Genomic DNA, 57,671 nt, shown 5'->3' on the forward strand with positions numbered 1-57,671 from the left:
TCGTTTTCAGGGACATGAAACCGAGCGATACTCTTAGCATTATCATGAGTATCGCGTAAGTTCCCTGCTTGGTTACCTCTACCCCGTTAGTGGTCTTACCGCGAGTACGCGGGCACCTTTTTACTGTAACGCTATTTATTCTAACGCTATTTACTCCAAGGTTTTACCCTCATCCGCGAGTGGTATGACTGATAGAGCGTCTACAATAAACGTCTCACTAACACGTAAGCCATAATACGTTACGGTCTGACGACCACAAATTTCCCCTGACCTGTCGATAAAAACCAATCTCCTCTTGAGACAAAGTACTGTTGACCTCGTTTATTGACCGCCGTTGCACCTTCTGGCAATTTTCTGATCACTTGACCTAAGCGATAGCGTCTTTTCGGTGGCTTCTCGACCACGACATAATGGTCATCATTCTCTTTATAGTATTGACCGTTAATTAAGGCATAAGACACGCCAGCAATGGCAAGAAATATCGCTGAATCCGGCAGGCGGTGGCGGTCGTAGTGATGGACAACGTGCACCTCTTTTTTATGATGGCGATGGTGTTTATGTTTTTTCCAAGGGTCAGCCAAGCTACTGCAAGAAAGGATAAGTAAAGTCATGCCGATTATATAGCGGGTGTTGTTCTTCATAAATCTCGCACCTAATAATAGTCAGCCGCTATTTTTGTCTATGTTGAGTAAACGAAAGTGAAGACGATGTCAGCAGATGGTAGGGTTTGTATTGGGTGTCAATCCATCTGGTCGTAACCATCAATTGTGGTGATGTCACCGCGTGTCCATCTCCTCATGGTCCTTTCTTACCAGAGTGTGATATTGAATCCGGTAACTTACTCACTTAAACACGTGGAACCTATTACACTTAGTGGCTTAATCAGTTGAGTTAGCCGCTAATGGTTTAATTCATAGTTGGCAAATCAGCGACGTCTCCTTTTTGAAGGTTAAGTAAGGGCTCTAATGAAAAAGAAAATCTTAGTAACAGGCGCAACGAGCGGTATTGGCTACGCATTGGCGTTGGAGCTGTGTGAAAAAGGGCATGATGTTGTCGCGACAGGGCGAAATGCGCAAAAACTGTATGAATTGAGTTCGGTAACGGGTTGCCATACCATTGCCGCCGACCTCAGTATCGTCGATGACGTGTTGAGTATGTTTGAGTCTGCTTGTTCTCATTTAGGCGGCTTAGATGTATTAATCAATAACGCGGGCATGATCTCCCGTAAATGCTCGATTGAAGATTTCACTTTAGAAGAATACGAAGCGCAGTACGCCATTAATCTTCGTGCGCCTTCTTTGTTGTGTCGTGAATCCCTTAAAGTAATGAAGCCACAGCAACAAGGACAAATTATCAATGTCATCAGTACTGTGGCTAAGCGCGCGAATGCGACCATGAGTATTTATACGGCAATGAAGCAAGGCCTTGCAGGCTTCAGTGCTATCTTAATGAAAGAGGCACAGCCTCATGGCATTAAAGTCACATCGCTATTTCCCGGTGGAACGGATACTAACTTTCGTGAAGCTGAGCGTCCGGAATACATGAACCCAACCAGTGTGGCTAAAACCATTGCGCACCTGCTAGAACTCCCTGCGGATATTGTCATGCATGAAATGACATTCCGCCCACCAGTTGAACTTGAGTAGTGATGGTAACCTCTCCGTGTCAACATTTAGCGCTTAAACGAAAACGGTGGAGTGTTCGGTCTCTGAGGGCTTAGATACTCCAGCGTCGGCATCCCAAGGTAGTGCAGGAAGAAGAATATCTTGCATATCGCACAGATATTGAGCAACGAGCTCGGAACAATCAGCATGGTTATCTTGCGTAAAGGTAACCATGATATTTTCCATGATATGAATAGGGATCAATTGTACGCAGTGTGTTGGGTAATACATCAAATAGAGCCGGATATAACGGCGCAGATTTGTCATCACCGAGCCAAAAAACACATCCACTACTGCGGCGACTCGCTGATTTCTAAGCAGTGACAACAAAGCAACTAAATGGTCTTCAATAATAATCACGTTCAAATTATGACGTTCATTTTTATTTAGCTCGTTACGTAATTGCATGCAATGAAAAATAACCTCGGCGTGTTGCGTTGTTAGCCTATCAATAGAGGACCTCTCTTTTTCTTGAAAGGCAACACTATTACCAAAGTCTCTAAAGTGGGAAATTAAAAACTGTATTAAAGAACGTAATTCAAGCGCCGTAAGCGGGGTGACATACGCACCAATATTTGGCTGGTAATCTATAAATCCTAGCGATGCAAGCTCTTGTGTGGCTTCGCGAATAGGCGATAGTCCAAGACCATATCGGTTGGACAACTCTTGGATGACAAGCCTTTCATTAGGCGCAATCGATTGATTGAGGATATCTCGTGTTAAATATGCCATTGCTTTGTGTTTACTGGTTTTCACGGAACGTGACCTGTATTGTGGGTTTCGGATTATTGTCCATAATTTATAAAACGATAAACACCGTAAAATTACGGTATTTTTTAATTGTATTTATTTGAATCAGTAATTTTACGCTATGAAGTGACAGTAAATAGTTCAAACTCACTGACTCGTTAACAACTCTTAGTTTTTATAAGTTGTAGTTTTTACAAGTTTTAGTTTTTATAATTTTAGTTATTGAAAACTTTAGTTATTGAAAACTTTGCTTATTACAAGGTTTGGTTATTAAAAAGTTTAGTTACAGTCAATTCTTGATTATTAACAAGTGTTGATTATTAACAAGTATTGACTGTGAACAAGCGTTGATAACGAATAAGTACTAATAATTATCCAAACTCCACTAATCAACAAGTTAGAGAAAACCGCTCATGAATAAGCTTATTGTTTCTGCTGCTATTATCATCGTATCACCCTTTGCTATTGCCCAAACGACGGGGGGCGATATTGTTGATCCCAACTCCAAGCTGATTTTTACTTATAACAATGTTACCGAAGATGTGGCTCGACAAGAGCTTGCCCATTGCCAAACGTTAGCGAACCATACGCAAGAAGAGGTGACGAGCAATCAAGGCTCTGCTGTTCGCGGTTTACTTAAAGGGGCGGCTGCTGGTGCGGCTGTTGGGGCCATTTCGGGCGGTAGTGGTTCCGATACCGCAAAAGTAGGGGCTGCGGGTGGTTTGGTTGTGGGTCGTATGCATGGTAATGCGAATCAAGCCGCGCAGCAAAGTAACAATCTGAATAACTATAAAACGGTCATGCGTAATTGCATGGTAGAAAGGCAGTATGTAGCACTAAATTAAGCACAGAAGTCGAAGACGTACGACGTGTATGGGTTGCCAAAGGGACATGGCAACGTCCAAGATCAGCGTAGCTTGATAGCAAACCTTGAACGTTAGCGATTGAGCGACGGTGTGTCGCTACGTTAATTACTCAGTTACATGGCGTTTAGATAAGATTTATAAGAGTGTAAACGTACCGTCGCAGCTCCAATCACATCTATAAAGCCAAAGAAAGCGTGTGGTTTGGTTGCAGCAATCCACGCCGAACCCGTCGCACCAATAGGAATCACTTTGCCTTCAGGTTCAATGATCTCTAGAACCACTGTTCGACCATGGGTACTGGTGTTTGCGCCTACGTGTTGACGCACACTTTGTGGCCCCTGAATCGGTGAGATGGATGACTCGCCTGTTCCTGCGGTAAAGCTGTGTACGCGAGCACGGAACACTTCCCCCGGGTAAGCATCAACATAGAATTCAGCGAATTGTCCTTTTTTGACGTATCGAAAAGTCTGGTCAGGAATGCGCATCTCTAGAAATTTACGCGATGTATCGTAGATATGCATATTACCTACACGGCTACCATCGGCGACGTTAACTACCGCGACTTGTCCATCAAATGGCGCGCGTACAGTCTTACGTTCTTGTTCAAATTCAACACGATCATAATCAGCATGCAACGACGCGAGGGAAGATTCTGAAATTCTGAGTTGTGACCTATAGTTTTCGACATCACGCTCTTTAAATATCTCTGGTGAGGTTTTCGCTCTACGCAGATCTCGTTTCATTTGAGCAATAGATTCTTCTTGTTTCACTATCGAAGCTTTAATTTTTTCTAATTCAGCATAGGAAGTCGTATCGATTAAGGTGTAGATGACATCGCCTTTCTTGACGACCTGATTGTGGTCGACGTGAATTTCATTGATTTGCTCCCGCAGTAGAGGGGATAAAACAGAATGTGGCGCCTTGATGGTAGACGAGTAGGTTAAATCCACTGGCGCCCAAAGGCGAGAAAGCACACCTAAGATCACCAGAATGAATACGCCTCCAGAAATAATCCAGAACGCATTTCTTAGAGTCCATTGAATGGCCCCTGTTGAGACCAAAATCCACATGATCAAAATATAAGGGATCATTACTTCTTTCATGATTGCACCTCATGTTTTGTATCGGAAAGATCAAGGTTTGATGCTCGGCTGTTTTTAATCACGCGGCTGATGGATGCGCCAATGTGCTCCCAGTTAGCGAAGGCAATAATGATCGCCAGCACCCACCAGGCTTTATGTACAAACAGGCCGCAAAGCGACAGCGCGAAAACGAGCTGAATATGAGAGCTTTTGCGCTCATGTGCTTTATGCACGGCAACTTCATGGACGCGCCAAAGTAGGTAAACAACGAAAACGGCGAGGGCAATGGTGACGGAAAACAGGTAACCACTAAAGTACTCTGAATTGAAAATCATCATCATGGCGTCGTTTGGAGTGTTGGTAAAGGTGGTCATATCAACGTTCTTGGAATTGATCGTCCCCATTGGTGCTAACAAGTAAGCACCTAAAAACATGGTTAACATAAAGACTGAAAATTTCATCAGCACCTTAATAATCACCATGATGATACGCATTATATTTTTTATCGCGTTCATACTATTTCTCATTGTTGTTGGTAGGGTTTTGTTGTGAAGAACCACTGCGAGGGTTCTTTTTCACTATGGTTCTCGCTAAAAAGCCGCTAATACAATTAGCGGCTTAGGATTAAGGTCAACGAAATAACATAGGGCTATTTCATTACTTGTTGGCTAGCTTGCTCAAGTTGCTTTAGCTTGCCTTGAAGCATGTAAGTATTCTGGTTGAAGTTACCAGGGTTAAGTACTTGGCTTTGTTGCATTGGGTATTCAGGCAAGGTTGCAATGAACTCTTGAACTTTTCCGCCTACTGGTACAAACAACCACATGTTGTCCGCCATCCAGCGAAGGTACATGCCTGATTCGTGCGGTGCTTTTTCAAATGGGTCGGCACGTAAGTGAACGATTTGAGGCCAGTTTGTTTGGAAACGAACCGCATCTGTGATGTTACCTTCTAGTAACGCAAATGAGATTTTAAAGTCGTTCCAACGAACTGCGTTTAATTCAGCATTCGCAGAGAAGTACAGTAGCGAGTCACGAGGGCCTTTTTCTTCTTTTCCTTCAAAGTAAGGTAAGAAGTTATAGCCGTCTAAGTGCACGCGCCAGTTCTTATTGTTGTAGCTTGCCCCTTTGTCTGAAGCGAGTTTTTCAACGACGTTGTCATCACCAGCTGCGGCTAGAAGGGTTGGGATCCAGTCTTGGTGCGCCATGATGTCGTTAATTTTTGAACCCGGTTCAATCACACCAGGCCAACGAACAAGTTGCGGTACACGCATGCCGCCTTCAAATGTCGTGCCTTTTTCACCGTGGAACGGCGTCGCACCGCCATCTGGCCAAGAGACGGTTTCTGCGCCGTTATCGGTTGAATAGATAACAATGGTGTTATCCGCGATGCCTAGATCGTCAAGTTTATCCAGTAGGATACCAACGTGATCGTCGTGCTCTAACATGCCATCGGCGTAGATACTGATACCAGATTTACCTTGGTATTTTTCTTGTAGACGTGTCCAAACGTGCATACGTGTGGTGTTGTGCCAGATGAAGAATGGTTTGTCTGCCTTGACCGCTTTTTCCATGAACGCTAACGACTCTTCTAAGAATTCCTCGTCGGCATTTTCCATACGCTTACGCGTCATCGGACCTGTATCTTCAATCTTGCCATCGGCAGACGATTTAATGACGCCACGGGGGCCGTAGTTTTTGCGGAACTCAGCATCTTTCGGGTAATAGTATGTTTCTGGCTCTTCTTCCGCATTAAGGTGATAAAGGTTACCAAAGAATTCGTCGAAGCCGTGGTTGGTCGGTAAGTGTTTGTCTTGGTCGCCCATGTGGTTCTTACCAAATTGCGCGGTCATATAGCCTTGCTCTTTCAGTAAGTCTGCAATGGTCGGTGCCCAATCAGGGATGCCGTGATCAGAGCCGGGCATACCGATGGTGAGGAGACCGGTACGGAATGGTTCCTGACCCGTTAGAAATGCAGCTCGACCAGCAGTACAGGATTGCTGTCCATAATGGTCGGTGAACAATGCACCTTCGTTGGCAATGCGATCGATGTTTGGCGTTTGATATCCCATCATGCCATTGTTGTAGGCACTGATGTTGTAGATACCAATATCATCACCCCAAATGGCAAGAATATTCGGTTGTTCAGCAGCGACTGCGGCACCAGAAGCAGCCAGTAAGCTGACTCCAACAGCAGCTTTGTTTAAACGGGTCGTCATAGGGACTCCAATTGTTATTTTGTGATTGGACGTTGGGACGTTATTTCTGTGAAACGTCCTACTGACAACTAAACTAATCCTATTACGCCTATGCGTCGCTTTATACTGACTATAACCAAAGGTTATGAGCTGCTTGAGTACTATCGAACCTAGACTACTATCTAATTATCTCTTATGACGATGTCACTAAGATGCCATCTCTGAGTGTTGGCACGCTACCTGGTGGTTTTAATCACTGGCTGATCGTCGTAATAACTGATAACCGTTTGATTTCTTGCGTGAGCCGTTTTTTCTGAACGTTCAATACACGCAAAGTACCTAACTTTATGAGATGACACATGAACCAAGCACAGCAAAAAATTAGCGAACTCATTACCCGTATTGAGCAAGATGTGGTGGGACAACAGCATGTTGTAAAAGCACTGGTGCTTGGATTACTCACCAACGGACACATTTTATTAGAAGGTTTACCGGGGACTGCGAAAACGCGTTCAGTTAAAGCACTGGCGAGTGCGCTTAATAGTCGATTTGGACGAATTCAGTTCACCCCAGATTTACTTCCATCCGATGTTACGGGTACGGAGGTATATCAAGAGCTAGAAGGCAAACCACAGCTTACGTTTCAGCAAGGTCCGATATTCAATGACATTGTATTGGCGGATGAAATCAATAGAGCCCCCGCTAAAGTGCAAGCTGCGTTACTAGAAGCAATGGCTGAATCCACGGTAACGGTTGGTGACCAAACACACGCATTGCCAGAATTGTTTATGGTTCTCGCCACTCAAAACCCAGTCGAACAAGAGGGAACGTATCCTTTGCCTGAAGCGCAAATGGATCGCTTCATCATGAAAGTGAACGTGGATTATCCAGAAGATGATGCCGAACTTGCCATTATTCGTTTAGTTCGAAGTGAGGAGAAGAAGGTTGATCGCCAAGCCGACCATGCGTCACCTTTACCGCCGATTGACCCTCAATTAATTCTTCAAGCACGCAGTGAATTGCCTACGATTGCGGTATCAGATTTGGTTGAAAAGTACATTGTGGCGCTTGTGATGGCAACACGTAAACCAGAACGTTATCCAGACAGTAAACTGAGCGAATGGATTGCCGTGGGGGCAAGCCCGCGAGCATCCATCGCGTTAGATAAGTGTGCCCGTGCCAATGCGTGGTTAGAAGGGCGAGATTATGTCTTGCCAGATGATGTACGGGCAATGGCTTTCATGGTTTTGGGGCATCGCTTTAGTTTGTCTTATGACGCTTTAGCTGATGGTGTGAGTCACCAAGCTGTAGTGGACACGTTACTTGATAGCGTTGAAATCGGATAGAGGGTGTCATTAATATGATAAGCCCAACCACGCCTCCTAGTTCGGTAAGTCGCGACGCGCGAATTTATTGCGATTATGCGCAATTGGTTCGTTTGCAGTCTCAATCTCAATCTTTTCATTTACTCCCCAACCTTAAAGCGGGCAGTGCTTTGTCCGGGCGACATCAATCTCTGTTTAGAGGTCGCGGACTCAATTTTGAAGAACTGCGCCATTACCAACTTGGTGATGATATTAGAAACTTAGATTGGAAGGTGACGATGCGAACAGGCAAGCCGCATGTTCGCACCTATACCGAAGAGAAAGATCGAGATGTGGTGATTGTTGTTGATCAACGTAGTGCGATGTTTTTCTCCTCTGTGCAAGTGATGAAATCGGTCGTTGCGGCGGAAATTGCCGCATTGTGTGCTTGGCGGGTATTAAAAGACAGCGATAGAGTTGGCTTTTTGCTCGCTGATAGCCAGCGTTTGACATGGAGCAAGTCGAAACGAACCCAAAATGATCTGTTGGCACAATTAAAGCGCATTGCCCACGCCAACCAAGCGCTTGATGCCGCGAGTGTCGATGCCGCAGGGACGCAATTTGACGATATTGTTCAGTTACTACTGCGCTTAAAGCTTAAATCGACAACGCTGATATTGATCAGCGATTGGAGTGATGCGAGTACTCAAAACATTAGCCATTTACAACGCCTACAACAGCACAATGACGTATTAGCCATTATGGTGTCTGATCAGTTTGAGCAGCAATTGCCGACTCATGCGTCCACGCAAGGTTGGGTGATGGGTAATGGATCCCAACAAATTAGTATCCAGAATGAGGCGATGCTACAAGTCGTCAATCGTCAGCTACAAGACCGTATTGAGTCCAAGCGAGAGCAACTTTCCAAGCTGATGCATCGTTATCATATTCCGTTAGTCGAGTTGGATACATCTGGACAGCACATCGCCCAATTCAAGAAAACGGTGGGAGGCTGCAAAGATGGATCATAAACCGCCAAGTACTTACATACTTCGAGAGATGGTAGATGTCGATATACCTGAACCGATTAGCTGGTTTCCTCAAACATTAGGCTGGAAGATTGTCGCAGTGGTGTTTGTCGCTATATTGCTGGTGGTTATCGCTAAATTAGTGATGCATTGGTGGAAAAATCGTTATCGTGGCGAAGCATTGCAAGCGATACAGCAAGTTAACGTGCTTGAACCCGAAGCTGAGTATCAAATATTTTTGGTGATGAAAGCAGTATTACGTTACCGAGACAAAGAGGCTGCAGCGTTGTATGGCGTGGATTTTCTTACTACGTTAGACCGTATGAATCCAAGTAACCCGGTTTGGGTGCCTAACGATCGTTGTCATGTTGATGAGCATTTAGGCATGCAGTGGATGGAGAGTATCGTTAATCCAAAATCAGCGTTAACCCATGAACAAAAACAAACCTTGGTGAGTGAGTTAAAGCAGTGGATTCTTCATCACGATTCTGGAGACGCGCATGTTACTTGCTAGCATAGGCATTACCGGTCTTGATATCAGTCAATTCCAATGGAGCAGTGTAGAGTTAGTCCATCCATTATGGCTATTATTACTGCCGTTACCCTTGGTTATTTATCATCTTATTCCTGCCTATAGAACCAAGAAAAAAGCAACCAAAGTGCCGTTTTTTCAATTGCTTGTCGATGCTTTAGGGGAGCCGCCACGGCAAGGTGCCCACCAACTTAAAGCGCGCTGGTGGCAACGCGCTGTGCTTTTGGTCGCGTGGATATTAGTGGTTCTAGCGTTAACAAAGCCGACCTTACTTGGGCCGCCGCAATATCGAGAAAGCATTGGGCGTGATGTCATGGTGGTACTCGATTTATCTGGGTCGATGGCTGAAGAAGATTTTATTTCACGCCAAGGCAAGAAAGTGTCGCGTTTAGATGCGGCCAAAGACGTTTTGAACGAGTTTGCCGATGGACGAAAGGGCGACCGTTTAGGGATGATTTTGTTTGGTGATGCAGCTTTTGTACAAGCCCCTTTTACCGCCGATCATCAAGCGTGGCGAGAGCTTCTAGGGCAAACCAGTGTAGCAATGGCGGGGCCAAGTACTCGTCTAGGCGATGCCATAGGTCTAGCAATTAAGGTGTTTGAAAATCAGCAAGAAGACAGCAGTAATGAGTCTGAGCGAGAAAAAGTGGCGATTGTTTTGACAGATGGCAATGATACGGGAAGCTTTGTTGAACCGATTGATGCCGCCAAAGTGGCCGCTGTAAAAGGCGTGCGTATCCATATGATTGCAATGGGCGATCCGAGAACCGTTGGAGAACAAGCGTTGGACATGGAGACCATTCGCCGTGTTGCGAGTGAAACAGGAGGCGAGTCTTTTGAGGCGCTCGATCGTGATTCGTTAACGGCAGCATACCAGGTAATCTCTGAACTCGAGCCAAGGCTATATGAGAGTACCAGTTTCAGACCAAAGCAAAGTATCCATCACTATCTTGTGTCCATTGTGATTGGTTTAGTGTTGGTGGCATTTACTGTAGCAAGTGTGACCCGGCGATTTTTCCCCGTTCAGCCAAGAAGCGCTGAAGATAAGAAAGCGGGAGACACGTTATGATAGACACGCAATGGTTAGAACAGGTTATTACACAGTTTCATTTTATACGACCATTATGGCTATTGGCATTTATCCCGATGGCAGTGGTGTTCTATGTGCGGTGGAAACAAGAAGCGAATTCTGAAGATAGCCGATTTTTACCGTCACATCTCCGGCAAGCATTGACTATCGAATCACAAGGATGGAATAACCAACTGCCGCTAAAAATGCTGATACTCGGTACCACTCTACTTATTGTCGTCGCTTCTGGACCGACGTGGCAACGTCAGGCCTCGCCCTTTGGTGAAGATAAAGCGTCCTTAATGATTGTGCTTGATGTTAGCGAAAGTATGCTGCAAACCGATGTTGCGCCAAATCGTTTAGAGCGCGCGAAGCATAAAATACACGATTTGCTAGAGACACGACATGGCGGTCGAACGGGGCTTGTGGTTTATTCCGGCTCGGCGCATTTAGCGATGCCCACGACGCAGGATAACCGCGTTTTTGCGCCGTTTCTTGCGGCGATAGACCCACAAATAATGCCAGTGGCGGGGAAAGCGGCGGAGAACAGCTTACCGATCATTAAACAGCAACTCGACGGCCAGCCTGGTAGCACGGTGCTACTCATTACCGATGGTGCGACCCCAGCAACGGTCAAGGCTTTTGAATCTGAATTTGCGTCATCTTCTACCCAACTATTGGTGCTTGCGATGGGGAACCGTGACATTGTCACTAATAGTCCGTTAGATATAGTGGCATTGAAGCAATTGGCTAATGCCGCCAATGGCCGCCTTTTTCAGACTAGTATTGATAGCAGTGATATTCAGGCGTTGTCTCGTGATATTGATACGCATATGGAAATCAATGGAGAGTCGACCATGCCATGGAAAGACATGGGGTATGGCTTATTGGTTCCCATTGCGTTACTGATGCTGCTTTGGTTTAGAAAAGGTTGGTTAGTTCAATGGTGTCTACTTATCGTGTTGGTTGTGCCCACGCTCACGCCTACGACGGCGTTTGCCAACCAAGATTCATTACTGCAGGAGAGCGCTGAATCTAGCATTGAGACATCTAGCCTTGAGACAAACGGCAACGAAGTAATGCAAACGCGAACGCTAATGGATAAAGGGTATCAATGGTGGATGGATCTTTGGTTTACTCAAGATCAACAAGGCCAGCGTTTATTCGACCAGCAGCGCTATCTAGAAGCCGCTCAGCATTATACCAAACCCCAATATAAAGGTGTCGCTTACTATTACGCGATGGAATATCGATTGGCGCACACGGAGTTTGTTAAAATGGACAGTGAACGAGGCGATTATTATGCCGCCATTGCCCTTGCTCGTCAGCGAGAGTATCTAGCGGCCAGAAACATGCTCCGTACGGTCGTAGAGTCCAAAACTATTGATGACAATTTACGAAGCAATGCCACACAGAATTTGACCGTCATGGAAAGCATTATCGACGAAATCAATCGAGTGAGCGAGAGTCAAACCAACACAACAGAAAGCATGGAAGAGTCTATTGAATTAGGGGATAACCCACAAACGGCAGATGGTGCGGAAGAAATGGCCTCGGGTATATTGATGAAAAAAGAGACATTAAATGCCAATGAAATCCTGGGTAGCGAGGCGCTGGCGGATAAGTGGTTAAAACGGGTAGAGGCAGATCCAAAACAATTTTTACGTGCCAAATTTCAACTTCAATATCGCGATCAAATGGCGTTGGGAGGCAGCAAGTGAACCTTAAATATAAATTCGTTTTAGTGTTGCTTGCGATAGTAGCGATGTTGTCTCATTCAGCCTTTGCCAATGAGAAGGACAGCTCGAAGATTCGAACCGTTAAAATGTCGGCCTGGTTAGGACAGGAAAATGCCGACAAGCCTCTAGAATTTACAGTCAATGAGCAAATAATTTTGTCGATTGAAGTCGCTACCCCCCGTTGGTTTACCGGGGGCACACGTATCAGTCGTATAGATGTGCCTAATCTTATTGCCAAGCAACGTAACCCAATGGCCATTAATTCAACAGAGCGTAAGAATGGCATCACGTGGTCAAAGCAGCGGTGGGAGGTGACGTTATATCCACAAACCTCTGGGACATTTGTTATTCCTCCTATCGCCATCCAAACGCAAGTATCGACGCAAAATGTACGCTCGGCCTCTCGGACGCTATATACGCAGCCAATGACATTTGAGGTTAGAATGCCGACAGGAAAATTGTCAGAGCAGCAGTCATGGCTTTCGGCGAGTGATATGACGCTAACACAGCAATGGGAGACGTCGAATGATGAGCTCAAGGCCGGAGACTCAATTACCCGCACGGTAACACTTAACGCTGACGATACCCTTTCTATTCTTATTCCTAGCTTAATACCCACAGATGCAACGCATGCTTATCAAGTTTATCGTCAACCGCCTCGCCTAAGTGATAGCCATGAACGGGGGGCGTATAAAGCGCAGCGAACTGAACAGCATACTTATGTGTTGCAAAAAGGAGGCAACTTTACACTCCCAGATATCGATGTTGTCTGGTGGAACAGCAGCAAAAAAACACTGGAAACAGTGACCTTAGAAGGTAAAACGATTTCGGTTCGTCATACATTATCGTCATTTGTTGCTCAATATCAGCGCTGGCTTGCTGGCATGGCGGTTTTACTGTTCATGCTTATTGCTGGTAGCGTTTTGCTTTACAGACGTGTTCAACAGCAAGGTTTCTCAGAGGGTTTTAATTTACTATTCGCATTGAAAAACAAAAACTTTTCGCGATTACGTTTACTGACCTATCGAAAGCTGAAAATGTCTCAAGGGAAAGTTGCTTTATCTACGGTTTCAAATAATGAGCATTGGCAAGAGCAAGCAAGGCAGTGGCAAACGGGTAAGGAAAGCACCAGTTTGTTGATGCAGGTGTGGCGTAAAGTCAGTCAAAAGCACAGTGAGGATGCGCTGAAACCGCGTACAAAGTGCAGTACGCGGTTTACGGTACTAAAAAATCGGATCCTTCCTCCTGCATTGAATTTGCCAAAAGAGTAAATTTGCCAACTGTTTCAATAGTGTCTGTGATGTTGAATTGCAGACAATGTCGACGTTAACAGCAACCTCAAATTTCAGTGGGGTTGCGATGGATACTTATGAAAAACACAGAATTGAATCTTATCCCTATTTTCGTGGCGATTTATGAAGAAAAAAATCTATCAAAAGCGGCCAACCGTATGGATATCAGCCAGCCTGCGGTGAGTAAGGCGTTGGCCAAGTTGCGTGATATTTATGATGATCCACTGTTTCACCGAAATGCATCGGGTGTGGAGCCGACCCCATTTTCTAGCGATATTTATCCCGCGTTATCAGCGGCATTAAAAAACTACACGTCCACACTTTCGGCTTCTCGCGACTTTAATCCAAAGAAATCGAAGCGGATATTTTCAATCGCGTGCGTATCGCCGACAAATTTCAATCTTATTCCTATTGTGGTCAAACTCATTTCCGCATCAGCACCGGATATTTTTCTAGAAGTACACCCTTTGTTTACCGAAGATTATGAATCCGATCTTCGTTTACAACGCTATGATTTAATTATCGATATGACCCCTAAAGGGCGAACATCTTTAAAGCATGAAGTGTTGTATGACGAAGACTTGTTCGTAGTGTGTAGCCAGACTCATCCCAGAATCAATGACTCGATAGAAATGGTGGATTTTTTACAGGAAGAACATGTTGTGGTATCGCGTTGGCACACAAGACGAAGCCTACTAGAGGTTGAAGATTTTAGTGATCTTCAGCAAAGAAGGGTGGTGTATCGGGCGGCTGGCGCGGTAGAGATGTTGCCTGTGATCTCGGGGACGGATTACATCGGGATTTTACCGGGGACGACCATTGCTGACTTTGCAGATAAATATAAGGTAAAAGCCATCCCTTTACCTTTTGATTTACCGTACCTTGGCTTATCTATGATTTGGCATCCAAGCCGAACCAATGAAAGTGGTCATCGCTGGTTGCGGAATAAGTTTAAGCAAGCGGCAAAGCATTGGGTTCAACAAAGAGCGATGAGTTAATGGCTGGAGAGTGAGCTCATAGCCGGAGAGTGAAAGGACGATCCGTTGTCCTATTTTTGCGGTATCTTACCTTCGGTATTGTCTTACGATCATATGAGCAGCGTACTGTCAGTGGCTTTATGTTTATTGAACGGCATGATTACTTGTCTTTAGCAAGTCTTAGCCCAATATCTGACATGATAATGGATTGGCTGGCAAAATCACGGCGATAGTTTTCAGAGTCATGTTCTGCGTATGAGAAGCTGCCACCACGTAACGACTTATGGGCGAGTTTGATGCTGCTATCATGAGCATTGTTAGGGTTGTCTGTAGGGCCATAACGATAGTAAGTGTCATCGAACGCATCAATAACGAACTCACCGACATTGCCTGTCATATCAAATAAACCCAGTTCATTTGGCGCTTTTAAGCCTACTGGATGCGCTTGGTTGTTTGAATTACTCGCATACCATGCGACATCGTCGATGTTGTTTGAGCCGCTATAAGTATAGCCCTTACTCTTGTTGCCCCCTCTGGCTGCAAACTCCCATTCGGCTTCGGTAGGTAATCGATAGGATTCACCAGTTAACTCATTGAGGCGTTCAATGAAGTAATTCGCTTGTTGCCAACTTAAATTGTTGACTGGAATGTCCGCGCCGGAGAAGTAGCTCATGGATGAACCCATCACGGACTCAAATAGAGATTGAGTGACTTCAAATTTAGAAATATAGAAACTGTCAACGGTCACTTCTCGAGAGGGTTGCTCAGCTTTTGAAGCGGTATCTCCATCTGAACCCATCACGAAACTCCCGCCTTCAACCAAGACAAGGTCATCATTGATGAGTTTGGCAATAGGGTGGTTAGGTTGTGTCGTGCATCCTGTCATGACAAGGGCTAATGAGAGGGTACAACACCCAATATAGGTTTTACTTTTTAATGATGGCATGACAAGGATCTCTGGTCTTGTGTGGAAGGCTAGATTACCGATTTTGGTCATTCCAATTGGTTATAAAGGGTATAACGAGCAAAGACAGTGAATGAGAATTATGATGGGACAGTCCAACTCATTTCAGGTGTTCTCAGTATGCATATCACTCAAGGCCCTCAATTTAACGGTAAAGCGTCGAAAAGGTTACATGCCATGGCCAAGCCGATTGGTGCGGCATGCAATATCGACTGTACTTACTGTTATTACTTAAGCAAACAGGACTTGCTGGAATACAAAAAAGGATGCTCTCCTAGAATGGATGACGAGACATTAGAAACTTACATTCGTCAGTACATTGAAGGACAAAATACACCTGAGATTATTTTTTCTTGGCAGGGTGGGGAGCCGACCATGCTCGGGTTGGAGTATTTTCAAAAAATCGTAGCGCTACAGGCGAAGTATCGCCCTGCTGGCATTGTGATCTCAAATGACTTACAAACGAATGGTACGCTCCTTAATGATGAGTGGTGTGAGTTTTTGTCTGAGCACCAGTTTTTAGTCGGGTTGAGTATTGATGGTCCCGAACTCCTTCATAATACTTACCGTACCAACAAAGCGGGTCGAGGTACGTTTCGCCAAGTAATGAATGCGGTTGAGTTACTGCATAAACATAACGTCAAGTTTGCCACATTAACTTGCGTGAATAATCTGACGAGTCAAAACCCTCTAGAGGTCTATCGATTCTTGCGCGATGTTGTTAAGTCCCCTCAAATGCAATTTATCCCTATTGTTGAGCAGAAAACATTCCGAACTACTGCGCCACAAACATGGGCGGCGTCGGACCAGCTAAAGCAAGGCGATAAACGTTTGATCCCGGGCCATAAAGATTCCGTCGTAGAACCTTGGTGCGTATCTGATCAAGCATGGGGCAACTTTCTTATCGCGGTATTTGATGAATGGATTCAAAAAGACATCGGTAAAGTGTTCGTTCAGTATTTTGAAGCGAGCGTTGAAACGTGGACAGGGCGTCCTAATCCACTCTGTACGCTCAATGAATTGTGTGGCAAAGGGTTGGCAATGGAACCCAATGGTGATGTGTATAGTTGTGATCACTATGTCTACCCAGAATACAAAATCGGCAATATTCACCATCAAAAATTGGATGAGATGGCGTACAGCCCAGCTCAGCAAAATTTTGGCTTTGCTAAGTCACGCACATTAACTAGCCAGTGTCAGAGTTGTGATTATAAATTTGCCTGTCATGGCGAATGTCCTAAGAACCGCTTTATTAGAACTAAAGCAGGCGAGCCGGGGCTTAACTATTTATGCGCCGGTTGGCATAAATTTTTTGCGCATGCCGATAAGGCATTAGCTTATATCTTAAGAGCGACGGGTCACCCTGTTGCCCACGGCAAGTTTAGTGATGAAGCACTGCGCCAACACCAAGTCGAGATGTCCGCGAAAAAGACCACCGTGACAGCGTCATTTAGCAGCAAATTTTAGGAACCAACTCAAATGAAAAAATCGTTAGCCTGTGCTTTTCTGACGCTTGCATCCGCATCCGTTATCGCCGCCAACATTGCGCCATCTGGGACAAACCATAATGAACGACCGGTTACCACGCCCGATGAACAAACCGTAACAACCACACTTGAGCAGCAACTGAGCCAACTCTCTTATACCGCTCAGAATATCAACGAACCGGAACAAGTACGTGCCAAGGCACTCAGAGAGTTAGCGAATTACCCTAGTCAAAATGCGCTGGTGGCCGTGGCGCGAGGACTCAAAGATCCCTCTTACGTGGTGCGAGAAGCGGCCATAATTGGTGCTGAGCCTTATCAGCTAGAACATCGCTGGCGTATTGTTGCCCCATTACTGACAGACAAAAATGAGGTGGTGCGAGTGACGGCTACCGCCAGCTTAGTGCGCGATTACGCCAATGTTACGCCAGAGCAGCAGCAACAATTGCAAATACCTATTGCAGAACTTAAGGACTATTTAGCCAACAAAGACGATTTTGATTCCCAGTTGCTGCTAGCCGATGTATTACGCTGGAGCCAAGAGTGGGCACTGGCCGACAAACACTATCAGACGTTGCTCATCGAAAATGATGATAACCCGCAAGTGTGGTTAAATATTGCTGATAATTATCGCGCGCAAAATCAAGATAAATTGGCGATTGAAACGCTCGATACCGCAATAAGCATTAATGAAGATGTGGCGTCTCTCCACTATGCTAAATCGTTAACTTTGGTTCGTATGGATGAAAAGAAGAACGCGGCCAATGAGATTGAAACGGCTGCAACGTTAGCAAAAGACAATAGCTACTACTGGTATTTAAATGGTGTGCTGCAAGAAGAGTATGACATTGATAAATCAACAAAGTCGTTTGAAAAAGCGTATTTAATTTCTGGTGCCCCGGAGCAATTATACGCTGTTTGTGACATTTATGTGCGCTATGGAAATGAGCATGCAAATTCATGTTTAGATGAGCTTGGTAAAATAGCCCCACCTTATGTGCTGGAAGACTTAAGAGCAAAGCAACAGAAAGACTTGGATTCTTAATGGATAAGTAATACCGCATAATAAAAAAACCTCCTTTCGGAGGTTTTTTCGTTTGGTGAATTCGTTTTATTTGTAAAACGCTTCAACCGTGCCTTTTAGCGTGATAAGCATTGGTTGGCCCCAACGATCAAGCGCTTTAGGTGAAGGAATTTTAACCCAACCTTCACTGATGCAGTATTCTTCTACGTCGAAACGCTCTTTGCCATTTAGGCGGATACCAATACTATACTCAAAAATTTCTGCTACGTGGTGCGGGCTACGAGGGTTGCCTGCAAGGCGATCGGGTAAAGCTGGTTGTGACTTAGAGTCGTTCATGTTCATGACCTGACATAAATAAAAAGTGCGTCATTGTAGACAAAAATTCGATAAATATCACCATCGAGATGGAAAGAAATGGCGTAAACGTCGTCTCTTTGAGGCGATAGGGGAAAAGCGGTTTAGGCTTTGTTTCAAGACTAAGCAAAAATAGCGTGTTATTTACTCACCTTCGGAACAAAGGTCGGGTGTAATGCGATTCCAATAGAGTTGGAAGATAGTCTGTTCCACTGATGATGGTGAGCGAAGCCCCGTATTGGCGGTATTCCAGCGGTGCGAATACGGGGAAGGTGAGAGGTGGGGTGATTATGAATCAACCAACTCTACCGCTTCTCGTGTCAATCGTGCCAGCTCATCCCATTGCCCTTGTTCAATTAGGGTTTTGTCTACCATCCATGTACCGCCACAGGCTAACACTCGTGGAAGCGCTAAGTAATCAGTGATATTTTTGGTGTTAATACCGCCAGTCGGCATAATGTCTATTTCACCATAGGGGGCCAATAAAGATTTAAGCATATTGATGCCACCAGATGCTTCTGCTGGGAAGTATTTTAAGGTGGTTATCCCCATCTCTAGCGCCGCTTGGCGGTAACCTTGGTCCGTCATTGTGTCTGAAATATGCGCGTAGCCGCCTAGGTAGCCGAAGTAGGCAAGGAAGGAATGACTGCCGTTTAGCATCCGCTTTTTCTTTCCTTCAAATACACACCTAATGTTCTTATTGATATTGGTTTACTTCATTACGTTTCTGCATAGGAATGTATTTTAAATCGAATGTTGTTTTGCTGATTTTTACGAAAATACATCACAATTTATTGTAAAAGTGTAGTTTATCAATACGCAATTTGTGTCGTATGTCGTAACGTTATGCATAATGTCAATAAAAACTCCCACATTTACAGCAGATAGGCAATACATTGCCTATACTTCGGTTTCTGTCAATTTATCAAATGCTAAGGAACAGTGTGGGTAATTTGCAAAGGACAAAGAGTTCTGTTGAAACGTGTTTTCACTCTACGGAATATCAACTTGTAGAGAAGATTGGCGAGGGAGGCTTTGGCCAAGTTTATAAGGCGCAACAACATAGTACAGGGAAGTATGTTGCGATAAAATTTTTGATTCTCAGCGATGACTTTAGCGTTAGCAAAAAAGATCGTTATATTTCACGTTTCCACCGAGAGTCAGAGTTAATTTCTCGACTGAATCACCCTAATATCGTCACGCTTATCGACAAAGGTCAGCAAGGTGATTACTTAATTTACGCCGTTTATGAGTATATTGAGGGCGAAACACTACAACAGCATTTGCAAACTCATGGCGCGCTCAATGCGTGTTTGGCTGCGGAAATTATGTCGTGTGTGTTGGATGCATTAGCGCACGCTCACCAGAAAGGTGTGATTCACCGTGATATTAAACCTGCCAACATTATGCTGTATCAAGTTGGGGCAAAAACACATGTAAAGGTCTTAGATTTTGGTATCGGCACTCTAAAAAACGAAGCAAGACAGCTTGATTATAAAAGTATTACGCTCACTCAAGAAACACTAGGTACTCCGACATACAGTGCACCGGAGCAGCTAAGGGGAGAGCCGCCCTTACCGCAAACGGATATCTATGTCTGGGGGTTGGTATTTTTAGAATGCTTGACCGGAGTACCGACATTCACAGGAACGAGCTTAGCTTCAATTTTTCATCAGCAGCTTAGCCAAGCTAATGTCCCTTTGGGAGTTCTCGCCGGTCATAGTTCGGCGAACTTTTTTAGGCGGGTTTTAAATAAAAGACCGCTACAGAGACCTAGTGACACGGCTAAGTTGTATCATGAATTTAACCAGCTAACCTTTAGTAACTTAGTAGGCGTTTTGGAACGCTCACCGTTATGTGTTAACGACAGTAATGAAAGCTCCCTTCCTTTTTCGTGCCATGATGAAACCGTCATAACGGATGGTAAAATATCATTTTCGCATTTAAGTGAACGTAAACAAATTGCAGTGCTGGCACTCATTATTAGTTCAGATAGCGTGGCAGATTCATATGCGCCACGGATTGCTCAAGATGTTGTAGATATGCTCCATCGAGATCAAATGCAGCAGTGCATTGATATTGCGGTGCGCTATGGTGCATGTCATATAGGATCTTTAGGGGACACCTTGCTATTTTATTTCGGCTACCCTCAAGTTACAGATAACGATAGCCGTTTATGTAGTCGTGCTGCACTTGAAATAGCAAGCAATGTAGCTAATAAAAATGCACTATTAAAATGGCAGCATTCAATTGTTAGTCAAGTGAAAATGGGTATTGATATCGGTTTAATAGCCGCACTCCCTAATTGCGTGCCAGAAGGAAGAATAGCCAATAGAGCGATGGAATTAAGCCGGCAAGCTCAAAACGGGCAAATAGTTTGTACGGAAAATGTGCATGCAATACTCGATAGCTATGTTGAATTTGATGGACTTGTTTTAAATGAACAAAGTAGAAGAGTTAGCGATCAGGATACGAATACTTGCTATCTGCTATGTGGAGAACGGCAATCGGAGGCGTTTGGGTTTTTAAGAGGAAGCCGTAAACACCGGTCGTTTGTTGGAAGAGACTGTGAACTTATGCAACTTTCACAAATAGTGGCATATCAATCGGAAGAGAGTCATTCGGCTAGTCCACTAATTCATATTCACGGAGAGGCGGGAATAGGGAAGTCTCGCTTGGTGATCGAATTTAGAGACAGTTTGCAAAACAGAAGACACCTTGTTGGGCAGTGTCTCCCTGAGCACAAGAACAATGCTCTATATCCGATACTGTCTATGCTTAAGCATAAATTGTCGCTCTTAGGGCTCACTGAATTGCAGAGTACTTTGCGCCTCAAGCAGGCCGTTGATCAGACGCCGTTGAACGGAGTTCAAGGTAAGCAAGGGCTAATTGTTTTGTCTGCGTGGCTTGGGTTACCCATTTCAGATTCTGATTCTCTAACGGAATTATCACCGGAGTTACAGAAAACACGGCTATTTGAGGTGATTAGTTGCTTATTTTGTAGCAGTGAAACGCGAAACCAAAAGATGGTGGAGCAATATCTTTTTGTTTTTGAAGACCTACATTGGAGTGATCCAACAAGTAGGGAGTTCATCCAACATTTCGTGCAATCCGAAGGGTTTGTACAACAGCGTCATTTATGGTTGACCACGTCTAGAAACTCATTACCTAAATCCTTAGTGAATATACCCAAAACACTAGTGCAACTTGACAAACTAAGTGTGCATCAGTCAAGGGTGTTTATTAATGATCTTTTTGATAAACAACCGTTGTCAGAAACGCTATTGACATTATTGGTTGAACGAGGTGACGGCGTCCCTTTATTTATCGAAGAATTGATTGCAAGTCTACAGAAGCAGAGATTGGTTCACAAAGTTAATGGTGTCATTGATTTTGTGAATAGTGATATGAAGAGTCAGGTGCCTGTTACGTTGCGAGCTTTGCTGCAGCAGCGACTAGATTCCTTATCATTTTCGAAAGATACCGCGCAACTTGCGGCCTGTATTGGACGTGACTTTGATTATCGATTACTGGTTAAGGCTTCTGATAAAGACGAAGCTCAGGTGCAATTGGATCTGAAAGAACTGGTTGACGCCGATTTGGTGATTTTGCAGCGTAAAATGAATGGAAATAGTTATATTTTCAAGCATGCCTTAGTTATGGATGCCGCCTATGAAAGTACTCATAAAGACCGGAGAAAAGCAGCCCATTTATCGGTAGCCGAAGCGTTAGAGGTAAGCATGGGAGCAGATATTCGTTTAATGGCAAACCATTATGAATTAGCAGGAAGGACAGAGAAAAGTCTTGCGTTATGGAAGTTGTTTGGTGATCAAAATAAGAAGGTGGGTTTACATGATACCGCCATTATTGGCTATGAGAAGTCGTTATCTCTTATCGAGGGAATAGAACAAACCGCGAGCCTTGCTGAGATAGAAATCGACACCAGAAGTGCGATTTCTATCTCATACTCTGCCACCCTTGGCTATGCTCATGAAAGTATTACTCCTCAAATCGTAAGAGCAATGGCTCTGTGCCGGGAGTATTCAATCACGGTAATAAATGAAAAAGCAGAGCAACTTTTCCTTATACAGTGGAGCTCTGCAATGATGCTGGTAGTTAAAGCACGGCATAGGGAAGCCTTAAAGGAGATTGAAGCGCTATATGAGATTGCTCAAAGTTCAAGGTTAGAGCACCTTTTCATTGCGGCTGCACAACTAAAAGGTGCTGTTGAGTTTGCACAAGGACGATTTTTAACATCGGTTAAAACACAAGATGAAGTAATTGATCTGTTTTGTTATGAAAAACACCATGAAAAATTGTCAATATATTCGTTCGATCCTGGTGTGTCTTTATATATTATTCAAGCAATCAACTATTGGTTCCTTGGCGATGAAAAACAGTGTGAACGATGCTTAAATACAGCTATCAAACTTTGTGAACAGTCTGACTTACCAACAGATAAAACACATGTATACAATTATTGTGCGTTTTTGTTTGTCTTTAAAAAAGATATCGATAACGCAAAGAAATATGCAAAAATATGTTTTGATTTGGCGGTAGAGTATAACCATGAGGTTTGGATTGCCCATTCTGAAGTAATGTTAGGGTGGGTTGAATGTAAAGTTGGCAATAATTGTGATGGTGTAGAGCTCATTAGGTCAGGTTATGAAAAGTACGTTAATACTGGTGGTGTTGGACACACCTCATTTTTATTAACGTTGCTATCCGAAGGTGTGTATTTGTCTGGAAATTTAACGGAAGCTATTGAAATACTGAAGCGTTCAATCACGCTTGCAGAAGAACACGATGACAAGTTTTATTTAGCAGGAAGTTATCTGCTGATGAGTGAGTACCAGAACGGAAATAAACAAAAGTCCGAATATTTTAATAGGTCTCATCATTGTGCACTCAATCAGGAAGCTACTGGGTTTATTGACAATATGCTGTTGAATAAGTCGTTAGTAGTTAGGTAATCAATATCATTGGATTAGGGAATTATGTTTAAAGGAATTATAGCGGTTCTAAGTTTAACGTTATCGATACCAGTTGTAGGTGAAGAACAACGCATCGACGAGGCAAAGTTGAATGCTATAGAGCAGCTTCCTATCGCCTGTGATAACTACATAAAACGGGGTTATACCAATGTTCAAGCGTGTTTTCCTGCTGTCGTTGGAAATAGGATTACAGATTTAGACGTAAAAGGGCTAACAGTCCAACAGTTTAACTCTTTAAGTTGGCCAGTGTCGGCACGTCATGTTGGGCTTCCTGACTTAAAAACGAAATTTGATACAACATATGACACGTATCCAGTGTGGCAGTCATGGATGACGCTGAATGACTTTTATGTACTTGATGATAAAGAGGACATGACATGGTTTTCTTCAAGATCGAGCATTCCTCAGTCGTGTAAAAAGCTAGTTGCAGGCGATGAAAAGGGTAACAGTAGATTGTCTGAATTTTTAGTGAAACACAAGTCGGTGCCCGTTGGACCCAAAGTTCAAGTGCTCACTATGGATAAGACAGCCTCAGGCCATCGTGTGTATGATGAACAAAAGAATAAACTCAAATTTCAGGTGTACTTTAATAATGTCGCATATAACAGCTTGTTAGAATATGAGGATGAAATAAAATTAGGTGGAGTCAAGTTTAAATCTGGTACGTTTAATGGCGTGAACGACAGTGAGCGAGGCGCTATATTCGTAAAAGCTGCATGGAAAATTCTACAAGAGGACAATACAGACTTACATCGAACGGTTTCTTTTGTCGTAAATGATGAAACCGAGACATGTGAGTTAGAGTTAGTGGGCTTGGTTGGGCTACATATAGTTAGTCGAGATATTCCCAGTAACCTTGCAAATGCGTATAAAGGAAATTTGTGGACATGGTCTACCTACGAGTACAAACACAATTCGCCTACAACTACTGAGTTTGATGATGGATCGTATTTAGACAGCAGGTGGTTATTTTTCAGTAAAGAGATGTCTAAGGAGGAAATCGAAAATCAGTGTTTTTATGGTGAAAAGGCTAAGCTGTCTAACTATAAAGTAGCCGATAAAACATCTTGTGTAGTTAATAATCCAAATATAAAGCCAAGCGTTATACTGTCGAATGACTATGGAGAGTTTTCAGATGATTTCCCAGTGGATCCAGAAAGTCCGATATTGAATACAGTCTGGAAAAATTATACCCCTGTGGGAGTTCAATGGTCAGAGGGGGGAGTATTAATGTCAACAGCTAAAAATAAAAGGACAGATTCAGATGATCAACCATTTTTAGCAAATAATGTATTAGAACCATATACGCCTTTGTCTGGGTGTTCCCAGTGTCATACGCAAGGCAATAAAACACAGGAGGGAGAGTTAAGAAATGAAATGATGTTTTTGAACGACAATACAAGAAGAAAGGAAGGCTGGGTTGACTTTAACCTACTTACAATAAGGAAAATAAAATGAACGTAAAAACAGACTTAACTGAAGCATTTGTAATTAGAGATCAATTTTGTTGCTTGAAATTGCTGACATCGATAATAACCAGCAGTCAGCTTCAAGACCAAACATCGAGCATATACCAGTATCTTGATGAAAGTAAAAACTTACAAGTTATATTACAGAATATATTTTATATACCCAGTGCCATTCTTGAATTCGATAACACACCAGTGTTAAGTGCATTACTACTAAAATGTGCAGGTAATGATCTAAGTAAAAGCGATCTGAGTGTCTCTCACGCTATTATGAGTGATGAGTATGCCAGAAATTTAGTGAAAGAGAGTGCTAGCCGCACTACATCGACTCAGCAGATCTCTTTGACGATAGGAAAAGCGGCGTATAGATGTGCTTTTTCCATTTTAGATGAGCTATGTGACTTGGATGATATTAAGTATGATGATGGTGAGAAGCTACCAAGTACGGGGCAGTCTAAGAGTGTGACTTTGTTAATGCTTAAGGTGGCGAGTAACGAAGAGCTAAGAGAAGTCATCAATAAAACGGAAAACCCAGAGCAATTAGCAGAACGTCTACGTGAAGTTGATGTCGGTAAGGGTTTTGAACGCTTAGACAATGAAATTTCTATGAAGTTGTCACAACTAATTATCAATAAGAACGAAGATAAATCAGCCTTGGTGAATTTCGTGGGGCAAACAATGCATCACGTTACATGGTAATTGCAGATAAGATGGTCGCTGTCGAATGAACGGCATAACCGTATAGCGTGGGTCTTTAGTGGCATGTTTTAGTTTGTAATACTGGTGTAATAGACTTCTATTGCCCCAACGCTATTATCACCGATATAGAGTCTTATTAAACGGGCTTGGCAATGACTATTTTGTGAGGGGAGCTATGGCATTTTTAATATCACAGTCGACAAATTATCAGGTTTACCTGAAAGCATTCCATCAGTTTGGGCGTTTGACCTCGGCAGTCGATACCGTCATTGACAGTCCGGAAATTTCACGCATTCATGGCATTATTGAGTGGATAGACGCAGGTTGGTATATTCGAGATATCAGTAAAAATGGAATTTGGCTAAATAATCAACCTATTACTGCCAATTCATTGCAGCCTTTATCACTCCACGATACGATCAGTTTTGCAAATCGTCGAGACATTACCTTCGTGGTCGAAAACCTAGATAAACCTTGTGATGCTTTAGTGCCGATGTCTTCCTCTGAGCCCGATGACAGTAAAACTTATAAGCCCATTTTATTACAGCAATATCACTTTTTACCGTCTGAAACCTCACCTGAATTGATCATTTACTATGACGTCAGTGAGAAGCAGTGGTACTGCGAAAACTTATCGGAATCCTCGGTTCATAAAATTGAAGATGGAGAGATGTTGGAGTTTTCTCACTCAATGTGGCAGTTGATGAAAGGGGTTGATCAAACGGTTAATGAAACCGTCGCGATTAACGAAAATGTCGACGCTGACTTATGTTATGTCTTCAACATTAGCCAAGATGAAGAGTTGACGGAACTCACATTAAAGAATCGCAATGGTGATATTGATTGCGATACACGCACTCATCACTACTTAACAGCGTTGCTGGCGAGATACAAAGGGCAAGATCGACTTAATTCATTGCCTGCCGATCTACAAGGCTGGCGTAGTATAGAGCAGTTAACCAAAGATATTGGTTTGTCTGAATCTCATGTCAATATTCAAATTCACAGGGCGAGGAAGCAGATTTCAGACAAGCTGTTATCTGCTGGGATTTGTGAGCCACTGCTTATTGAGCGAAAACGTGGTCGAGTGAGATTGGCAGCGACCAATTTTAAAGTGTTCAAAGGGCAAGCGCTAGAATTAGATTCAACATCCATATAGTGATGACTTCATTGCTGTCTTCCTTATCGTTTGAGTGTTCCGATATTTATGAAAGTGAACAGGCTGGCCCTTCATCGTTTAGGTGAAATGGCTAGCTATGCTTCTCGACAGATCCTGCTGTAATAAGCCGTAATAACATCTTGCGTTTTTTCGCTCTACTCTTTGTCCGTGGCGATTATCCTTGGGTGGACAGAATGTTTGCACTGGATAAAGCACAGAGGCCATTTGATTGCTGACGTTGTACTGGTTATGCAATCAGGTACTGGTTAAAGAGTAGGAGACTAGGATGAAAACAATACGGATATTAATTGGTTTAGTGGCATCGCTGGCACTTGGACCTGTCGTGGCGAGCAGTATCGAGTCGAACATATGGACACTGGGGAATGTCATCTTTGATGATGGTGGAAAGGCAAAGGGGTCGTTTGTTTTTTCTTCAGAATCAGGCCAATGTGAAGCAGTGAACGTCACAGTGAGTGGCCCTTTGTTCAATGGTGCCGACTTTACTTTTGCAAGCTATAAAGACCGAATTTCATGCAATGCAAACTATCTTGATGCTTGTGAGGGCGAGTGCCCTAGTGGCTCAAGATATTTTAGGCTCACCTTCGAAAATGCGCTTAGTGACAATGTCATTGAGACAAACGTCGCGACTGGTTCGGTAGAGAGCGGTACGTATTATGGAAAGGGAGCGTTTGCCAATGCAAAAGGCGGCAAGAATGGTCTCGTTCAGATCATGCCCAATAATATTGATTATGGGATGTACTTTGACGCTGATATTCGCGATGCGGAGTTTTGCCAGCTTTCTGTCGATAATGGAAGATTGAGTTTTGGAGACGGGGTGACTAATCCGGCGATGACCTGTCCAGATTTATTTTCGTGGTACTTATTTACTAAAGTGATTGATGATGAGTTTTGGGTGAAATGGGCAGATGAGACCCAAAATTGGCCCGAAAATCCGTTACCGTTATGTAGTTCAGAAAATTCAGCGGATTGCTGTAACCCTAATCAGGTGGTTAATCAAGACAGTGCTTACCTTAAAAACTGCCCTTATTTTCCAGGGGAGGAGCAACAGGCACTTATTGAAAAAGCCAAGCATGCCACCAATGCAAAAAGTGCTAATAGCAGCAATGTACAGTCATTCGTCGAAAACTTTGAGAGTTTGATCAAAGTGGGTAACCCGGTAATCAAGGAGAGACAAGACCAAATTGCGACCTATTTAGCCAATGAATGTACTTCTGCAGAGATCGATACCATTCTACCGAACGACCCTGAGAGCATTGGTCGTGTACTTCGCCAAACTAATGCAGAAGTGACCATCAGAAATCAGGAGTTTCACGAGTACCTATATCGCAACAATTTATACAATAGTGATGGTGTGTTAGCGGTGTATAGCCGAAACGATGCTAATCAAGTTAACAATGCACCTTATCATCTTGGTAATCAGTCAGCGGTGAATTCTGCTTCAAGCAAACTAGCAACGGTTGACCTTCCTCCTCAATCAATAATGATTAAAAGTAACTGGTTAAGTGAAAAATTGATCGGCGCGATGCGCGCAAAATATCCAGAGCAAATGGTTGACTTTGCGGCATCAGATCAATATATCAGACAGATACACAAGACACCGGTCACGTTGAAAAATGGTAAAAATTGCCATATTACGGATAATCACCTGTTAATGGCTTTTCATGTCTCTTCGAAAGATATTCCCCGCTGGGTCTGGACGACGTTTGAGCATAAAAATAACCCCGGGCGCTGCGACTTTACGGGTTGTAATGATAGCTTTGGGTATAGGGCAACAAGGCCTGTTACTGGAGAATCCACTAACTATATTTCGCCATGGCAGAAAAGCGACAATCTAGCTCAAAGTTCCGTGGTATTCGCTCGCGATCTCCAGTACCCAGAAGGGAAGCCAACAGAGCAACTCACGGTGTTATTGTCGCATTTTGGTATAGCAACACAAAGCAAACCGCAAGCTGTCAGTGTGCTTCCGAGTAAATCGAACTTTGCTTGGAAAAACTATCGCTTGAAGGGCTCTCAGGTGAACTTCACGGATAACCAAGGTCGACCCACTCATTTAGGGAACTCGATCACAGAGGCTGGGTTTATGTCTAACTCAAGTTGTATTGGTTGTCATGCAAGGGCGGGTGTTGCACTCATTGAAGCAACGAAAACGGGCGAGCGAGATAAAGCAAATTTCTTCCACCTAGGTGTATTTGAACCAACATTCAGTGAATTTGGCTATCAACAGTCGCATGATGGGATCCCCAATCAAAAATGGTATTACCAAGACAACGGTAACCAATCTTTAGAAGTGCTACAAACAGACTTTGTTTGGGGCTTTCTTAATGCTCAACCACTCTGCATGGACGATTGTGGGTAATAATTCAGCAGAATTGATTGGTAAATGACTTGATGGCAAGGGAGGCGTCCCTTGTCATTGTAAATTGCAATATGGTTGTTGACCACATAGCTGCAATCTTTCTCTTCATCCCTTGCTTGCTGTAATAAACCGTAATAATAAATCGCTCAAATTGGTATTAGAGTAACTCGTTATACGAATCTAATTAATATCGTCGAGCGTGGTTCACGGTATCTCTAAAGAGGTTAATTATGCACTATTCACTGAGATTTTCTGGAAATGATTATTTAACGAGCTCGCTGGACAAGCTCGCTAGTGGGTCGCTCGACACGGATATAACGTTACAGTGTTGGTTTAAGACAACGGACTCTGGCACTTTAATTAGCCATCAAGCGTCTGGTTTGTTACTGAGCATACAAAGTAATGGCTCGCTACGATTTATTATCGGTGGTGAATCGTCGATTAAAGGAGTGTTATCGGCAGAATCAGGTTTCAATGATGGCCGTTGGTATCATATTAGCGCGGTCAAGCACATTGAAGGATTAACGATTCTAATTAACGGTCAAACGATCGCAGTGATCCCGATCGATGACATAGAGACAAGATATTCTGATGTGTCAGATTCGGTGAGTCCTTTTTATGTTGGCGCATGGCATCACGAGAACACTGTAGCGGATCATTTTAGCGGTGATATTGGTGCCATTAATATTTATCTGGCGGCGTTAAGCGCTGAGAAAGTGATGGAGTGCATTTGTCACCCTCAAATGTTCGATGACTCCAATCGAGTGTTGAGCTTGAATTTTGACCGCCAAGCGGAGTGTTTAAACCCTGTTGCGCTGTATTTTGTTGGGCGGGCTATTGGCCGTGCATTACCAATAGGGTTGATTTCGGTCGTGATACGCAATGACTCTCAGTCGGAATTGCTTAAAGTGGCCAAAGAAGACGCCGCTTCATATTTTCCCGAGGTCCTCAAAGCAGGGGAGTATCATCGAGTTTATATTCCTCACGTTTCGGAGATAGCTCTACAGGCTGTGTATCACGATGAATTGAGTAATGTCAATCGCATAACAATTGATTTAGAAGCCAGTCAGTTTGATCCTCGGGTTTCACTTAATAGTTTCGCTAATGAAGACAGTCGTCTTGTCACTCAGAAAAGTATCAAATTAAATGTACACAACCTGTATGTTGCTGAGGTTTACATTGGTGACAACCCAGTGGTAGTACAAGGGCTTAATTTCACTAGCTTCATGCGAGAAATGGCGTTGTGCGTACCGAGAGATCAAGTGACGACACTAAGCGAGGATTCACGTTATCAATATAATGAAAAGGCACAAGTATTTAATCGAAAATTTCAATTTAAGCCACTTGCGATTGTAGAGTGTATAACCGAGCAAGATGTTGCTAATACGTTCAAGTGCGCGACACGTAATAATTTGCCAATACGAGTACGTTCCGGTGGGCATGACCATGAAGGAGAGTGTTCGGCTAATGACACTATAGTCATTGATTTAAGTCAGTTAACACTGGCGTCAGTAACCGCGACACAGATTACTAATGAGTATGAAACCGACCAAATAAAGTTTGAAGGCAATGAGCAAGGTATTAAGCGAGTGAGAGTCACGCCAGGTGTGCGCTTTGAAACATTGACGACGGTGCTTGCACAAAACCAAGTGATGATTCCTCATGGAACATGCGCGACTGTTGCAATTGGTGGGTTCATCATGGGAGGAGGCTGGGGACCGTGGACTCGAAAGCATGGTATGTGTTGTGAGTCATTGGTTCGCGCTAGGATTCTTTTGGGAGATGGAACAATACATGAGTTAACCATTAACCCAAATGAGAAAGACCTCTTATGGGCCTTGAAAGGAGGGGGAGGGTTGAGTTACGGCATCATTACTGAACTCGTCATTGACACCTTTGATTTACCCAAGCTTATCCAAAAGTTTGAACTGTCATGGAACCCCTATCAACTTGGCTCTCTGTCTTTGCCTATTCATGCTATGCCAACCCTTGATGTGTTAAGGCAATGGGAAGCGGTTATCAAGGATAAAAGTAACGTTGAATTGATCGGGACCAACCTTAAAGTTTCCGCGAAACATAGTGAGATTGAGGAGTTTGACTATCAAACGGTTACTCACAAATGTGTCATGTACGGGTACTTTGATGGCAACGAAACGAAGCTTAGAGAGTTTGTTAATGATAAGTTTGGCGCTGAACCGTTACTGACGATTACGGGGGTTGGTGGCAGCGATGTTCCCAATATGGATTATGGTCTGAATTTAGCCAGTAGTTGGGATCGTGAATCGCTCTATAATATCCGTCAGCTGTTGAGCCACAAGAATGCTGCGCCAATTCCGCCGGATCTGGATGACCCCGCGCCCCATAAAATCACTTCTCGTCTTGTCGACGCTAATGGGTTGGCCTGTGATTCATCGGTTGAAAATGGCTATGAAGCCTTGTTGAAAAGCTTGACCTCGTCGTTGCTTGGGCCTGCCAATGTCAAACTGGGGCTATTTAGTTACGTCACATTAGGCGCAATTACGGGTGAATTCTATCAAAATAAAGATGTGGTAAACACATTACACAGTGCCTTCCCATACAAAGATCGTTTGTACACGATCCAATATCAAACGTGGTGGAATGAAAAAGTATTGGACGTCGCTAAAGAGCAGGATAATAAAGTGTATCTCCACCTAAATAGAGCGCTAGATTGGATGGATGACGCTCGTGATTGCCGAATCAATGGCACAGGGGGAGCCTTTATTAGTTTTAAAGATAGCTCGATTCCAACGAAAACCTACTTTTCTACGAGCTATATCGACTTGATGAAAGTTAAACAACATTATTCGATTGATCCGCTCAATCACTTTAGAACACGTAAAACTATTTTATAGTTACAGGGAGTGTAATAGTGGTGTAATGGTGTTGTGAGTTTTGTTATTTATACTAGTAAGTAATATGCTGAACAAAATGTATTTTTGTTTGTATTTATAATCATCTTGATTTGTAAGTTATTATATTCGTAGCTTTACTTATGATGAATTAATTGTAGCGTTAGAGTGTGCCATTATTAATGGTAAGGGGTAGGTATGTGTACAAATTTTTATATTAGAACCAAAAAGAACGAGATGGTCATTGGTCGAACACTAGAGTTTGCTCTGGATGTAGACTCAGACATATTCTTTCGAAAACCAGGTTATCGTTATAGCCAAGATATTCGTAAGATCCTGAATCAGATTCAAACCGAACTTCAACTTTCAGATAAGCAGTTAGAAAATTTCCAAATCAATGCTGAAACGCCGGACGCTGAACAGCTTTATAGTTGGGAAGGAAAGTATGGTTTTGTGGCCATGGGTAGTTTGGGACAAAGTTTCGCAACAAATGGCTTAAATACACAAGGGCTAACAACAGGCACAATGACGTTGGCACAAAGTGAATATCAGCCTTTTGTGGCAGACAAAAACTCGAAGACACTACTTTATCCATGTTTAACAAATTGGATTTTATCAAATTGTTCTACGTGTCAGGATGTTATCGACGCTCTTGATGTAAGGCGTGAAGACATTTGTTTATCCAAAGAAAGTACTCTGTCGACAGTGATGGCTGATAATGGAGAGGATAAGTTGAGAGTTTCTAACCCGTTTACAGGCGCATTACCACCAGGGTTTCATTTTCATATGCCGATTCAAGACAAACTTGGCCACAGTATTGTTCTGGAGTACACACATGGGCGCTTAACGATTACAGATTTAATGCCCATTGGTGTGTTGACCAATGATCCTGTGATTGGCTGGCAACAAGAAAACGTTATCAATAATTATATGAATATTACGCCAATTAATATACAAAGCTTAAACCCGAATGCGTTTTGGCTGAATAACAACTTTGCATGTGAAACGGTGGCACAAGGCTCTGGGTTTACTGGACTACCGGGCAGTTCAGCGCCTGTAGACCGCTTTGTTCGTGCATCCATGATGACAAATTTTGCTTTTCAAACTGATGACACGGTAGAAGCAACCAACTTGGCGTTTCACATACTAAATACCGTCGATATTCCTGATGGAACAAGTCGTGAGCATATCAATAGTGAATCGGGTAATGGTGCGGATCGCACCCTTTGGGCGACAGTCTCTGATCTTACTCATCAAATCTATTCTATTCGTATGTATGGCTCTCCTCAGGTGTTTAAAATTGACTTGAAGAAACTGGATTTAGAAGCGCTTAACGACGTTCGATATCGCTTACCTGTACGTGAACATCAATCTATTGATGTAACAAACAATATTATGAGTCAGGTTACAATATCAAAAGAGCCTCAACCAGAAAGCGTATAATAACAATGTTTAGGCTACCTTGATGTGCGAGTATCGTTCTAAACTTAGCAGTGTAATATTCATCAAATCGTTCTATGCTGTGTGACTAATATAAGTTATTAATAGCTAGTTTGAATTTTGTTCTAGTGAGTTTGAATTTTGTTCTAGTGAGTTTGAACGGTGTTCTCATAAATTAGTCGTTGACAGTAAAATTACTTTAAGAGAATTTTAAAGTAACGAATGAAACATAAAATCCCTGCGTTAAGCTGACGACTGTCTGCTTTGTAATATTCACAGTACTGTAGGGATATAATGAAAATTAAAGTAGTAAGTGCGATTGCCCTGTTGTTAATTGCAACGGGGCATTGTCGTGCGTGGGAAGGCAATCCATTTCTAATTGATATCGATAATGGGGTTTCTTCGCAAGAGAATGAAAATACCTTTGCACCAATGGGTGCACTGACCTCGAATTATTTTGATATAAACCTAGATGCTTCACCCGGAAGTCGGGTGGTTGGTAAGATCAATTTTGAAGGTAATCGTCGACCGAATAATGTATCAAGTGATTTGCATTATCGCATTGCCGAAAGCTCTGGTGAAGGCCCGTCGCTATTTACGATTGAAAATGTTCGCGATAGTAAAGGTCGTTTGTTTGGTCAATTAGTCTATCAATCGGCCACGCCATTGGAGGTAGGTGCGTATCCGTTGCAAGTCGTTTTAATGGAAGCCAACCAAGCGAAAAGACGTTACGACATAACGGTAAATGTCGGCGCCGAAACACAATGGCAAGGTTTTTATCAGCGAGCGTTTGAGTTTATGCAGTCGTCCAAGCGACTTCAGGCTGTGTTTGATTTCGAGGATAGTGAAGTTGCAGATTATATAGCTGAATTGAACGATAATAATGGCGCCTTTACAGGATTTGAGTTTTACCACGCCAGTAGCGAAGGCGAACGGTTAGATATTGGCGCTCGTCAACTTGCCAAAGAGTTAACGTTAGCCGCTCATCAAATTCGAGCATTAGCCGCCGCGTTAGGTGATAGTGATACTTATGGACCTAATGGAATACCAGAAGAGCGAGCAAATCTACAACATGCTTTGTATTTAGCGGTTATTCGTTATGTTGAACACTTCCCTGTGCGCGATTTTGCCAATACGTTAACATTGATGCACAACATGGTGACGCATCAATGGCGATTTACCGATCCAATGAGTTCAACCGGATTGATGATGGTTGTTGATATGGAAAAAGACATTGCTTCGGGCGATAGCTTGGCCATAAAAGCAAAAGAGCGTTTTCATGAATTATTGCAGATCGCATTTGATTTACCGTATAAGCAAAGGCGGCCAAAGTTCAATCGATACTACTTACCTAATGATCTCGCACACAGTCCCGGTTCCTGGGCCGATGCCAATCGCCATCACCGAATGCGGACATGGGTGATGATGGCTGCACTATGGCATGACTATAATCGTCCTCTTACCTACCAACGATGGTGGTATCGTGATTATCCGCCATTTGCTAAGCAAAATACTACTTTGCTTCCGGGGTGGGAACCAAAAGGTAGCTTATCGGACCTAAATACTTGGTTGGAAACGAATGCTCGTTATGCTTATAAGTATGGGCAGGCAGGGATGCTTCCTGATGGTACCATTTCGCATCACACAGGCTCTCGCCAAGACATGGCGTTTTTTGCTTATGGTTTTGAATGGATGACCGACACGCCTTTTTCTGCAATGAAAACGCTTGCCGATACACCATGGAAAGTCAGCTCACAGCCATACAATGATTCTAGCTATTTCCTAACTGACGTCTACCCAGCTCTACTCTATAAGGGTGGGTTGGACTTTCAAGTAAGTGGTCGCAGCCATGCTTCTCCCATTACGGAAGTATTTGGTAGTACAAAAATGCAAAAAGGTATTGCGTCAATACTAGAAGCTAAGAGCCATGATACTGAAATAAAAAATGAAACCGATTTAGTGACTCTGGGTGATCAGTTGTTAAACCAAACACATGAAAAATCGGCAAGTGTGGCATTTTGGAATAGTGACTTTTTGGTACATCGTCGTGGTGAGCAGGGTAGCCCCGCGTATTACATGTCTTTTAAAATGAATTCATCTAGGACACTCGGTGCAGAAAGTTTTGATCCAGACACCGGCTATCACAATGGCAGTGGGATATTGCAAATTAAAGTCAATGGTCAAGAGTATTCAAATGTGATGGACAGTTGGGATTGGCACGCGCTACCAGGGCTAACAGAGGAGCTTCGAGTTGACGAATTACCGATGAAAAGTGACTTAAAGCTGTTTAATCCAAATCACTATTCTGGCGTGGCGTCGGATGGTGATATCGGTGTTGCTGGTTTTAAATACGCAAGTGAGGCACCTTATAATTCAGCATCAGCGAATAAATCGGTCTTTTTTATTGGCGATGCTGCCTATGCGACTGGAAGCCAAGTTTCCCGAGTAAAAAACGAAGAATCCGATGAGCCCATTATTACGACCATTGATCAAGTGGAATGGAAGAGCGATGTGACTTATCAAATAGAGGGTGAAGAGCTTGAGACAGTCGAGGTTGGGAGTTATGTCGATCAAGTCCTGCCTGTGCGAGGCACTGCATGGTTCCATCAAGGGGACGTCGGTTATGTCGTGATGGTAAGCTCAGCGGTACAAACCAATGTGATGTTACGAGGAGGGGATGCCGTCAATTCAACGCTTCGTGGTGATGTTCCTGTTATCCACCTTGCGATTCATCATGGCGTTGAGCCGCAAGCTAATGAAGAGCGTTCACATTATCGCTATGTGGCCATTCCTAATGTAACGGCAGATCAAATGCCTAGTATTGTCACAAGGTTAACGCGCTCATCTACTTTGATAGCAGATGAATCAATACACGGTATGTATCAACATGATGGGGCGAATGAGAGTATCGCTATGAGTTTCTTTACGGCGGGTGAAAAGACAATCTCTGTACCTCAAGGGAATCCTTTGACTGTTTCGGTCGATAAGCCGGCATTGGTGATCATGAATAGAGCACAAAGCACGTGGAAAGTGACGGTTCAGGATCCTTTACATCATGTTGATAAAGAAGCGATGGAAGAACGAGGAAAGCGATTTAAGTTTTGCGTGAGAAAAGGAAAAAATGAAATCGTTGTGAGTGTAAACCGAGCGCTCCAAAGTGGGCAGTATGACTACCCAAGACAAGGCCGCGTGAATACTAATACACCGAGCCAAATAGCAACGGTTAGCAGTGATGATGTCAATAGTACGATAGTGTTTGAGCTTCCCGACACAACGGACTCTAAAGACTATGCTGGTAAAGAGGAACTCTATGTTGGGATGCCAGCGACCATAACCGTACGAGAACGGTAAGCGCACCGATACTCAAAAAAAATCAGCGGATAAATGAAGGCAAAGCACCGACAGAAGGTCGGTGCTTTTTTTGAGCATTAGAGAATGCCGAGTTGCTTTAGTTTTCGGTAGATTGTATTACGGCTGATACCCAAGACCCGCGACGTTTTACTGATATTGCCTTGGTTCGCGTTGTAGGTGTGCAGTAAGGTGTCGTCGACGGTAGTTTTTAAATCGGCATGAGTGGTACCAACCGATAAATGAAGGCTTGTCGCATCGGATGGCTTTTCTGAAGTCAAACGTGCGGCTAATTGTGTCGGGAGGTGATCAAGTGTAAGAACGGCTTCATCACCAGATAGCAAAGTGGAGACCTTTAGAACATTGTCTAATTCACGAATGTTACCCGGCCAAGAGTAATGACAAAGTAAGGCCATGAGCTGTGGACAAAGGGTTTGTTTTACGGTCACATATTTCTGGTGAATATGAGAAATTAGCGCCAGTTTATCGTGCCTGTCCCTTAGGTTCGGGATCCTAAAGGTAAGACCCGTAATTCGGTAATAGAGATCCTCTCGAAATTGGCCATCGGCGATCAATTGTTCAAGATCTTTATGTGTGGCAGCAATGATTTGGCAATCAACGTTAAAGTGTTGGTTGGAACCAACAGGCACCACCGTTTTATCTTGTAATACTTGCAATAAACGACATTGTGCCTCAAGAGGCATGTCGGCAATTTCGTCTAGGAATAATATGCCTTTGTCAGCTTGGCGAATTTTACCTTGATAACCTTTGTTGTTGGCTCCAGTGAATGCGCCAGGTGCGTAGCCAAACAGTTCAGACTCAATCAGATCTTTAGGTAACGCCCCACAATTGACGGAAACAAGCGGTGACGATTTGCGTTTACTTTGCTTGTGAAGCGCTTTAACAAACTCTCCTTTACCAACGCCAGTTTCCCCCAAAATAAGGAGGCTAATGTCGTTATTAATAATTCGATTGGCTTGTTGCCACGCATCTTCAATAGATTGCTCGCCAAAATGTAAATCACTGGAGGCCGTGTACGATTGAGAGCGGGGAAGGCTTGGTGTTAGGTGCTGTTTTTGAAACACTAAAGGTGATGGGGAAAGTGAACCATCCAATAACGCATCTATTGATTTACCTAATATAGGAGTCTGGTCTAATAGTTGTGTGGCGACTTGGTTATGGGCCAATATTTCACCAGATTCATTCGCAATAACAATCCCTTGCCAACCACTGCGTAATAGAGATTTGTCGCAAGCAAGGTCGATTCTGATCGAGCCATCTGGAATGGTGTCAAGAAGGTGGTTTTCGACTTGTTGCACCATACTTTGTACTAATACTTGAATGGTAGTGTCGTGCTGTTGCTGTTCACTGGTAATATCTAAAATGCCGATCAGTTGTCCAAGGTGGTCGAATAAAGGGCTGGCAGAACAACTGATGAAGCGATGTTGGTGAATAAAGTGCTGCTCGCCGATAATTGTCACGGGTTTTGCTTCAATTAATGCGGTGCCAATGGCGTTAGTCCCTTTGACTTGTTCTTGCCAGCAGGCCCCTGAACTTAACGCAATAGACGTTAGCTTTTCCTTAAACCGTTCCTGTCCCCAGCTTGCCAGTATCACCCCTTCTTGGTCTGTTAAAATAAGACGGCTGTCCGTTCGAGCAAACATCTGGCTAAACAAAGGTAATGCGTAGCGCTCCACGATGTTAATCAGTGCAGAGGACTGGTGACGTCGCTGTTTCAGTACGGAAGGTGCTAAGTGAATATCATCAGGGCGCTTTCTTTGTTTGAGTCCGGCTTCACTACTGCGGTGCCATGAGCTTGAGAGCCAATCTGAAGTATGAACATGTTGTAGCCGCATGAATGTTCCATCCTGTGACAGTTAGGGTGTTTCAATTTGCAACAGTTGAACAAGGGGGCATTCCCGCGATATCGCACCTGTCGATTATTGTGTTTTATGTTAATGGATTGTAATCATAGCGTTGCGCTATGTTGACGGCAAGTTTTCATAGTTGGCGCGTGAATTGCGTTGTTGGTTTTGTGAAGCTGATTTTTTGATGGCTGTTTTAAACCATATTCTAAGCGCTGACTCATTCGCTGCATTTGCACCGTTTAAGTCGCACGTCGAATATTGCCATACCTTTAGACACTTCCTAAACAATGAACCGACACAACGTAATGTAATAGACAGAAGGATATCACGATGATTTATGCACAACCGGGCAGCGCAAACTCAGTCATTAACTTTAAAAATCAGTATGATAATTATATCGGCGGTGAATGGGTCAAGCCTGTTGGTGGAGAGTATTTTGACAACATCTCGCCAGTGAATGGTGAAGTTTACTGTCAAGTTGCGCGCTCTAGTGGTGCTGATGTTTCATTAGCGCTGGATGCCGCACATGCCGTCCGTGAAAGTTGGGCGAGCACGAGTGTGACGGAACGATCCAATATTTTGTTGAAAATCGCGGATTGCATTGAAGCAAATTTAGAAGAGATAGCCGTGGCAGAGAGTTGGGAAAATGGTAAGCCCGTACGCGAAACGTTAGCGGCAGACATTCCTTTAGTTGTTGACCATTTTCGCTATTTTGCTGGGTGCATTCGTGCGCAAGAAGGCAGTGCGGCAGAGCTAGATGTGAACACGGCAAGTTATCACTTTCCTGAACCGGTTGGTGTTGTAGGTCAAATTATTCCTTGGAATTTCCCAATTCTTATGGCGGCTTGGAAATTAGCTCCCGCACTGGCTGCGGGCTGCTGTGTGGTTTTAAAGCCAGCAGAACAAACCCCAACGTCCATATTGGTGCTAATGGAAAAGGTCGGCGCGTTGTTACCCGCAGGCGTAGTTAACATCGTCAATGGGTTTGGCAGCGAAGCCGGTCAAGCACTGGCCACCAGCGATCGTATCGCAAAGCTTGCATTTACAGGCTCAACAGAGATCGGCCATCATATTCTTAAATGCGCCGCTGAGAGTTTGATCCCTTCAACGGTTGAGCTGGGAGGGAAGTCTCCTAATATCTATTTCCCAGATATATTTGACTACGAAGATGAGTACCTTGATAAGTGTGTAGAAGGAATGCTGTTGGCATTCTTTAATCAGGGCGAGGTGTGCACGTGCCCGTCTAGAGTGCTGGTTCATGAATCGGTATACGACAAGTTTATTGCCAAAGTGATAGAGCGCGCTCAGACCATTAAGCAGGGTAACCCTTTGGATACAGATACCCAAGTTGGGGCTCAGGCTTCTAAAGAACAATTTGATAAGATCTTGAGCTATCTGGATATTGGTCGACAAGAAGGCGCGAAAGTTCTGACTGGAGGGGAAATAGCTCAACAATCCGAATCATTAGGGAGTGGCTACTATATTCAACCAACGGTGCTGCAAGGGCACAATAAAATGCGAGTGTTTCAAGAGGAGATTTTTGGTCCTGTCATTGCAGTGACAACGTTCAAAGATGAAGCAGAGGCATTAGCCATTGCCAATGATACCGATTACGGCTTAGGCGCGGGAGTGTGGACACGAGACGCAAACTTAGCGTATCGAATGGGGCGTAAGATTGAAGCGGGTAGAATATGGGTGAACTGCTACCACGCCTATCCGGCACATGCTGCGTTTGGCGGATACAAAAAATCAGGTATCGGACGAGAAACACACAAAATGATGCTAGACCATTATCAAAACACCAAAAATCTGTTGATTAGTTACGACACCAAACCGTTGGGTTTCTTTTAATGGCAAATTTCTAAACGCAAACTGACTATGCAGTAAGCAGTAAGCAGTAAGCATTAAGTAGTAAGCAGTAAGTAATTAGCATTATCCCCTTAGTTGGATTGTAGTTATGACGTGAATGTAAAGGTCGTTCTGGCAAAGAACGACCTTTTTTTGTTCGCTGAACTACCCATTGTAGGGATTGTTGTAAGACATAGTTGTAAGACATTGTTGTAGGGTGGCTTCCCGCTTTCGTACGCTTCTGCATAGGATTTGTAGGGCATGGCGAGCTGATTGAGCGCTGTCAAGTGATAGCTTATCGATAGAATAATCCGGCGATGGTGTTCTCGTAGCCCTTGAGCGTAAATAGTTTGAGTCTGAGGAGATTAGGGAATAACCCTTTTTTATCGTGATGATTAAAATTATTAGAAGCGATTGCGTGGTTTGTTATATGTAATTGGACGCGGTAAATGGTAGATTTTGCAGTCTATTATGCTGCCTTATGCGTATTTTCTAGTTGTATCTGATATTTTCAGTACACGGCCATTGAGTAATAACATGACCGCGAAATCGTCCTTCCTCATTCATTTATCTTGTCTTGCGCTTGCCTCTCATACGGTTGCCTCCGATGACCTAATGTCATTAATTGACATGCCTTTGGCGTCATTAGCTGAGACGAAAGTGGTGTCGACCACTCGGAACGCGCAGAGTTTAGCGGATACGCCAGCATCTGTTTATGTGATTACTGCAAAAGAAATTAATCGTTCAGGTGCTCGCTCGGTGGCCGACGTTTTAGCCCTTGCTCCTGGTTTACATGTTGCTAAGTTTTCCAACTATGACTGGGGAATTAGCGCTAGAGGATCAAATCAAGCCTTAAATAATTCGCTGCTGGTGATGGTGGATGGTCGAAGCGTATTTAATGCGATGTTTTCAGGCGTGGACTGGGATTTAATTCCAGTGAGTTTAGATAGTATCGCCCAAATAGAAATTGTGCTAGGACCCGTTGGCACTATTTGGGGAGGAAATGCGGTTAACGGTGTAGTGAATATTATTACCGCAGATGCGGAAAGTGCGCCACAAGGAAAGGTGTCGGTTAGTGCAGGTAACTACCAATATAGAGAAGTAAAACTTCATGAAGCAACGCAGTTAAACGCAAAGACACATATTAGCGGCTATGTTGAATATGTTGAGCATATGCCATGGACGAGTGAAGAAGAGCGTGTTCAAACCAATCAGCACTTTGGCGTATTAACGGGGCGCTTTGGTGGACGGTTGGATTACCAACATCTAGAAAATACACTGAATGTGCAGTTTGGTGGTATACGTTCTGAAGAAGACTACCTGTGGGCAAAATATAACCCACACTTTTTATTTCCAGGTAAACCTAGTACTGAGTACTTTGAACAAGTGATGGTGGCTCAGGAGTATTTTTTGGGTATGAATCATGTCTATGAGCGCGCTAATGCCGACACATGGGAAAACGATGCGTGGCTGACTTATAGCTCGAACGACAGTACTGATAGAAATACGCAATTCGCGAGACTCGATCTTGATAGTCGTTACACATTAAATGACGTAGTAGGGACTCAATTAATGCTCGGTGTGAATGTTCGTCTAATTGATGAGGCCTTCGCGTCATACTCCTTACAAGACCAATTCACCATGCCGTATTTACGAACGACGCAATCACCGGAGTTTTTTAATCAAAGTTACGGACTGTTTGCTAACTGGACGGTCCCTGTTACCGATAGAACTACGATGATGCTTGGATCCCGTTGGCAGTATGACAATATTACCAACCGAGTTGCACCACAACCCCAAGCTCGTTTCAGTTACGCCTTGTCCAAATCGCAACGTTTATGGGCGGGTTGGGGGCGGGCTATTGTGACGCCGTCACGCTTGGAGTTAAGCACGGAATTTCAACAAAACGGCTATATTGAAGGCGCTCAATTTAGTGACGGTAACAAATATGATTACTTTTATAGTTACGTCTATAAAGGTAATGAAGACTTAGCGGTAGAAAGTGTAGAAACGTATGAACTTGGCTATCGCTTTTGGAATGAAGACCGCCTGCAACTCAGTGTCAGTGGTTTTTACAGCCAAAGGGACAACATCCGAGTTTACAAAGGTGTGTCGTCTAATCAGTGGGTTATTTCTGACGGATCGTCGCCGGGTACAAGTGGCACGGTGATCGAAGAATACGTATCGCAATATATCGATCCACTTTCAACGCAATCTTATGGCGGTGAGATCGCAATGAAATGGCAAGCTCTTGAGAATCTACAGCTTAATACCAACTACAGCTACAAGCGTATTATTGGTGACTGTTCTGGTGCTATTTGCAGCACCAATAATGAAGTGACATATAACTTGGAAAATCAACCTAATCATTTTGTTAATGCGCAATTAATGTGGGACATTTCCGCGAATTTTTGGATGAGCAGCATGATGCAATATATTGCTCCTTCTGTGTTACATCCCGATTCAAACAGTGAGACGAGTGCGCGTTGGCCACGCGTATTTAACGTTGAAATGGCGTTGAGTTGGTTACCAAAAGTGGGATACCCACGCTTTACTGCATCTGTGGAGAATTTAGGGGCAAACCAAACAATAGAATACCCAGAAACGTTTGGGGCCTTTCAAAATGGTACTCAATATTGGGTAACAGCGGAGTGGGATTATGCCGCTTCGCTGAATCGATAACGGAAAGGTCGCATTATGGTGCATTTTCGCGGACTTCACCGTTTGCTAATGATGTTGGGGTGGTTCTGTTATAGCGTTCCTGCTTTTGCTCAATATAGTGATGATGATTTGAAATCTGTGTATTTATTTAGGTTTGCCATGTTGGCAGAGTGGCCGGAAAGTGGAGATGTATCGGCAAAAGAATATTGTGTCGCTCGCGATTCTCAAGTAGGAGATGGCCTTAAAAAAATCGTTGAAGCCAAATTGGGTGGTCAGGCATTTTATAACGCCGAAACCATGAGTTCGGCAAGTACGTGTCATATTTTATATATTGAATCCGCGAGTGCGGCGCTTATATCGCAACTAAAATCGCAATTTCCTCATGCTCTTTTGATTGGTAATGGTATGCAGTTCATCAACCTTGGTGGAATGATTGCTTTCATTCGAGTGAATAATCGAATTAAGCCTTTGATTTCCACCGCTCATGTTAAACAAAGTGGCATAAATTTGAGATCTCAATTACTCAGTGTAGCTGAAATTGTAGGGGTAGACTTATGATAGCCGATCGTTTTGCGTCGATGCCTTTACGTTACAAAATGATGTTGCCTACTTGGTTTATTGTGACATTCATAATGATTGTAGTCGGGTCGAGTGCGATAACGATGTTAAGACATTATCAAGAGCAGGCACTTGATACACGGGTTAATATCTTATCGAAAGGTGTGGCGAATACACTTCAAGCCGCGTTGATGTTTGATGATGCAACGACAGCCCAAGAGCAATTGGCTTACCTGTCTTTTGACCCCGATATTATTGCAGCCAAAGTGAAAGATGCAGAAGTGGCGCGTTTGGCGTTTATTGACCGAACACCATCACACTGCATTTGGATGCAAGAGCAGTTGGTGTGTGACAACATCGATTTCGTTGAGCGCTCCATTAATATCGAATTAGGGGATGATTCTTTAGGGGAGTTGATCGTCTGGGTTTCGTTAGAGCGGCTTCACTTAGAACAACAGCATATGTGGTTTTGGTTAAGCGTGTTAACGGGATGCCTATCGTTGTTTGCTTGGCAATTGGCGAGAACGTTACATAATTTGGTCGTGATGCCGTTGAGCTCATTACATTACTCTATGGAAACCATGATTAAAGAAGGGGTGAAGAAACGGGAGATCCCCGTGTTGCACAATGATGAGTTGGGGCGATTAACCCGTTGTTTTAACGCGATGGTTGTCAGTTTGTTAGAGCGCGAACGTCAACTGCATCAAGCACTGGAGCATTTAGAAAGTAAGAATCGGTACATTAATAGGGCCTTGGATGTTATGCAAAAAGGCATCATGGTGACGTCGACCAATTTAGATATTATGTACAGCAATCCTCATGCAGCTAAACAGCTTAAAAAATATGAAAAAATCAGTAATGCGAGAGTATTACTGGATGCGGTGTTTACACCGAAAGCCACCGTTGAAGCCATTGTCAATGCCATTCAAAATCAAACAATATTGAATGAAGTAGAATTAAGAAAAAACAAGACTAACCAAAAATTTATGGTGAGTTGCCATCCAATGGGTAGTGAAGAGCACTCGTTAATCCAGTTTGAAGATTTCACTGAGCAGTATTTAGCGGAACATCGACGAAAGTTAATTGAGTTAATGTTTGAACAGCATCAAGAAGCGATGTTGATGCTGAGCCGAAATGGCACGATTGAAATGCAAAACCCAATCAGTGTGAAATGGTTTGGCTGGCGAGCGCAAGTTTTTGAAATTAATGTTAAAGGTAAAGTCGTTCCGAGCATCCGTGTTTTGAAGAAGCTACTACTGGAAGGGAGTTTGGTGTATCACGTTAAAGTACAAAATGAAGACAGTTCGTGGTTTCCCTGCGTACTTCAATTAAGGACGTTAACCAACGAAAATGGACGTGTGGAGGCGTTTGTATTAGCTATTCGTGATGAGTCTGAAAAAGTTCAGCTCAAAAAACTCAACTATCAGGTGAATCATGATTTGCTTACCGGACTGGCTAACCGCGTGAGTGCAATGCAAACGTTACAGCAGCAGCATGACTATGGATTATCCTTGTTTGTTGTGTTTATTGATTTGGACGGTTTTAAAGCGGTTAACGATCAATTTGGTCACCATATAGGTGATGAGCTATTAAAGGTTGTTGCTACAAGGATGAAGGCGATAGTGGGAGGGCATTCATTGGTCGCAAGGCTAGCTGGTGATGAGTTTTTGATTGGTATCGAGAGTCAGCACAATATTGACGTTATTTTGCAGCTGCTTAACGAAAGTCTGTCGACCCCTGTTGAGTTGGAAGGGCATTACTGCCAAGTATCGGCAAGTTTAGGCGTCACGTTTTGGTCAGCAACGTCTAATGAATCGCTTGATGTTGTTATTGATACGGCCGACAAAGCGATGTACCAAGCAAAACGCGCTGGGAAAAATCGTTACGTTTTAGAAGAGCCACAACCGCTGTAGATTTTTGTTGGAGTAAGGAAGTAGCAGTTTAAACGTGTGTCCTAAGACTGAAACTGCTCTTGAAGCCAATGCCGAAGCCTGGCAACGTTCTTGGATTTAAGTTTGTCGGGGGCACAGACAAAGTAGAAGGCTTGAAGCGGGTTCGCGATAGGTTCGCCAATTTCAACCAGCAGCCCATGTTCGATATCATCTTTGACAAACTGGCGGTGAGTGACTAAAACGCCTAGGTTGCGGATTGTGGCGTGTATGGCTTGAACCGAAGCATTGAACGTCAAGTTATTCGGCGATTCCGGTGCATCAACGTCATGGGCATCGCACCAGACTTGCCAATCGTTTTTACGTCTGTCGTTGGCTACTGAAATAGCTGGATAGCGTGTCATCATTTCAGTGGCAGATAAACGTGGGTTTGTCGTCAGTGCGCTTGGGCTTGCTACGAGAACCAGGTCATCTTCAGCTAACTTTTCACAAAAGTAGTCTTGCCAGTCATCAATAGAATCATAAACGAGCGCAATATCGACACCTTCTAACTCTAAGCTAAATGTTCCGACTCGGTTTGATATACGGATATCAAGCTGAGGTAGCGCTTTTTGCAGGTATGGAACTTGCGGGATCCACCAATGCAGTGCGAGTGAATTGACCATGTTTATGGTCATTCTATCGTCGCTCCCTTTATTAAGTATTTCTTCATTGGCTTTAATGATTTCTGCAATAGCAGGGGCAACATTGCGGTAGTATTTTTTACCTTGCGAGTTGACGGTTACGTGGCGCCCAATACGTTGAAATAGCTGGGTCCCTAGCTGAATTTCTAGTGTTTTTATTGCTTGGCTGACCGCAGAGTGACTAACATTTAGCTGATCAGCTGCGCGTGACATGCTCCCTGTTTCAACAACATTAACAAAGGCATAGATGGATTTTAGTGGGATATGACTTTTCATAATATCTATAGTTAAGTTTTTCTAACATTATAGTTCACAATTACTCGTTATTTTACTGTGGTGGAGATCAATATACTAACAATCAGTTATCACGTTGTAGCGAGTAATAGAATGCAAATCAATCCAGGTTATCGTGCAGTAGGGCTTATGCTTTCGTCTACATTAAGCTTATCAATCACGGGAGTGTTGACGAAGCTTCTTGCTAGCGATGTTTCACCGGGTAATCTAACGGTATTACGCTTTCTATTACCAGCGGCAGTGTTGTTACTATTTCTTGCTTTGACATCGATTCGGCTGCCTCCTAAGGGTATGCGTAGAATTCTCGTATTTCGCGCCTTGAGCATTGGTGCATGCCAACTGTGCTTTATCTACGCGATCGATAAACTGTCTTTGGTTGAAAGCGTTGTTTTATTCGGTACGGGGCCTTTGTTTATCATGCTTTTTGAAACGCTATTTTTCGGTGTTCGTTTATCCTTCAGTACTATTGTTTCTTTTGTCGTAACATCGATAGGCGTAGTGTTGCTTGCGGGTGATATATCAGGATTTACTGCGAAACCAGAAATATTGATCGGGTTGTTGGCTGGTGTGTTTAATGCGGGTTCACAACTGAGCCTTCATAGGGCGTCTAAAGGCAGCATGTCTGGTATAGAGAATAATGCGTGGGCATTTTTACTCGCAGGCCTTTCTATAGCACCGATTGTTATGGTGACATCCGTGGGTGCTCTTGGAGACGTATGGCGCTTGAATGTAACATCGTGGGATATAGCAAGGCACTGGGAAACAATATTGTTACTCGCATTGTTAACGATGATGATCATTAATACCCAAACAAGCCGTTATAAAGCGTATCAATTGGCACCAACTAGCTCTCAAATCGCCCCTTTAATTTACAGTAATCTTATTTTTACCGCAGTCTGGCAATTGGTGTTTTTTGATGTGGTGTTTAATCAATATCAAGTTGGCGGAATACTGCTGATTGTCTGTGCAAACGTGATGTGTACATTGTGTAATCACCGTCGACCAGTCAATAACCTAGCGACTAATATTCGCAAACGCCCGCTTTCTTCAATTTGATTCTCAAATTGATGTCTTCAAGCTAACCTATAATTAAGCTGTTGATTATCAGTGGTAAATTGTTATGGCATGTTCCTTGTATGACTGTTGGTAACCAGCGTCAATCAAGGGATTAGATAATGCAAAGACTAAAACAAAACATTAAATTGGCCTCCGCGATTAAATTCACTGTCGCCGTTGCCATGTTGACATCAGCGAATGCTACCGCTTCGCCTTTTGAAACCTGTCCGAGCAAAGCCTACCTGTTTCAAGCCAACCCAGTACAGGTTTACGGAGTGAACCTCGTGACCGGAACCACGTCTTTATTACAAGGTGATACGGGGTTAAACGCCAATATTAATGGGGTAGGGTTTGATTTCAATGGTCGTTACATTTACGGCTATGACACGTCAAATAAGCAAATTGTTCGTTTGGGCGAAGATTTTATCGCAGAAACAATATCAACCACAGGTCTGCCAACTAGCCATACATTTTACGTGGGTGATGTGTATGAAGATGTCTATTACCTATACCGAAAAGGGAAAGGTCTGTTTACCATTGATGTGTCCCCACTCGCTGCTGATTCCAGCGCGACACTTGTTGTCAACCAAGTGAGTACGAGAGCGGTGGTTAACCTTACTGATTTTGCATTCCATCCAAGTGATGGAAACTTGTATGGTATTGACAACGGCACAGGTGGATTGTATTCGTTTGATGCAAGTAATGGGCAAGAAACGTATATTGGTGATACAGGAGAGTTAGGGACTTTTGGTGCCGGATACTTCGATGTGGATGGCTACTATTATGTTGCTCGTAACCAAGATGGACAAATATACCGAATCGATCTTTCTCCGGGTAATGCAGCGAATATTGCAGCTGGTATTGTGCCCGCAGTTAAATTTGCTGATGGTCCTTACTCAAGTCAAAACGATGGTGCTCGATGTGCAAACGCCCCAGTTATCGATGAGGATTCAAACATCGATTTCGGTGACGCGCCGATAAGTTATTCGACGAAGCTTGCTGACAATGGTCCAAGACATGAGTTGGATGGTGTTACCTGGATGGGAGCAACCGCACCTGATGGCGATCAAGATGGGCTTTATTCGGGGCTGGCAGATGATGAAGTCGGCCTTGATGATGAAAATGGGGTGGGTTTTGTTACTTCAGTTGAACCCGGACTAGACAGTATAGTGAGAGTGAATGCGTCAACGAGCGGTTACCTCTCTGCATGGATTGACTGGAACCAAGATGGAGATTTTTCCGACGACGGAGAGCAGGTTTTCACCGATCAGCTTCTTGAAGCTGGTAACAATGATCTTATTTTAACCGCGGCTTTAGACGCTGATGTTGGCTCAACATGGAGTCGATTTAGATTCAGTCAACAAACGGGACTCAGTTACTCGGGCGGCTCTACATCGGGTGAGGTTGAGGATCATGCGTTGACCGTGACAGGTACAGGGCTCTCCGTTCGATATTATCCGAACGCAACGGGTTACACCACGGTAGCGTACGAAGATAATTGGCCTTATACCGCGGATTATGACATGAATGATGTGGTAGTCAGATACCGAATTACTGAGATATTGCGTGACGGTGCGGTAGTCAAATCTAAAGTCGATGGTTACTTAGGTGCGGTAGGGGCATCATATCACAATGGGTTTGCGTTGCGTTTTAAAGGCGTTAATCGCAGTGACATTGACACCACAACCACTCGTCAAATTCATAACGGTAGTCAACTTGCCAGTAGTGGCCTTGAAAGCATCTCTAATGAAGCGATTTTTGTAATTAGTGAAGATACATCCGTCTACAAAGTTGAGGGGTGTGAATATCACCGAACGTTGGCATCTTGCGCGCAGCAAGAGGACGTACAGCTCAACTTTACTCTCCACATTAACTTCCTTGATGGCTCGGATACGTCGTCATTGATGAGTATGCCTTATGACCCGTTTATATTTGCAACGCCGGGTTATTATCATGGGGAAGGATACTTGCAACCTGGAAGAGCGTGGGAAGTTCACTTACCAAACTACGAACCTACAGAGCAATTTAACGCACAACTCTTCGCTGGCTTAGGTGTTGACGTTAGTGACGCAGATAGTGGTGTGTATTTTAAAACCTCGGGCAATCTACCATGGGCCTTGATGATAAATGATGAATGGGAATGGCCAACCGAAAGAACAGACCTCGTGGTTGCCTACCCACAATTTGCAACTTATGCCGAATCGGCAGGCGACCAAGCACAAAATTGGTTTGAATCTCAATACGCAACGCCGGGCAAATGCTACGTCCCTTAGGAGGCTGATATGAAAAACTCTATATTATTTATCACGACATTAGGAATGGTGACAGCTTGTGGTGGTGGCGGCGGTGGCGGTGACTCATCAGGAGGCGGTACACCCACACCCGCGCCAGTTGTTGCAGAACGGACGATGGAGGATCTCTCTATTCCAGATGAACTAGACTATAACCCAGTCGAGGCATATACACTGTCAGTTGATGCAAGTGCAGAGGTATCGGGACGTGCATTAGTGTCTATTTATACTGAATTTGCGAGTCAGAGTACTGGTGAAGTGGTACCAGTCTATGACAGTCGAATTGCTTCATTATCACTGCAATCTGGCAAAGGCAGCATAGACTTCTCGTCGGCGGAACATGTGAATGAATTTTTGTTGGAAATCTGGACGCATGATGGCAATCCACCCCTACAAAAAATCGTCTCTGCCGGAAATGAGAACTTGGTTTGGTAATAACAGGATGTTGTAGTTGCTAAAATTCGAGTGTTGGTATCACCAAGGCAAAGAAAAGCCCCGTTTGACGGGGCTTTTTATTAGATAGAATGGGCACAAACCAGTACAATGCCCGACAATGAAGCAAAGACACCTACCTGAGTAACTGCGATATGAATGACGAACACTTTGATGAAAGCTATGAAGAAGATGCAATAGAAATAGAAGCACTTGGTATTGAGGTCTCCAGTCACCCGATAGAGCTTTATAAGTTGTTTAAAGTGGCAAACTTAGTTGGTGGTGGTGGTGAAGCTAAGCACTTTATCTCTGAAGGGTATGTTGCGGTTAACGGCGAACTGGAAACAAGAAAGCGTCGCAAAATGTATGATGGTGATTTTTTCGAATTTAATCAAGAGTACTATGTGGTGGTGTGCGATCAGCCGCCAATAGAAACGATAAAAAATACCGATGAGAAACAGACGAAGAAAGCGTCAGGTTCCAAATCGGCATCAAAAGAGTCGAAAAAAGCTAAATCGGCCAAACGTGATGCTAAGAAAAATGCCACGTCTAATCAAGATCTGATGTCTAAGAAAGATCCGGCTAAAAACCCGGGTTCGAACTTAAGTGCTTCTGCTAAAAAGAAAGATAAGAGCAGTAAAAAATCAAAACCTAAAGCAGCAGAAACACCATCAGTTGAAAAATCCAAAAGTAAAGATCCAAACAGCGGTCGCGGTGGTATCGATTTCTTTTAATATTTCTGCGATACGCTGAAGGAAGCTAAGTGACAGTGAAGTGTAAGGTAGCTATTTTGCGACCTTTCATTTTACTGTTAGGAAACCTTCCCCAAATACTTATTTAGTGACACCATTTCAATTACGAAAAGCGTCATTTAAAGCTAGGAGAGCAGGCATGCAATTTGTTGTTGATACTCATACTCACACGTACGCGAGTGGGCACGCATACAGCACTATTATGGAAAACGCTCAAGCGGCAAGTCAGGCTGGGCTAAAAATACTTTGTACCACCGACCACGCGGATTCAATGCCAGGCGCCCCTCATTATTGGTTTTTCTCTAATCAGCGTGTATTGCCTCGCTACTTGTTCGATGTCGCGATTATCCGTGGCGTGGAAGCCAATATCTTAAATGAACAGGGCGACATAGATGTCCATCCAAGCTCTTATTCTTCACTGGATTGGATTATTGGCAGTTTTCATGAGCCTGTATTTAGACCCGCGACGAAAGATGTCCACACACAGGCATTAATTAACGTTATCGAGAGTGGCAACATTGATGCGCTAGGGCATTTAGGCAACCCAAATTTTGATTTCGACTTTGAAGCCGTTGCTCGGTGTGCTGCTAAGCATCATGTTGCGATTGAAATCAATGCTTCTACTTTAAAAGGTCACAGCCGAGTGGGCAGTGTGGATCGCTGTTACGACATAGCAAGGGCAGTGAAGCAAGCTGGCGGGTTTATTACGACGGGTAGTGACTCTCATTTCTGTGACACGATCGGCCAGCTGGATCTGGTGAGCGAGTTGTTAGTTAAAGTCGGCATGCCGACCGAAAACGTCATTACGTTTAGCACCACACAGTTTCTTAGCTTCCTACAGCTTCGTGGCAGAGCACCTATTGCAGAATTTCAGGCATTACAAGACGCTTAACCTTAAGGAGCTTAGCTTTAAGGTATTTAGCTGTAAGGTACTTCGTCGCAAGGAACTTGGTAACAATGCGTTTAGCTTCAAGATGCTTAGTTTCAAGATGCACAGCTTCAAGATGCACAGTTTCAAAAGCTTAGCCCCAAAAAGCCTAGTTCTCAAAGCTGAGTTTTAGACCGCTCATCCGCAAGAGATGTCTTGCAATAGGTCGAGTGGCGTCAATTAATCACAATGCACTTAATTGGCGCTTGTGATTGGCTGTTGATTACACAGACATTATTACGTTTAGAAACAATTATTGTACTGGCTTGTTTCGACAGTTCAGTACAATATTAACCGTACGTGACCTGATTGCTATTGATATCGTTGATTGATAGGGCATTTAGGTCATTTCTTTCAAAAGGAACCTTAAATGAATACAACAATAAAAGCAGGTGCTTTTGCACTCATGCTTGCGGCTAGCTCGACCGCATTTGCCTCTGAAGGCGTTGATCTAAAAAAGAATATGCAAGCGATGAAGCTGGCGTTTAAACAAGCCGCTGAAGCACAATCTGTTGAAGAAATGAAGACACCTGTCGCGACATTGGATACGTTGATTGCAGAAAGCAAGCAAGGTGATTATCCGCCAGAGAAAATGGATCTTTACCAAGAAGGTTTCAACAAGCTGTCATCCGCTTTACAACAAGTTGATAAGGATTTGCAGCAGGGCGATTTAGACGCTGCGCAGCAAACACTTCGTGAAGTGGATACTTTACGTATTGAATACCACGATAGACGTAACCCAAGTATTTGGCAACGCCTATTTGGCTAGTCATATCAAGGGCTTGATTTGTTATACCGCGAAATGCTTAACAAGCAAATAGTGGTATAACAATTAGGGTTACGCAAGTGACGGTGTAACCACATGTAGCCCTAAGCCAGCCATAGCCCCTAAGCCAACTATACTCTAAGTTAACTAAACCCCACAGCCAACTAAAGCCCAAAGCCAATTTTTGGCTGCATCCGTACTGATCGTACACCCCAAGGCGTCAAGTCAGGCTTGGGTTGACCGGTATAATTGCCTAAACAAATGTAACCCTTAGACAAGTAGCGATAAAGAAAGTCACCACCATCAAGTGAGTTGGCTTTATCATTTCCCGTAATAAACTGAATGCGCTCTACGCGTAAATCTCGTGCAGTTTTAAACGCTGGATAAACCGAGGAATTAATGTTGTGAGCGTCGAGATCATTAAGCAGGGCTTTATCGGACATTTTTGCCGTCGTGCGACTAAATATCATGATCAGGCGTTTTTGTTGTTCTGATGAAACGATGAGCATTTCCATGAGGGCGCTTCCTTGAAAAACGAGAGACTATACAGCAAGCATCACGCTGTGACTAACGGTTAACGGGTAAATGTCCTCTTAGGGCCGCTAACCATGCATTTTTATACCCGCTATTCGTAGCGCAAAAGTAGGCCGACGATAGGCTTTGATAACATCGCGTTTGAGATAATGGCGTTTGAGATGATGGCTTTTGAGATTATAGCATTTGAGACTATAGCATTTGAGACTATAGCTTTGTCGGTGCTAGCGTGTCAGACGATAGTTTTTGGCCTGATAGCCGTTGCCATTCATTACGGGTCATGCCATATTTGAGCGAGTCATAGTATTCCCCCTCAAAATAACGCACTTTTCTTAAGCGGGCTTCTTGTAAAAATCCTAGCTTTTCCGCGCATGCCATCATTCTTGGGTTACCTGACCACGTAGTAAGACCAACGCGTTCAATACGAAGTGTTGAAAACAGTCGTGCTACCCATAAAGGTATAGCGTCAAAGGCGATGCCTTTATTCCAAAAATTGGAATCATAGATAATCACGCCCATTTCCAACCAACGTGTTTCCTCACACTCCCAATAATAACTCACGCTGCCTATCGGGACTTCATTGACGACAATGAGCTGCATGTCATCGCCGCGACATAATCGTGCGAATGTACCAAGCTCAAACGCCTCACGAGTAGGCGTTGAATAGGGGAAGTAGGGACCATTATAGCGGGTCCATGCTTCATCTTCTGTCACGAGTGAATAGAGCGTATCTAACTCGTTAACCCTCGCTTTCCGAATGGCAATTTTGCGTTCAGTCATAGTAACAGCACCTAATCATCTGATTGTTTACAACCATATTAAACTCGGCGAGAAAAAAACACTATTGAATGGTAGCTACGCTCGCTTCATTCACAATTTGCCATCCTTGATTACTTTGGCTATTTCGGTTCCCCACACTCTTTACCATTAACTCACCTTATTGACCGTTAATTCTTCCTATAAACCGTTTATCGCATCCTCGTTTTTTCATCGCAAAGGCGAGGTACGCTTAACATCAATAAAAAGGCAGAAGGAGAACAGAAAAATGATGAAGTTTGATGGAATCTCAAAACAATACTCACTCGGTCAGAATCAGATTTCGGCACTAGATGGCGTGACAGGGCAGATCGCACAAGGTGAGCTGGTGGCATTGTGTGGCCCATCGGGTTCAGGAAAAAGCACGCTATTGAATATCTTAGGCATGCTCGATACCCATTACGATGGTGAAATTATGTTTGGAAGCCAGCTGTTATCTAAAAACCCTAAGTCCTTGATTCAATTTCGTCGCCAAAACTTAGGGTTTATCTTTCAACGTTTTAACTTAATCCCAGTGATGAGTGCGTTAGAAAACGTCAGTTATCCATTAATGCTAAACGGTTTGAGTACTCAAGAGCAGCAAGAGCAATCGCTCGCCATGCTCGATAAAGTCGGACTTGCGGATTGGGCACACCATAGACCGGATGCGTTGTCTGGTGGTCAACAACAGCGAGTTGCTATCGCCCGAGCGTTGGTTCATAAGCCAAGCTTGGTGATTGCCGATGAACCGACAGCGAGTTTGGATAGTGCATCAGCAAGCCAAGTGATCGAATTAATGAAGACGCTGGGTCATGAGCTGAAAACCACGTTTATTGTTGCTACTCACGATAGCCGTATGGCAACACGATGCGATAGAACGATTGAGCTAATTGATGGAAAGATAAGCCACAGCGCCTATCAATGGGCGAGCTAATCGCGATAGAGAACGTTAAGCGTCTTCGTTATTCAGACGAGTAATGGCTATGGCTACCAATTAAAAAAAAGGGAAAGATTATGATCATGCGCACCGTCTATTCATTCAAAATGCCGCTGTTGTATTTACTGCGTAATCGCAGGCGGACAATTTTGTCTTTATCCATTGTTGCTATCGCTATTTTTGCGTTGACCGCTGCGGCGGGCTTTGGATTGTTTACCTATCAATCACTTGAAAAGTCGACAGCCAATGATGTGGGGCATATCACGGTCACTCAAACGGGATACTTTACGTCGGAGGAAGAAACGCCATTAGAAAATGGCTTAACCAAACCTAATGAGCTGATCGCGTTGTTGAAGGGGGTTGAGCATGCAAAAAGCATCCAGCCGAGAGTGTATTTTTCAGGCTTGATATCTAACGGTAGAAAGTCAGCGATTTTCATCGGTAATGGTGTTGAACCCAGTGAGTTTGACGTTCGTGATGGCGTTGTTGATATGCAGTCCGGCGCGGTACTTGCGAGTCAAAGTGACAATCAGCCTGGCGCAGAAGGTCAGGATGATAGCGGTATCATGATAGCCAAAGACTTAGCGCGTAATTTACGGGTAGCAGAAGGCGATTGGGTGACGTTACTTGCTACAACAAGTGATGGCGCGCTTAATGCGATGGACTTCCAAGTTACCGGGATCTACTCCACTGGCGTTCCTGAGATGGATAAGCGTCAGATATATGTTGGGCTTTTGGCAGCACAAGATTTATTAAGTACAGACCGCATTAGCACGTTGTCAGTGTATCTTTCTGATACTAAATATACAGAGCAAGGGATGGCTGATGTCGAGCAGCGGCTTAATCAATATCACAATCAGGGCGACACTTCAGCGCAAAACCTAGAGACGACACCATGGCAGGACAGAGCATTTTTCTATCATAAAGTTCGTGGATTGTATAACGGCATCTTTGGCGTGTTGGGTTTAGTGATGGCATTAGTGGTGTTCGTTGCCTTGTTTAACACCATGACGATGACGGTGACAGAGCGAACGCGCGAAATAGGCACCTTGTCAGCGCTAGGCAGCTATCCGCGTGAAATTGTGGGCGGTTTTGTGAGAGAGTCAATGTTAATTGCGGTGATTGGCAGTGCGATTGGCGCAGGACTAGCACTTGCGACGACCTTATTTCTTAAAGTCGCTGATGTTCAAATGCCACCGCCTCCAGGACGGTCTGAAGGTTATCCGTTAGAGATCATATTCTCGCCTCAAGTTGCTGTCTATTCGTCACTCGCTATTTTGTTCATCTGTATGTTTGCTGCTTTTATGTCTGCGCGTAAAGGGGCAAAAAAACCAATTACGGAGGCACTCGCTTATGTTTAATTTACTAAATAACCGCTCAACTATTAACCGCTCAACTATCCAAAAGCTATGTCATCAAAAGCTAGGTTACACAAAGCGGTGTCACCAAAAGAAAGGTCACCAACAGTCATCGAGTCACCTAATCAGAGCGAAATGGCTTGTTGCCACCATAATGGCTTTAACGACGCTGCCGAGTTTCGCTGACAGCGTGCTTTCAGTCGATGAAAACCTAACGCAAGCCAGTGCCTTAATCGAACAAGCTGACCATTATCGTTTAGACTCAGAGGCATCTAGAGTCGTGTCAGAAGTGAAACTTTATCAAGATGATAACTTGGACAAAACACGCTTGTACGATGTGTATTTAAAGCCCAATCGTGAATCGTTAGTGGTGTTTAAAGCCAAAGTAGAGCAAGGGCAAAAGATGCTTATGCTGGGCGATAACTACTGGTTGCTGATGCCGAAAAGTCGCCGTCCTATTCGTATAACCCCAATGCAAAAACTGTTGGGTGAGGCGTCGGTAGGTGATATTTCAACATTAACATGGAGTCAGGACTATCAAGGTGAAATTCTAAAAACGGAAGAAATAACGGCATTAGATGGGACAGTACAAAACACCAAAAAGCTCAAGTTGACGGCAAAAACCACGGGTGCCAGTTACCAGCAGATAGATTTGTGGATTGATGACAAGAATGCGTTTCCAATTCAAGCCGATCTGTATTTACGCTCTGGAAAGCTAGCGAAAAAAGCGCATTTTAAACAAGGGATCAGAGCGGGAAAACCCCGCGTGACGGCCATGGTTTTGCAAGACCAAATACAATTAAACAAAAAGACGGTGATCGAATATCAGTCGATAGAGCCTTACTCGCTGCCGAGCAAATACTATAACCCGGCGTTTTTATCAAAAAATAAGCAGCTAGGGATAGAGTAATGTTCGTGGCACGCAAGGTTAAATATGTACCGGTATTCGTTTGCCTCGCGTTAGGGGTACTCGTCCCATCGACAGGGTTGGCAAAGGAGAGCAATGGTAGTGATCTTACTGGACCATGGACACAATCGTTGATGCTAACGGTGGACTACCAACTTAACTTGCAAAGTGTAGGGGAGCAAGACTCAGTGTTTTTTCCTGAAAAAAACCGAGAACCCGTTCAAACCGTGAATGGATTGGTTGATATTGGTGTTGGGTTTAAGGCGTTTTCCACGAATGTTGCTTTGCTGGGAAGTGATCTCTTGAATGATGCTGAATCATCATCGAGTGCTTACCGAGAGCAAGAGTTTGATGCTGTCGTGAGGGAAGCCGTGTATGAATCTCAGGTGTCGTTTGGTGATGTAGAACTTGACGTATTATTGGGAAAGGCGCGGA

The 57,671-nt window shown here is 43.7% G+C and carries 44 protein-coding genes and 2 pseudogenes (1 of these 46 only partly in view); 33 read left to right on the plus strand and 13 right to left on the minus strand.

Features of this window, described 5'->3' with window-relative positions:
• Positions 1–239: 239 nt before the first annotated feature.
• Positions 240–641 carry a DUF6515 family protein gene (locus tag MD535_RS05160; protein ID WP_265673861.1) on the minus strand — a complete coding sequence of 134 codons (402 nt, stop codon included), beginning with the start codon at positions 639–641 and terminating at the stop codon, positions 240–242.
• Between the two features lie 324 nt (positions 642–965).
• Between MD535_RS05160 and MD535_RS05165 the strand changes: the two genes are divergently transcribed.
• Positions 966–1,646: an SDR family oxidoreductase gene (locus MD535_RS05165; protein ID WP_265673862.1), complete on the plus strand. Its 681-nt coding sequence runs from the start codon at positions 966–968 to the stop codon at positions 1,644–1,646.
• A gap of 33 nt (positions 1,647–1,679) precedes the next feature.
• On the opposite strand, the gene MD535_RS05170 is transcribed toward MD535_RS05165, so the two are convergent.
• Positions 1,680–2,420, minus strand: coding sequence for a GntR family transcriptional regulator (locus MD535_RS05170; RefSeq protein ID WP_265673863.1), 741 nt, complete (start codon positions 2,418–2,420; stop codon positions 1,680–1,682).
• 407 nt (positions 2,421–2,827) lie between these two features.
• Here MD535_RS05170 and MD535_RS05175 point away from each other — a divergent pair, with 407 nt between their 5' ends.
• Complete coding sequence (locus tag MD535_RS05175; RefSeq protein WP_265673864.1) at positions 2,828–3,259, plus strand: glycine zipper family protein; 432 nt, start codon at positions 2,828–2,830, stop codon at positions 3,257–3,259.
• A gap of 134 nt (positions 3,260–3,393) precedes the next feature.
• Here MD535_RS05175 and MD535_RS05180 read toward each other — a convergent pair whose 3' ends face one another.
• The 3 genes from MD535_RS05180 to MD535_RS05190 form a co-directional block, all read right to left on the minus strand.
• On the minus strand, positions 3,394–4,383 hold the full coding sequence (locus MD535_RS05180; protein WP_265673865.1) for an efflux RND transporter periplasmic adaptor subunit: 990 nt from the start codon (positions 4,381–4,383) through the stop codon (positions 3,394–3,396).
• Positions 4,380–4,877 (minus strand): magnesium transporter, encoded by a 498-nt coding sequence (locus MD535_RS05185; protein WP_265673866.1) that lies wholly within the window; start codon positions 4,875–4,877, stop codon positions 4,380–4,382. The genes MD535_RS05180 and MD535_RS05185 overlap by 4 nt, the downstream gene beginning before the upstream one ends.
• Positions 4,878–5,011: 134 nt before the next feature.
• Positions 5,012–6,577, minus strand: coding sequence for an arylsulfatase (locus MD535_RS05190; protein WP_265673867.1), 1,566 nt, complete (start codon positions 6,575–6,577; stop codon positions 5,012–5,014).
• A gap of 338 nt (positions 6,578–6,915) precedes the next feature.
• On the opposite strand from MD535_RS05190, the gene MD535_RS05195 reads away from it, so the two are divergent.
• The 7 genes from MD535_RS05195 (at position 6,916) to MD535_RS05225 (ending at position 14,518) form a co-directional block, all read left to right on the plus strand.
• Positions 6,916–7,902, plus strand: coding sequence for an AAA family ATPase (locus tag MD535_RS05195; RefSeq protein ID WP_265673868.1), 987 nt, complete (start codon positions 6,916–6,918; stop codon positions 7,900–7,902).
• A 14-nt stretch (positions 7,903–7,916) separates the two neighbouring features.
• On the plus strand, positions 7,917–8,891 hold the full coding sequence (locus tag MD535_RS05200) for a DUF58 domain-containing protein (protein WP_265673869.1): 975 nt from the start codon (positions 7,917–7,919) through the stop codon (positions 8,889–8,891).
• Positions 8,881–9,402 carry a DUF4381 domain-containing protein gene (locus tag MD535_RS05205; protein WP_265673870.1) on the plus strand — a complete coding sequence of 174 codons (522 nt, stop codon included), beginning with the start codon at positions 8,881–8,883 and terminating at the stop codon, positions 9,400–9,402. Before MD535_RS05200 ends, MD535_RS05205 begins: the two co-directional genes overlap by 11 nt.
• The gene (locus MD535_RS05210; protein ID WP_265673871.1) at positions 9,389–10,489 is read left to right on the plus strand and encodes a vWA domain-containing protein; all 1,101 of its coding nucleotides are present in this window, start codon (positions 9,389–9,391) and stop codon (positions 10,487–10,489) included. Before MD535_RS05205 ends, MD535_RS05210 begins: the two co-directional genes overlap by 14 nt.
• On the plus strand, positions 10,486–12,210 hold the full coding sequence (locus tag MD535_RS05215; protein ID WP_265673872.1) for a vWA domain-containing protein: 1,725 nt from the start codon (positions 10,486–10,488) through the stop codon (positions 12,208–12,210). The genes MD535_RS05210 and MD535_RS05215 overlap by 4 nt, the downstream gene beginning before the upstream one ends.
• Positions 12,207–13,499, plus strand: a complete 1,293-nt coding sequence (locus tag MD535_RS05220) for a BatD family protein (protein ID WP_265673873.1) — start codon at positions 12,207–12,209, stop codon at positions 13,497–13,499. Before MD535_RS05215 ends, MD535_RS05220 begins: the two co-directional genes overlap by 4 nt.
• A gap of 98 nt (positions 13,500–13,597) precedes the next feature.
• The gene (locus tag MD535_RS05225; protein WP_265673874.1) at positions 13,598–14,518 is read left to right on the plus strand and encodes a LysR family transcriptional regulator; all 921 of its coding nucleotides are present in this window, start codon (positions 13,598–13,600) and stop codon (positions 14,516–14,518) included.
• Between the two features lie 139 nt (positions 14,519–14,657).
• Here the strand turns inward: MD535_RS05225 and MD535_RS05230 are convergent, their stop codons facing one another.
• Positions 14,658–15,383, minus strand: a complete 726-nt coding sequence (locus MD535_RS05230; protein ID WP_390902896.1) for a formylglycine-generating enzyme family protein — start codon at positions 15,381–15,383, stop codon at positions 14,658–14,660.
• Positions 15,384–15,581: 198 nt separating this feature from the next.
• Here MD535_RS05230 and MD535_RS05235 point away from each other — a divergent pair, with 198 nt between their 5' ends.
• Together MD535_RS05235 and MD535_RS05240 are read left to right on the plus strand one after the other, a co-directional pair.
• Positions 15,582–16,928 carry an anaerobic sulfatase maturase gene (locus MD535_RS05235; protein ID WP_265673876.1) on the plus strand — a complete coding sequence of 449 codons (1,347 nt, stop codon included), beginning with the start codon at positions 15,582–15,584 and terminating at the stop codon, positions 16,926–16,928.
• A 12-nt stretch (positions 16,929–16,940) separates the two neighbouring features.
• Entirely contained in the window at positions 16,941–17,990 is a 1,050-nt protein-coding gene (locus tag MD535_RS05240; RefSeq protein ID WP_265673877.1) for a tetratricopeptide repeat protein, read from the plus strand.
• A 66-nt stretch (positions 17,991–18,056) separates the two neighbouring features.
• Here MD535_RS05240 and MD535_RS05245 read toward each other — a convergent pair whose 3' ends face one another.
• The 3 genes and pseudogenes from MD535_RS05245 to MD535_RS05255 all read right to left on the minus strand — a co-directional run.
• Entirely contained in the window at positions 18,057–18,305 is a 249-nt protein-coding gene (locus MD535_RS05245; protein ID WP_250618544.1) for a DUF3297 family protein, read from the minus strand.
• 306 nt (positions 18,306–18,611) lie between these two features.
• A pseudogene (locus tag MD535_RS05250) lies at positions 18,612–18,890 on the minus strand (bifunctional 4-hydroxy-2-oxoglutarate aldolase/2-dehydro-3-deoxy-phosphogluconate aldolase); the annotation flags it as partial.
• Positions 18,891–19,028: pseudogene (locus MD535_RS05255) on the minus strand (mannitol dehydrogenase family protein); the annotation flags it as partial.
• Positions 19,029–19,267: 239 nt separating this feature from the next.
• Between MD535_RS05255 and MD535_RS05260 the strand changes: the two are divergent.
• The 8 genes from MD535_RS05260 to MD535_RS05295 all read left to right on the plus strand — a co-directional run bounded on the left by MD535_RS05260 (position 19,268) and on the right by MD535_RS05295 (position 36,682).
• Entirely contained in the window at positions 19,268–23,296 is a 4,029-nt protein-coding gene (locus MD535_RS05260; protein WP_265673878.1) for a TOMM system kinase/cyclase fusion protein, read from the plus strand.
• A gap of 24 nt (positions 23,297–23,320) precedes the next feature.
• Positions 23,321–24,775, plus strand: a complete 1,455-nt coding sequence (locus MD535_RS05265; protein WP_265673879.1) for a hypothetical protein — start codon at positions 23,321–23,323, stop codon at positions 24,773–24,775.
• Positions 24,772–25,485, plus strand: coding sequence for a hypothetical protein (locus MD535_RS05270; protein WP_265673880.1), 714 nt, complete (start codon positions 24,772–24,774; stop codon positions 25,483–25,485). The genes MD535_RS05265 and MD535_RS05270 overlap by 4 nt, the downstream gene beginning before the upstream one ends.
• 175 nt (positions 25,486–25,660) lie before the next feature.
• A complete protein-coding gene (locus tag MD535_RS05275) occupies positions 25,661–26,644 on the plus strand; it encodes an FHA domain-containing protein (protein WP_265673881.1) in 984 nt (327 codons plus the stop codon).
• Between the two features lie 286 nt (positions 26,645–26,930).
• Positions 26,931–29,021, plus strand: a complete 2,091-nt coding sequence (locus MD535_RS05280) for a hypothetical protein (protein ID WP_265673882.1) — start codon at positions 26,931–26,933, stop codon at positions 29,019–29,021.
• Positions 29,022–29,251: 230 nt separating this feature from the next.
• Positions 29,252–31,894, plus strand: coding sequence for an FAD-binding protein (locus tag MD535_RS05285; protein WP_265673883.1), 2,643 nt, complete (start codon positions 29,252–29,254; stop codon positions 31,892–31,894).
• A gap of 195 nt (positions 31,895–32,089) precedes the next feature.
• Positions 32,090–33,334 carry a linear amide C-N hydrolase gene (locus MD535_RS05290; RefSeq protein WP_265673884.1) on the plus strand — a complete coding sequence of 415 codons (1,245 nt, stop codon included), beginning with the start codon at positions 32,090–32,092 and terminating at the stop codon, positions 33,332–33,334.
• 291 nt (positions 33,335–33,625) lie between these two features.
• Entirely contained in the window at positions 33,626–36,682 is a 3,057-nt protein-coding gene (locus tag MD535_RS05295) for a polysaccharide lyase family 8 super-sandwich domain-containing protein (protein ID WP_265673885.1), read from the plus strand.
• Positions 36,683–36,759: 77 nt separating this feature from the next.
• Here MD535_RS05295 and MD535_RS05300 read toward each other — a convergent pair whose 3' ends face one another.
• Positions 36,760–38,535, minus strand: coding sequence for a sigma-54-dependent Fis family transcriptional regulator (locus MD535_RS05300; RefSeq protein ID WP_265673886.1), 1,776 nt, complete (start codon positions 38,533–38,535; stop codon positions 36,760–36,762).
• 342 nt (positions 38,536–38,877) lie between these two features.
• Between MD535_RS05300 and exaC the strand changes: the two genes are divergently transcribed.
• The 4 genes from exaC (at position 38,878) to MD535_RS05320 (ending at position 45,527) form a co-directional block, all read left to right on the plus strand.
• Positions 38,878–40,398: an acetaldehyde dehydrogenase ExaC gene (exaC, locus tag MD535_RS05305; protein ID WP_265673887.1), complete on the plus strand. Its 1,521-nt coding sequence runs from the start codon at positions 38,878–38,880 to the stop codon at positions 40,396–40,398.
• A gap of 534 nt (positions 40,399–40,932) precedes the next feature.
• Positions 40,933–43,077 (plus strand): TonB-dependent receptor plug domain-containing protein, encoded by a 2,145-nt coding sequence (locus MD535_RS05310; protein ID WP_265673888.1) that lies wholly within the window; start codon positions 40,933–40,935, stop codon positions 43,075–43,077.
• Positions 43,078–43,092: 15 nt separating this feature from the next.
• Complete coding sequence (locus MD535_RS05315; protein WP_265673889.1) at positions 43,093–43,614, plus strand: YfiR family protein; 522 nt, start codon at positions 43,093–43,095, stop codon at positions 43,612–43,614.
• A complete protein-coding gene (locus MD535_RS05320) occupies positions 43,611–45,527 on the plus strand; it encodes a diguanylate cyclase domain-containing protein (RefSeq protein ID WP_265673890.1) in 1,917 nt (638 codons plus the stop codon). The genes MD535_RS05315 and MD535_RS05320 overlap by 4 nt, the downstream gene beginning before the upstream one ends.
• A 41-nt stretch (positions 45,528–45,568) precedes the next feature.
• On the opposite strand, the gene MD535_RS05325 is transcribed toward MD535_RS05320, so the two are convergent.
• Positions 45,569–46,462, minus strand: coding sequence for a LysR substrate-binding domain-containing protein (locus MD535_RS05325; protein ID WP_265673891.1), 894 nt, complete (start codon positions 46,460–46,462; stop codon positions 45,569–45,571).
• Positions 46,463–46,573: 111 nt separating this feature from the next.
• Between MD535_RS05325 and MD535_RS05330 the strand changes: the two genes are divergently transcribed.
• From MD535_RS05330 to MD535_RS05355, 6 genes are all read left to right on the plus strand, one after another.
• The gene (locus MD535_RS05330; RefSeq protein ID WP_265673892.1) at positions 46,574–47,536 is read left to right on the plus strand and encodes a DMT family transporter; all 963 of its coding nucleotides are present in this window, start codon (positions 46,574–46,576) and stop codon (positions 47,534–47,536) included.
• Positions 47,537–47,718: 182 nt separating this feature from the next.
• Positions 47,719–49,809 carry an LruC domain-containing protein gene (locus MD535_RS05335; RefSeq protein WP_265673927.1) on the plus strand — a complete coding sequence of 697 codons (2,091 nt, stop codon included), beginning with the start codon at positions 47,719–47,721 and terminating at the stop codon, positions 49,807–49,809.
• 9 nt (positions 49,810–49,818) lie between these two features.
• Positions 49,819–50,262, plus strand: coding sequence for a hypothetical protein (locus MD535_RS05340; RefSeq protein ID WP_265673893.1), 444 nt, complete (start codon positions 49,819–49,821; stop codon positions 50,260–50,262).
• 152 nt (positions 50,263–50,414) lie between these two features.
• Entirely contained in the window at positions 50,415–50,993 is a 579-nt protein-coding gene (locus MD535_RS05345) for an RNA-binding S4 domain-containing protein (protein WP_265673894.1), read from the plus strand.
• 157 nt (positions 50,994–51,150) lie between these two features.
• Complete coding sequence (locus tag MD535_RS05350) at positions 51,151–51,903, plus strand: phosphatase (RefSeq protein ID WP_265673895.1); 753 nt, start codon at positions 51,151–51,153, stop codon at positions 51,901–51,903.
• A gap of 406 nt (positions 51,904–52,309) precedes the next feature.
• Positions 52,310–52,708: a cytochrome b562 gene (locus MD535_RS05355; RefSeq protein ID WP_390902892.1), complete on the plus strand. Its 399-nt coding sequence runs from the start codon at positions 52,310–52,312 to the stop codon at positions 52,706–52,708.
• A gap of 161 nt (positions 52,709–52,869) precedes the next feature.
• Here the strand turns inward: MD535_RS05355 and MD535_RS05360 are convergent, their stop codons facing one another.
• Positions 52,870–53,220 (minus strand): hypothetical protein, encoded by a 351-nt coding sequence (locus MD535_RS05360; RefSeq protein ID WP_265673896.1) that lies wholly within the window; start codon positions 53,218–53,220, stop codon positions 52,870–52,872.
• Positions 53,221–53,446: 226 nt separating this feature from the next.
• A complete protein-coding gene (locus tag MD535_RS05365) occupies positions 53,447–54,019 on the minus strand; it encodes a GNAT family N-acetyltransferase (RefSeq protein ID WP_265673897.1) in 573 nt (190 codons plus the stop codon).
• A gap of 265 nt (positions 54,020–54,284) precedes the next feature.
• Between MD535_RS05365 and MD535_RS05370 the strand changes: the two genes are divergently transcribed.
• The 4 genes from MD535_RS05370 to MD535_RS05385 form a co-directional block, all read left to right on the plus strand.
• Complete coding sequence (locus tag MD535_RS05370) at positions 54,285–54,968, plus strand: ABC transporter ATP-binding protein (RefSeq protein WP_265673898.1); 684 nt, start codon at positions 54,285–54,287, stop codon at positions 54,966–54,968.
• 80 nt (positions 54,969–55,048) lie between these two features.
• Positions 55,049–56,332: an ABC transporter permease gene (locus MD535_RS05375; RefSeq protein WP_265673899.1), complete on the plus strand. Its 1,284-nt coding sequence runs from the start codon at positions 55,049–55,051 to the stop codon at positions 56,330–56,332.
• Between the two features lie 151 nt (positions 56,333–56,483).
• On the plus strand, positions 56,484–57,239 hold the full coding sequence (locus tag MD535_RS05380; protein WP_390902897.1) for an outer membrane lipoprotein-sorting protein: 756 nt from the start codon (positions 56,484–56,486) through the stop codon (positions 57,237–57,239).
• A protein-coding gene (locus MD535_RS05385; protein WP_265673901.1) for a hypothetical protein crosses the window boundary here: on the plus strand, positions 57,239–57,671 show its 5' end (the start). 899 nt of this gene lie beyond the right edge of the window; only the first 433 of its 1,332 coding nucleotides appear in the window; the start codon lies at positions 57,239–57,241; the stop codon falls past the right edge of the window. Before MD535_RS05380 ends, MD535_RS05385 begins: the two co-directional genes overlap by 1 nt.

Origin of the sequence: Vibrio qingdaonensis, from assembly GCF_026191675.1 — a bacterium.
In the GTDB taxonomy this organism is placed as follows: Bacteria; Pseudomonadota; Gammaproteobacteria; order Enterobacterales; family Vibrionaceae; genus Vibrio; species Vibrio qingdaonensis.

Bases quoted from the DNA above. Each gene is read 5' to 3' on its own strand.
- MD535_RS05380 (WP_390902897.1), top strand. From the start codon at position 56,484: ATGGCTTTAACGACGCTGCCGAGTTTCGCTGACAGCGTGCTTTCAGTC.
- MD535_RS05355 (WP_390902892.1), top strand. From the start codon at position 52,310: ATGAATACAACAATAAAAGCAGGTGCTTTTGCACTCATGCTTGCGGCT.
- MD535_RS05320 (WP_265673890.1), top strand. From the start codon at position 43,611: ATGATAGCCGATCGTTTTGCGTCGATGCCTTTACGTTACAAAATGATG.
- MD535_RS05290 (WP_265673884.1), top strand. From the start codon at position 32,090: ATGTGTACAAATTTTTATATTAGAACCAAAAAGAACGAGATGGTCATT.
- MD535_RS05315 (WP_265673889.1), top strand. From the start codon at position 43,093: ATGGTGCATTTTCGCGGACTTCACCGTTTGCTAATGATGTTGGGGTGG.
- exaC (WP_265673887.1), top strand. From the start codon at position 38,878: ATGATTTATGCACAACCGGGCAGCGCAAACTCAGTCATTAACTTTAAA.
- MD535_RS05240 (WP_265673877.1), top strand. From the start codon at position 16,941: ATGAAAAAATCGTTAGCCTGTGCTTTTCTGACGCTTGCATCCGCATCC.
- MD535_RS05270 (WP_265673880.1), top strand. From the start codon at position 24,772: ATGAACGTAAAAACAGACTTAACTGAAGCATTTGTAATTAGAGATCAA.
- MD535_RS05245 (WP_250618544.1), bottom strand. From the start codon at position 18,305: ATGAACGACTCTAAGTCACAACCAGCTTTACCCGATCGCCTTGCAGGC.
- MD535_RS05215 (WP_265673872.1), top strand. From the start codon at position 10,486: ATGATAGACACGCAATGGTTAGAACAGGTTATTACACAGTTTCATTTT.
- MD535_RS05345 (WP_265673894.1), top strand. From the start codon at position 50,415: ATGAATGACGAACACTTTGATGAAAGCTATGAAGAAGATGCAATAGAA.
- MD535_RS05350 (WP_265673895.1), top strand. From the start codon at position 51,151: ATGCAATTTGTTGTTGATACTCATACTCACACGTACGCGAGTGGGCAC.
- MD535_RS05295 (WP_265673885.1), top strand. From the start codon at position 33,626: ATGAAAATTAAAGTAGTAAGTGCGATTGCCCTGTTGTTAATTGCAACG.
- MD535_RS05160 (WP_265673861.1), bottom strand. From the start codon at position 641: ATGAAGAACAACACCCGCTATATAATCGGCATGACTTTACTTATCCTT.
- MD535_RS05375 (WP_265673899.1), top strand. From the start codon at position 55,049: ATGATCATGCGCACCGTCTATTCATTCAAAATGCCGCTGTTGTATTTA.
- MD535_RS05210 (WP_265673871.1), top strand. From the start codon at position 9,389: ATGTTACTTGCTAGCATAGGCATTACCGGTCTTGATATCAGTCAATTC.
- MD535_RS05175 (WP_265673864.1), top strand. From the start codon at position 2,828: ATGAATAAGCTTATTGTTTCTGCTGCTATTATCATCGTATCACCCTTT.
- MD535_RS05370 (WP_265673898.1), top strand. From the start codon at position 54,285: ATGATGAAGTTTGATGGAATCTCAAAACAATACTCACTCGGTCAGAAT.
- MD535_RS05190 (WP_265673867.1), bottom strand. From the start codon at position 6,577: ATGACGACCCGTTTAAACAAAGCTGCTGTTGGAGTCAGCTTACTGGCT.
- MD535_RS05185 (WP_265673866.1), bottom strand. From the start codon at position 4,877: ATGAACGCGATAAAAAATATAATGCGTATCATCATGGTGATTATTAAG.
- MD535_RS05180 (WP_265673865.1), bottom strand. From the start codon at position 4,383: ATGAAAGAAGTAATGATCCCTTATATTTTGATCATGTGGATTTTGGTC.
- MD535_RS05205 (WP_265673870.1), top strand. From the start codon at position 8,881: ATGGATCATAAACCGCCAAGTACTTACATACTTCGAGAGATGGTAGAT.
- MD535_RS05225 (WP_265673874.1), top strand. From the start codon at position 13,598: ATGAAAAACACAGAATTGAATCTTATCCCTATTTTCGTGGCGATTTAT.
- MD535_RS05200 (WP_265673869.1), top strand. From the start codon at position 7,917: ATGATAAGCCCAACCACGCCTCCTAGTTCGGTAAGTCGCGACGCGCGA.
- MD535_RS05230 (WP_390902896.1), bottom strand. From the start codon at position 15,383: ATGACAGGATGCACGACACAACCTAACCACCCTATTGCCAAACTCATC.
- MD535_RS05310 (WP_265673888.1), top strand. From the start codon at position 40,933: ATGACCGCGAAATCGTCCTTCCTCATTCATTTATCTTGTCTTGCGCTT.
- MD535_RS05360 (WP_265673896.1), bottom strand. From the start codon at position 53,220: ATGGAAATGCTCATCGTTTCATCAGAACAACAAAAACGCCTGATCATG.
- MD535_RS05280 (WP_265673882.1), top strand. From the start codon at position 26,931: ATGAAAACAATACGGATATTAATTGGTTTAGTGGCATCGCTGGCACTT.
- MD535_RS05285 (WP_265673883.1), top strand. From the start codon at position 29,252: ATGCACTATTCACTGAGATTTTCTGGAAATGATTATTTAACGAGCTCG.
- MD535_RS05275 (WP_265673881.1), top strand. From the start codon at position 25,661: ATGGCATTTTTAATATCACAGTCGACAAATTATCAGGTTTACCTGAAA.
- MD535_RS05165 (WP_265673862.1), top strand. From the start codon at position 966: ATGAAAAAGAAAATCTTAGTAACAGGCGCAACGAGCGGTATTGGCTAC.
- MD535_RS05340 (WP_265673893.1), top strand. From the start codon at position 49,819: ATGAAAAACTCTATATTATTTATCACGACATTAGGAATGGTGACAGCT.
- MD535_RS05195 (WP_265673868.1), top strand. From the start codon at position 6,916: ATGAACCAAGCACAGCAAAAAATTAGCGAACTCATTACCCGTATTGAG.
- MD535_RS05265 (WP_265673879.1), top strand. From the start codon at position 23,321: ATGTTTAAAGGAATTATAGCGGTTCTAAGTTTAACGTTATCGATACCA.
- MD535_RS05330 (WP_265673892.1), top strand. From the start codon at position 46,574: ATGCAAATCAATCCAGGTTATCGTGCAGTAGGGCTTATGCTTTCGTCT.
- MD535_RS05335 (WP_265673927.1), top strand. From the start codon at position 47,719: ATGTTGACATCAGCGAATGCTACCGCTTCGCCTTTTGAAACCTGTCCG.
- MD535_RS05325 (WP_265673891.1), bottom strand. From the start codon at position 46,462: ATGAAAAGTCATATCCCACTAAAATCCATCTATGCCTTTGTTAATGTT.
- MD535_RS05365 (WP_265673897.1), bottom strand. From the start codon at position 54,019: ATGACTGAACGCAAAATTGCCATTCGGAAAGCGAGGGTTAACGAGTTA.
- MD535_RS05235 (WP_265673876.1), top strand. From the start codon at position 15,582: ATGCATATCACTCAAGGCCCTCAATTTAACGGTAAAGCGTCGAAAAGG.
- MD535_RS05300 (WP_265673886.1), bottom strand. From the start codon at position 38,535: ATGCGGCTACAACATGTTCATACTTCAGATTGGCTCTCAAGCTCATGG.